Raw genomic sequence first — 55,743 nt, forward strand, 5'->3', positions numbered from 1 at the left:
AAGTCCGTGACTCCGCATACCGAATTCAAGGCCGAGATCTACGTCCTCACGAAGGACGAAGGTGGCCGCCACACGCCGTTCATGAACGGCTACCGTCCGCAGTTCTACTTCCGCACCACCGACGTGACCGGCACTATCCAGTTGCCCGAAGGCGTCGAAATGGTGACCCCGGGTGACACCGTCACGATCCACGTGAACCTCATCGCCCCGATCGCCATGGAAAAGCAGCTCCGCTTCGCTATCCGCGAAGGTGGCCGTACTGTTGGTGCTGGCTCTGTAACCGAAATCATCAAGTAAGGAATAATCATGGCTGGTGAACGCATCCGTATTCGCTTGAAGAGCTTCGATCATCGTATGATCGATCGCTCTGCTCAAGACATCGTGAATACAGCTAAGCAAACGGGCGCCCGTATCGCGGGCCCCATCCCTCTCCCGACGAAAGTCCAGAAATATACGGTGCTCCGCTCTCCGCATATCAACAAGACTTCTCGTGAACAGTTTGAATCTCGTACGCACAAGCGTCTGATCGACATCCTCGATGCTACGCCGCAAACTGTTGATTCCCTCATGAAACTTGACTTGCCGGCTGGTGTCGAAGTCGAAATTAAGGTCTAATAACAATGAACGGTATTCTCGCAAAGAAGTTGGGAATGACCCAAGTGTTCACGGAACAGGGCGAATGCGTCCCTGTCACGGTTCTCGAAGCCGGTCCGTGCGTGGTCGTTTCCCACAAGACAGAAGAAAAGGACGGTTACACTGCTGTCCAGATCGGCTTTGGTCTTAAAAAAGAACAGCGTGCCAACAAGGCAGAGCTCGGCCACTTCAAGAAGGCTGATGTTGCTGTTCGTGAACACCTCGCCGAATTTGATGAAGCGGATCTCGAATCCTGGCCGGTTGGCAAGGAATTCGGCGCCGCCGATTTCGCCGATGCCAAGATGGTGAATGTCTCTGGCATTTCCAAGGGTCACGGATTCTCTGGTGCCATCAAGCGCCACGGTTTCCACAGCGGTCCTCGTTCCCATGGTACGCACAACATGCGCGAACCGGGTGGTACGTCCGCTCACTCCTATCCGGGTCGCGTGTTCCCGGGCAAGCGTATGCCTGGTCAATACGGCAACAAGAAAGTGACCGTCAAGCACCTCCAGGTCGTCAAGGTTGACGGCGACCGCAACCTGATCTTCGTCCGCGGCGCAGTTCCGGGCCCGAAGAACAGCATTATCGTGGTGAGGAAAGACTAATGGCTAGTGCAAAGCTTTTCGCTGCAACAGGCGATTTTAAGAATGATATCCAACTCCCGGCTATGTTCGACGAAGAAGTCAACAAGGTCTGCATGTACTTGCATATCAAGGCTATCTTGAACAACAACCGTCAGGGCACCGCAAAGACTAAGACCAAGTCTGAAGTCAGTGGCGGTGGCCAGAAGCCGTGGAAGCAAAAGGGCACGGGTCGCGCCCGCTCCGGTCAGAACACCTCCGCTGTGTGGGTTCGCGGTGCCAAGGCTCACGGTCCCAAGTCCCATGACTACTTTGAAAAGGTGAACAAGAAGGTCAAGAAGATCGCTTTCCACTCTGCCCTCGCTGCCAAGGCTGCCGAAGGCAAGGTGCAGGTGTTCGAAGCCCTCAGCTTCAATGCCCCCAAGACCAAGGACTTGCTTGCCGTTCTTACCAAGTCTGGTATTGAACAGCGCAACGTTCTCTTTATCGTTAGCGTCAAGGATCAGAACTTGTACCTCTCTTCCAACAACATTCCTTGGTGCCGTTGCGCTCGCGTCGAAGACGTGAACACCTACGACGTCGTTCGTGCCAACAATGTTGTCATCTCTCAGGCTGCTCTCGCAGAGCTTGAAGGAGGCCGCTAATGAAAGAAATTCGTGAAATCCTCGTTGCTCCGCACGTGACCGAAGAAACCACCCGCAATATGGTGAATCCGAAGACTGGCGTGCGCAAGTACGTGTTCCGTGTAGCCATGGACGCTACCAAGGAAGACATCAAGGCTGCCATCGAAAAGCGCTTTGACGTCAAGGTCTCCTCGGTCAATACTTTGATCAACCGCGGCAAGATCAAGCGCGTCCGCATGGGTGCTGCCGCTGGCAAGAAGTCCAACTGGAAGAAGGCCTACATCACACTTAAGGCCGGGCAAAAGATTGCCGAGTTCGAAGGAGTATAATCATGGGTCTGAAATCTTATCGCCCTCTTACCCCGACGCTGCGTTACAAGCAGATTGGTGACCGCAAGGAAATCACTGCCGATAAGCCGTACAAGCCGCTTACCGAAGGTATCAAGCGCAGCTCCGGCCGCAATAACGTTGGTGAAATCACCTCCCGCCGTCGCGGTGGTGGTCACAAGAAGTTGTATCGTCTTATCGATTTCAAGCGCCAGTATGCCGGCATCCCCTGCACTGTCGAAACAATCGAATACGATCCGAACCGTACCGCTCGCATCGCTCTCGTCAAGTACGTGAACGGCAAGCGTGCCTACATCGTGGCTCCGGCCGACATCAAGGTCGGTGACGTGCTCAATGCTGGCGAAGGCGCCGAATTCCGTGTCGGTAACGCCCTTCCGATTCGCAACATTCCGCTGAACACTTTGATCCACAACATCGAAATGAAGCCCGGTAAGGGTGCTCAGCTCGTCCGCTCCGCTGGCGCTGCTGCAGAACTCGTTGCCAAGGACGGCAAGCTTTGCCAGGTCCGCCTTCCGAGTGGCGAAGTTCGCCTCATCTCCGAAGACTGCCTCGCTGTTGTCGGTCAGGTTTCCAATATCGATCACATGAATGAATCCTCGGGCTCTGCTGGCCGCTCTCGCTGGCTCGGCAAGCGTCCGTCTGTCCGCGGTGTCGTGATGAACCCGGTCGACCACCCGCTTGGTGGTGGTGAAGGACGTACCTCTGGTGGTCGTCATCCGTGCTCTCCTTGGGGTAAGAACTCTAAGGGTGCCAAAACTCGTAACAATAAGCGTACCGATAAGTACATCGTACGTCGTCGTCAGAAGAGGGCCTAATTCATGTCGAGATCCCTTAAGAAAGGTGCGTTCGTGGATTCCCACGTTCTCAGCAAAGCCCAGGCTATGGCTAGCTCCGACAAGAAGCAGCCGATCAAGACCTGGTCCCGTCGTTCCACAATCGTTCCGGATATGGTCGGACTCACTTTTTCCGTGTACAACGGCAAGCAGTTCGTGCCGGTCTATGTTTCTGAAAACATGGTCGGTCACAAGCTGGGTGAATTCTCCATGACCCGTACGTTCAAGGGTCACCGCAAGACCGAAACTGCTGCTGGAGGCAAATAATGCAAGCTGTAGCTAAAGTGAAAAACGTCCGTTACGGTGTGCGCAAGCTCCGCCGCGTCGTGGACTTGGTCCGTGGCAAGCGCGTTGATGAAGCCTTCGCCATGCTCTCCATTCTCCACACGCAGACCAAGGGTGCTCCGCTCGTCGAAAACGCCCTCAAGTCCGCAGTGGCCAACTTCAAGCAGAAGTCCGCAGCTCCGGTAACCGCAGAAGAACTCGTGGTCAAGACCATCACTGCTGATGGCGGCACGATCATGAAGCGTATTCATCCGCGTTCCCAGGGTCGCGCTTTCCGTATCGAAAAGCCGCTTTCCCACATCACCGTCATTGTCGCAGACAAGGAGAAATAACAATGGGTCACAAAACTCATCCTAATGGTCTTCGTCTTGGCGTAATCCGCGGTTGGGAATCCAAGTGGTATGCCGAAGACAATTTTGCCGATCTTCTTTACGAAGACATCGTGCTCCGTCGCTACTTGATGAAGCGTTTTGAACATGCCTCCCTCTCCAAGGTCGGCATCGAACGCACCGTCAAGAAGGTGAACGTCAACCTCTTTACCGCCCGCCCGGGTATCGTTATCGGTAAGAAGGGCGAAGAATTGGAACGCGTCAAGGGCGAACTCCAGTTCCTCACCGGTAAAGAAATCTATATTAGCGTCCACGAAATCAAGCGCCCGGAAACGGATGCCAAGCTCGTGGCCGAAAACATCGCTCGTCAGCTCGAAAAGCGTATTTCTTTCCGCCGCGCTATGAAGCGCGCCATCCAGAGCGCCATGCGCCTCGGTGTGGAAGGAATCAAGGTGCAGTGCGGTGGCCGCCTTGGTGGTGCCGAAATTGCCCGCGTCGAAAAGTATGCCGAAGGCCGCGTGCCTCTGCACACTCTCCGTGCTGACATCGATTACGCAACCTCCATTGCTAAGACCGTCTATGGCGCCATCGGTATCAAGGTGTGGGTCATGCACGGTGAAAAGATTGGCAAGGACGTCATGTCCGACAACAAGAGAGAGAAGTAATTATGCTGAGTCCTAAAAGAACATTACATCGTAAGCAGATGAAAGGCCGCATGAAGGGTGTTGCCTCCCGCGGCAATACCATGGCCTTTGGCGAATTTGGCATTCAGGCTCTTGAAAAGTGCTGGCTGACGGCTCGCCAAATCGAAGCGGCTCGTATCGCTATGACTCGTAAGATCAAGCGTGGTGGCCGCGTGTGGATCCGTGTGTTCCCCGACAAGCCGGTAACCCGTCACCCTGCCGAAGCCCGTATGGGTAAGGGCAAGGGCGCTGTGGAATTCTGGGCAGCCGTGATCCTCCCGGGTCGCATCATCTTTGAAATGGGCGGTGTCGAACGCGATCTTGCACTGGAAGCTCTCCATGTGGCAGCGCAGAAGCTCCCGCTTAAAGTTAAAATCATCGAAGAATCGGAGATCTAATGAAAGCACGTGAATTGAAAGAACTGGGCGTTGACCAGCTCAAGGAAAAACTGGCTCAGTTGAATCTCGATTTATTCAATTACCGCATGACTGCGAAGCTCGGTAATTTGGAAAAACCCTCTTTGATCCAGACGACCCGCAAGGATATCGCCCGTATCAAGACCATCCTCAGCGAAAAGGCCAAGGCATAAGCCGGCAGGAGCAGGAAATGGATAGAAACCTTCGTAAAGTCAAGCAGGGTGTTGTCACGTCCAATAAGATGGACAAGACTATCACGGTTGAGGTTGAAAACCGCAAGCGTCACCCGATGTACAACAAAATCATGACTACGACCAAGAAACTCAAGGCTCACGATGAAAACAACGAAGCCGGTGAAGGTGACCTGGTCGAAATCATGGAAACTCGTCCCCTCTCTGCAACGAAGCGCTGGCGCCTCGTCCGCATTGTGGAAAAGAAGAAGTAAACTCCTGGAGTAAGGCGAATTATGATTCAAGAAGAAACCAGACTCGTCGTGGCTGACAACAGTGGAGCCAAGGAAGTCGCCTGCATCCGTGTTTTGGGTGGCACAAACCGTCGCTATGCTAGCATCGGTGATGTCATCAAGGTAGCCGTTAAAGACGCTATCCCCCAGAGCAAGGTGAAGAAGGGTTCCGTGGCCGACGCCGTCGTCGTGCGCACACGCAAAGAAATCTCCCGTCCGGACGGAACGTTCATTCGTTTCTCGGACAACGCTGTGGTTCTCATCACCAAGGATGGCGAACCGCGTGGAACCCGTATTTTTGGACCGGTGGCTCGTGAGCTCCGCGAAAAGAATTACATGAAGATCATCTCCCTCGCACCTGAGGTTCTGTAATGGCTAACATCAAAAAGAATGATAACGTCAAGGTGATTTCCGGCGCCAACAAAGGCAAGACCGGCACCGTGATCAGTGTCAAGGCCGGCAAGGTGACCGTTTCGGGCGTTAACGTCTGCAAGCGTCACGAGAAGCCGAGCCAGACCAACCAAACTGGCGGCATCATCGAAAAGGAAATGCCGATTGATATTTCCAACGTGATGCTTCTCGAAGGCAATACGCCTGTTCGTACCCGTATCGTTCGCGAAAAGGGCAAGAAGGGCGTCCGCACCAGTGTCAAGACTGGAAAGGCTGTGTAACTATGAACCAGATGAAGCAATTTTATCTCGAAAAAGTCGTTCCGGCCTTGCAAGCAAAGTTTGCCTACAAGAACGTGATGCAGATTCCGCGTCTCGAAAAGATTGTCGTGAACATGGGCGTTGGCGCAGCTTCCCAGAACCGCAAGATTCTGGACGAAGCCGTGGATACCCTCACCGCGATCACCGGTCAAAAGGCAATCGTTACGAATGCCAAGAAGGCAATTGCCCAGTTCCACCTCCGCGAAGGCATCGGCATCGGTGCCAAGGTCACCCTCCACGGTGACAACATGTGGGACTTCCTCTACCGTTTCATCAACATCGACCTTCCGCGTGTCCGCGACTTCCGTGGCCTCGCTCGTCGTGGCTTTGACGGCATGGGCAACTTCACCCTCGGCATCAAAGAACAGACGATCTTCGTCGAAATCGACATCGACAAGATCTCCCGTACGTTCGGTATGGACATCTCCTTTGTGACTTCCGCCAAGACGGATGACGAAGGCCGTGCCCTGCTCGAAGAACTTGGACTCCCCTTCCGTAAGTAAGGTAATACCATGGCAAGCAGAAGAATGATTGAAAAATGCAAGCGTACCCCGAAGTATACCGTTCGTGGGTATAACCGTTGCAAGCGTTGCGGTAGGCCGCACGCCTTTATGCGCCGCTTTGGCCTTTGCCGTATTTGCTTCCGCGAAATGGCACTCGCCGGCGAAATCCCCGGTATCACTAAGTCGTCCTGGTAAGGAGAGTACAAATGGCAATGACAGATACAATCGCCGATATGCTCACCCGCATCCGCAACGCCTCCAAGGCTCAGTTGCCCGTGGTGGACATCCCTGCCAGCAACCTGAAGCGTGAAATCGCTCGCGTTCTGCAGGAAAAAGGTTTCATCAAGAAGTTCGTCGTCGTCGATGACGGCAAGCAAGGTGTTCTCAAGATCTTGCTCCGTTACACGAAGGGCGCTTCTGCAATTCAAGGCATCCAGCGCGTTTCTACACCGGGTCTTCGTCACTATGTTGACGTGGCCAAGCTCCCGCGTGTCCGTAACGGCCTCGGCTATGCCATTATCTCCACATCAAAAGGCGTGATGACCGACCACGAAGCCCGCGAACAGAAGGTGGGTGGTGAAGTCCTCGCAAAGGTCTGGTGAGGTAGAAGATGTCCCGTATCGGAAAAGCTATTATCAATATCCCGGCTGGCGTTAAAGTCGCCGTCAATGGTCAAAACATCAAGGTTGAAGGTCCCAAGGGCAAGCTCGAGACTACAGTTCATGAACTGATCCAGATCAAGCTCGAAGGCGATCAGCTTTCCTTCAGCCGTCCGAACGATGAAAAGTTCACCCGCGCTATGCACGGCACCACTCGCGCTCTCGTGGCCAACATGGTCGAAGGCGTGACCAAGGGCTTCCAGAAGACTCTGGAAATCGTTGGCGTGGGCTACCGCGTCGAGCAGAAGGGCAAGGACCTGAACCTCGTTCTCGGTTTCTCCCACCCGGTTATCTTCAAGGCTCCGGAAGGCGTCGAATTGAAGGCTGTTGACCCGCTGAAGATCACGATCTCCGGCATCGACAAGCAGAAGGTTGGCCAGGCTGCCGCGGAAATCCGCAAGTACCGTCGTCCTGAACCGTATAAGGGCAAGGGCATTAAGTACGAAGGCGAAATCGTCCGTCGTAAGCAAGGTAAGAAGACAGGTAAATAAGGGTAAACTATGACTGCAATCGCTAAAAAAAGAATCCAGTCCAGAATCGCACGCCACGAACGTGTGCGCAAGTCTGTTGTCGGAACTGCAGAATGCCCTCGTTTGGCTGTTCGCCGTTCCTTGTCTCACATGATCGCCCAGATTGTCGATGACGAAAGCAACAAGTCTCTCGTTCAGCTCTCCACGACTGCCAAGGAATTCCAGGGCAAGTTCGGCGAGATGACGAAGACGGAGCAGGCTAAGCAGCTCGGTCTCCAGGTTGCCGAAGTCGCCAAGTCCAAGGGCATTGAATCCGTGGTCTTCGACCGCGGCGGTTACATCTATCACGGTCGCGTTCAGGCTCTCGCTGAGGGAGCTCGTGAAGGCGGACTCAAATTCTAAGAGGTACACTTTGGAACGCGAAGCTCAAGTTTCTGAATTTGAAGACAAGGTTGTACACATCAACCGTTGCTCCAAGACTGTCAAGGGTGGCCGTCGTATGTCCTTCAGCGCTCTCGTTGTCGTTGGCAACAAGAACGGCAAGGTCGGCGTTGGTATCGGTAAGGCTAAGGAAGTTTCCGAAGCTATCCGCAAGGGTACCGAAGCTGCCCAGCGCAACATTGTCGAAGTCCAGCTTTTGGACGGCACCATTCCTCATGACATCGAAGTCAAGAGTGGCTCTACCCGCATCCTTTTGATGCCGGCCGCTCCTGGTACCGGTGTTATCGCAGGTGCTGCTGCCCGTGCTGTTCTCGAACTCGCCGGTGTGCGCAACATCCTCACAAAGATTCACGGCTCCTCCAATCCGGGCACTGTTGTCAGCGCTTGCTTGGAAGGCCTGCTTTCTCAGAAGAACAAACAGGACTGCGCCAAGTTGCGCGGTTTCGAAGCCTAAGGAGTAATACAAAATGAAGAAAGTTCGTATTACTTTGATCAAGGGTACCGTTCGTCGCCTTCCGATGCACCGCGCCAACGTGGCTGCACTCGGTCTCCGCAAGATCGGTCAAACTGTTGAACACAATCTGACCCCCGCCATCCAGGGCATGATCAATGCCGTGGCCGACATGGTCAAGGTCGAGGAGATTTAAGATGGAACTGAATACTCTCAATCCTGGCAAGGCTGCCAAGGGCAAGGGCCGCAAGCGTATCGGTCGTGGCCCGGGTTCCGGCTGGGGCACCACCGCTGGCCGTGGCCAGAAGGGTGCCGGTGCTCGTAAGAGCGCTAAGGCCGGTCGTGTCGCCTTCGAAGGCGGCCAGATGCCGATCCACCGTCGTATTCCGAAGCGCGGCTTCAAGCATGCCGGCATTGAATTCCAGATCGTGAATATCAAGCGCCTCGCTGCTACCAGCGTGACTGAGTTCGACGCACAGGCTATGTTCGACCAGGGCCTCATCAAGGATATCGATCGTCCCGTCAAGGTGCTCGCATTCGGTACCATCGAAAAGGCCATCAATGTAAAGGTTAACGCTATCAGCGAAAAGGCAAAGGCTGCCATTGAAGCTGCTGGCGGCAAAGTCGAGATCATCTAATGGAAGCTCTCAAGAAAGCTATCGATGCGTTCATCAATGCGTTCAAGATCGAGGACTTGCGTAAGAAGTTGCTCTTTACGCTTGCCATCCTCATCGTGTACCGTATTGGTGCCCACATCACCATCCCTGGAGTGAACGCTGCCGTTTTGGCAGAGTACTTCAAAAACTCGAACAACTTGTTCGGCCTGTATGACTCTTTCACGGGCGGTGCGTTTGCTAAAGCGACCGTGTTCGCCCTGGGTATCATGCCGTACATTAGCGCGAGCATCATCATTCAGTTGATGGGCTCCGTTATTCCCGCCATCCAGATGCTTCAGAAGGAAGGTCAGGAAGGCCGTGCGAAGCTGAACCAGTACACCCGTTACTTCACGGTGGTTCTTTCCGCCTTGCAGGGATGGGGCATTTCTGTGTGGCTTTCCTCCCTTAAGGTGACGACTGCTTCCGGTGTCGGTGTATCGGCCCTTGCGGACGATTTCGCGACTGGCGCCGGCAACATCGGCTTCCGTTTACTCGCTACCCTGACCTTCACCGCAGGTACGGTGTTTGTGATGTACCTCGGCGAACAGATCACCTCTCACGGTGTGGGTAACGGTATTTCTCTTATTATCTTCGCCGGTATCGTCGGCGGCCTTCCGCGGGCCGTCTTGGCAGAAACGGAAATGTTGAAGGAAGGCATCCAACCGCTCGCCATCGAGATCTTTATCTTGGCTATCGTGGTCGTGATTGTCGGATTCATCGTCTTCGTGGAGCAGGCGACCCGTCGCATTCCACTCCAAAGTCCTCGCAGGACCGTCGGAAACAAGGTTATGGGTGGTCAGTCCAGCTATTTGCCCTTCAAGGTGAATACCGCTAACGTGATTCCCGTGATCTTCGCAAGCTGCATCATGTTCATTCCAGCAATGATTGCATCGTGGTTCCCGAACGTGTCTGCTATGCAGGCTTTTGCCACTGCGTTCATTCCGGGACACATCAGCTACAGTGTAGCCGATGCCCTCCTCATTATATTCTTCACCTACTTCTACACGGCAATCCAGTACAACCCTAACGACATTGCCGAAAACCTGAAGAAGTCCGGTGGGTTTATTCCGGGGATCCGTCCGGGTAAGCAGACGGCAGAATACATTGACCATATTTTGACCAGGATTTCACTTCCGGGCTCTCTGTACCTCGCTTTTATTAGCGTCGGACCGCTCCATTTGAAAGCCGCACTCAATATGAGTTTCTATATTGGGGGCACCTCGGTCTTGATCGTGGTCGGTGTTGCTCTGGATACGCTTCGTCAACTCGAAGCCCAGTTGCATACCAAGAATTATGAAGGTTTCTTGAAGCAAGGCCGCATTCGCGGCAGGATGGCATCTTAGTGGCTAAAGAAGAAGGCATTCAAGTAGAAGGCGTTGTGTTGGAAGCACTTCCGAACGCGTTCTTCCGAGTGCAGCTCGGAAATGGTCACGAGATCCTCGCCCATGTTTCAGGAAAGATGCGTCGGCATTTCATCCGAATTTTGCCGGACGATAAAGTGTTGGTAGAAATCTCTCCCTACGACCTCAATCGTGGGAGAATCACTTACCGTTACAAGTAATAGGTATTTTCAAAGAAGGTCAAACCTATGAAAATCAAAGCCTCCATCAAACCCAGATGTGAAAACTGCAAGATCATCCGTCGCAAGGGTGTATTGCGCATCATCTGTTCGAAGAACCCCCGTCACAAGCAGAAGCAGGGATAAGGAGATCGTATGGCACGTATAGCTGGTGTCGATTTGCCGAAAAACAAGACTGTCGAGTACGGTCTGACGGCAATCTATGGTGTCGGTCTGTTCACCGCAAACAAGGTCTGTGCTCAGCTGGGCATCGACAAGAACAAGAAGTGCGATGACCTCACCGAAGAAGAACAAGGTAAGATTCGTCATCTCTTGGAAGACGAATACTCTGTGGAAGGTCAGCTCCGCGCAGAAATTACCTTGAACATCAAGCGTTTGCAGGATATTGGCTGCTATCGCGGCATTCGCCACCGCAAGGGACTTCCGGTCCGCGGTCAGCGTTCCCGCACCAATGCCCGCACTCGTAAGGGCCCCAAGAAGACTGTGGCTAACAAGAAGAAGTAAGGAGATTCATCGTGGCTGAAGAAGAAATCAAGGAAACTGCTGCCGCTGCTGAAGCTCCGGCCGCAGCCGCTACTGAAGAAGTTAAGGTCAAGAAGGGCAAAAAGCGTATTGACGTCCAGGGCATCGCCTGCGTGTTCGCTTCCTTCAACAATACAATCGTTTCTATCACCGACGCTCGCGGTAACGTGGTCGCTTGGGGCTCGCCCGGTAACTCCGGTTTCAAGGGCTCCCGCAAGAGCACTCCGTTTGCTGCTCAGCTCGCCGCCGAAACTGCTGCCCACAAGGCATTTGACCTCGGCATGCGTAAGGTGGACGTCCGCGTGAAGGGCGCTGGTGGCGGTCGTGAATCCGCTGTCCGTGCTCTCAAGAATGCGGGCCTCGAAGTTCTCTCTATTCGAGACGTGACGGGCATTCCGCACAATGGTTGCCGTCCTAAAAAGAAGAGAAGAATCTAATCCAAAGAGGTATCGCCAATGATGTGGAAATCACTTCAGATGCCGCGCAGCTTCCAGAAAGTTGAGACCGGCGAAGACGGCCGCTACGCCAAGTTTGTCGTAGAAGCCCTAGAACGTGGCTGGGGTATCACCCTCGGCAACGCCCTCCGTCGCACGCTCCTCTCTTCTCTGCAAGGCGCAGCTATTGTCTCCGTGAAAATCGAAGGCGTAGAAAAGGAATTTTCTACAATTCCGGGAGTCAAGGAAGATGTCACCGACATTATCCTGAACTTGAAGAGCATCCGCGTGAAGCTCCTCTCCGACCACGACGAAACCCTTCACCTGGACGTGTCCGGTGACGGTGAAGTCACGGCGAAGGACTTCGTGGACAATCCGAACGTCACTATTTTGACTCCGGATGTCCATATCGCGACATTGAACGGCAACGCTTCTCTGTCTATGGATGTGAAGATCTCCTGCGGTCGTGGCTACGTCACCGCCGATGAATTGAAGGACAAGGACGCTCCGATTGGTGTGATCGCCATGGACGCCAACTTCAACCCGGTGCAGAAGGTCGCTATGCACATCAGCGATACCCGCGTTGGACAGCGTACCGATTTCAACCGCCTGGAACTTGAAATTACGACTGACGGTTCCATTGACCCCGAAGACGCTCTCGCCTATGCCGCGAAGCTCCTCGTGGACCACCTAGAAATCTTCATCAACTTCGAAGGCGATCTCGAAAGCCCCGAAGAACTGGAGATGGACGAAGAACGTCAGCGTATTGCAACGCTCCTCCGCACTCGCGTGGACGAACTTGAACTGTCCGTTCGTTCCAGCAACTGCCTCCGTATGGCCAACATCCATACCGTTGGCGAGCTTGTGCGCAACAAGGAAAACGATATGCTCAAATACAAGAACTTCGGCAGGAAGTCCTTGGTGGAACTTAACGAGGTGTTGACCTCCATGTGCCTCTCTTTTGGCATGGACGTCGATGACTACTTGAAGGATTAACAATGAGACACGGTGTAAAAAACAAGAAATTGGGCGTGAATGCCCAGCACAAGCGTGCCATCCTCCGCGCTCTTACCACTTCTATTCTTGAGAAGGGCATGGAAGCGGAACAGACCGCCCGCTACGTGCGCACGACTCTCCACAAGGCTAAGATTGTTCGTAGCAATGTGGACCGTATGATTACCTATGCAAAGAAGGGCGACCTCTCTGCCCGTCGTGAAGCTGCCCGCTTCATCACGAGTCCGAAGGTCCTCCAGGATTTGTTCAACACAATCGGCCCGCGTTATGCCTCCCGCAATGGTGGTTATACACGCATCATCAAGCTCGGTCCGAACCGCGCCGGTGACGCCGCTGAAATGGCCTTGATCGGTCTCGTCGAAGACGAAATCGTTGCCAAGTCCAAGAAGGCTGCCGAACCTGCCAAGTCCGAAGCCGTGAGCATGGTCGAAGGCGAAAGCAAGTCCGCCAACTAATCATTAGGCGATTTTAAAGTTGGTTCGTCGGTTCCCCCGGCGGGCCACTTTTTTTATTTTTTGTCATAGTCGTGTCTTTTTAGTGTAAATCGTTGATTATCAGCACTTTCCAAGGATTTCTTTTTGTATTTTTGTAAGGATTGCGACTATCAAGGACGAGTCATTTTTATATGCATTTTTTTGTTATTGCACTTTTGGCTGCTTTTTCGACGCTTTTTGCGGGCGATATCTCTTCGTTGTCGAGTTTGGCGTCGGGGAACCAGAGTACCATTGCCCGTGGTAACGCCTCGCTTACGCCGACTTACGCCGAATTGACGGTGGATTCCAACTATGTGTTGGGTCCTGGTGATTTTTTGGACTTGATGCTCGAGGAGAAATATCTCTCGGTTCAAATCTACCCGGACGGATCTATTGCCATTGAAGAGTGCGGTGCGGTCAATGTGGGCGGCAAGACTCTTGCCGAGGCACGCCAGATTATTTTGGACTTGGTCTCAAAGCGTTACAAGCGTGAGTATTGTTTTGTGCAGCTCGCCGCCCTTAAAAAGTTCCGCGTAAACGCCATGGGCGCCGTTTCACTGGTGGGTCAGCACCAGGTGGAACCGCAAACCCGTTTGAGCATGTTCATTCGCCAAATCAACGGCACGCTGGTCAACGCGAATACCGAGGATATCCAGGTGATTCGCGGGAAGGACACGCTTCATGTGAACTTCAACGACATTACCACCAAGGGCGATTTTGAGAACGACATTATGCTTGAGCAGGGCGACAAGATTTATGTGCCCTTCGTGACCATGGGCAACAACATCTCGCTTATTTTCCCGGGCTACCGCACGAGCGTTGCCCATTCTCCCGACAAGACCTTGCAGGATTACTTTGAACTTTCTGGAGCTTCCAGGTTGCACAACTATGGCTACAAGGCGGCCTGCGTGCGTGAACCGGGGGAGGCTCCCCGTTGGATATCGCTTGCTGAGATGAAGGATACCAAGGTTGCTCCGAATACCGAGGTGGAATTCACGGTGCAGGAAATGCTTGTGTACGTGGGTGGCGCCGTCGCCATGATTGGCCGTCTCCAGTACAATCCATCGTGGCATGCCCTTGACTACATTGCCGCCTCCGGCATCAATACCATCACGGGCTCGTGGAACCAGGTGAAGGTGTGGCGCGGCAACAAGCCCAAGGCCATCTCGGTCAAGGTGGCAGAAGACCAGATTTTGCCGGGCGACTACATTGAAATTCCCAAGAGCCGCTATGAATCGTTCAAGGATTTCACCTTGTTCATTGCATCCCTCCTGACCGTCGTCTCGTCGGCATTCATCATTTACGTCAACTACAAGTAGTATATGGAAAAACAGGAATCTATAGGCTTTATTGAACTTTGCTTGCGGGTTCTAAACAACGACCTGAAGCATTTCAAGCTGTGCTGCGCTATTGTCCTTATTCCGACCATAGCTGTATTCGTTGCGGTCATGTGGGTCATTAAGCCTTGTTACCGCGCATCGGCGATAGTGACTCCTCCCGCTGCCGACAATACCATGAGTTCGCTGAACGCATCCCTGAGCAGCAGCTTGGGTGGAATGAGTTCCTTGTTGGGTTTGTCGTCGAACGAGAATGACGCCAATGCGGTTTGGACGATCCTCAATAGCTGGGAACTGCATGACCAGGTGATTCGCGAGTTCAATCTGAAAGAGCACTACGAGTTTGATGGCGATTTTCATGCCGACTTGCTGAAGAAGTTCCGCAAGAATTTTGGACTTGAATGCAACGACGAGAATATGTTCGTCATTACCGTTGAAGACGAGGACTATGCCCTTGCCGCCAAGATGGTCCAGTTCATGCTCGACAAAGCAGATTCCGCTTTTAACCATTTTAAGACGACTCAGGCCCGCCAAACGCGCGAGTACTTCCAGTCAAGGCTTGACTCCTGCGACAAGGACCTGGATTCCCTTTTGGCGAAGTTTGTGAAGTTCCAAGTGGACAACAACTTTTATGATCCCGAAATCCAGATGGAATCGACCATCAAGTATATTGCCGAATTGCAGGCGAAACGCGATGAAGTCGGAATCGAGATGGCGTACGAGAAGGCTAACCGCGGTGCGGACTCCAAACGCTACGATGAACTTTCTAAACGTTACAATGGCATTAACAACGCCTTGAATGGGACGCTTGGCGGTCGCCACAAGAAAATGGGCATGGTCGCTCTCAAGCAGTCCCCTGAATTGGGTGCCGAGTATATGCGCATTGAGGCGCAAATCCGTGTTCAGGAGTCCCTCTACAAGTTTTTGCGCCAGCAGAGTGAACAGCTCCGCATAGAGGAGTCCAAAATGCTCACGAACCTGCATGTGATTGAACCGCCTTGGGCGAACAACAAAAAAGTATTCCCGCTTCGCGGCGTGACTTTGATTTTCACGGTGTTTGTTTCGTTCCTTTTGGCGTCCATTATATGCAGCGTTATGGAGTACCTCCGTTCCGAGGAATCTACTGATTCCACCGTGGCTAAGGAATGGCGCGTTTTCAAGGGATTTTTTAAGAAATCCAAGGTGTAACCCATGTTAGGATGGGTAGTGGCATACCCGGTAACGTCGGCCTTTTTGCTGGTGTCTTTTTTTTGCCTACTGCAGTCGTGGTGGTTTAAGCGCGATTTTTTTAGCCCAATGACGGTGTACTGCTTTTCGCAGTGCATTACCCTTGCCATCGCGTATTTGCAGTTGGACAAGGCCATGTCGGATTTTAAACCGCTCACATGGATGGTTTGGATTTTGGGGTTCCTTTCGTTTTGCACTGGTTGCGGGCTCGCCAAGTTGCTTGCCAAGTCGAAACACTTGCCTACCCGCGTGGCGGCGGCTATTCCACCCAAAAATTACAACTGGAATTTGCATGTCCTTTTTTCTTTTGTTCCCTTTTTCATTTTTTTGCTGGGCGTCTATGGCGTGATCACGGTTGCCGGCAACCTTTTGGTGTTTACCGACAATCCGGCACGGTGGATGGACAAGAGCGTGAACTACGGCTACTACGCCTTGTTTGTGAGCTCAGGTCCCTTAGTGGTGTTGCTTTTTGGTGTGGCGAGTTTTAGCTCGTTCAACAAGTGTGTAGCTGCAAGGCGTGTGGCGAAGTTGATGGTTCTTGTGACGATCGTCCTCAATTTGATGGCCTACCCGAATCGAACAGGATTATTTTTTAACTTGGGCTTTTTGCTGATATTTATAAACTTTTTGTACAAAAAAATTTCGCCCGTGGCGATCATGCTCGTTTTGGTTGCGGCCATATCGGCGTTTATCGGTATTAGTAATTTGAGAAACCAATATGGTGGGGGCACTGCCGAGGGCAAGGCCATGAATGTGGTGGTCAAACTTCCGTACATGTACGTCGCAAACAATTACTGGAATTTGGACTATGCGGTTAATTCGCCAACCGACAGAGAAATCCACCCGTTCACTTATGGCATTGACTTTTTTAGCGGGGTATTGGAGTATGCCCGCATATCGAATTCCTTCAAGACGTCTTTGGGCTGGGACACCCCCTTTAACGACAGAATCCAGAAGGTGAACGGATTCAACACGGTAAACTATTTGTGGGACGTCTACAAGGATTTCCGTCTTTTTGGTGTTTTCCTGTTGCCTTTTTTGTGTGGGCTGGCGCTTTCGGTTTTGTACCTGCGGATGTGCAAGCCGTTTACACCCAGGCAAGTAACTTTGTACACTTACTTTGTCTATTTTGTGGGTTGGTGGTTTTTTACCTCGGGCTACAAGCAGGGGGTATATGTGCTTTGGCTGCCGGTGGTCTTTTTTATTACCACGGTGTGCATGGGTCGCCGCAAGCTAAAAGCGGATGCGCTTGTTTGCGATAAAGTAAATAACGAGGATGACGCTCAAAAAAACATCGCCGCTCAATGTGAGTAGCGGGATGTTGCTAGCGGGGAGTTGACGTGCCCCCAGAATGCAAACGGCAATGTTGAACACCCCGCCGAGGGTAATGAAAAGCCCGTAAAGGACGGTTCTTTTTTCTTTGAGCATGGTCGAGATCATGGACATGCGCATGGCTTGCAGTACAAGCGATGCCGTGAGCATGCGGAGGCATGCCGAACTAACGGCGAGCACGTCAGTGGTCCAGGGGGCGCCAAAAAAGATGATGCGGAGCGTGTATTGCGGGACCAGCCAGAACGGGGTGGTGGCGAGCACAATGAACAGCGTGAAAATGAACTGGTCGCGCACATGGATTTTGGAACTGTCGGCTTGGTGGAGCGTAATGAGGCTCGACGAAATAAAGTGCACCATGAGTCCCGAGGCGAGGATGACCAGTTTGTGTGCAAAGTTGTAGGCTCCCAAGAATTCGGGCGGGGCAAAGTGCGAGGCGGTGTAGAGCCCTACGGGGAGGTAGGCGAAGCTTGCCAGGCTCGCCACGGCGTAGGGGAGCGCCGACTTGAACATGAGTGCAAAAAAGCGCTTGGTTTTCCAGGTGATGTGGAATACTTTGCGCGAGAAGGCGTTGCCTACGCCAAAGCCGAATGCCGGCAAGGCCGCCACGACCATGGCCATGGCGATGGCGGGGATGGAGTCCAGGTGGAAGTAGCAGAGGGCTACACCCATGATGGTGGTGTAGGCTATGGTGTGCAGTACCTTGGAGATGAGCAGTTTTTTCCAGAAGTTGCCGCAAATGAAGAACCAGTCAAAAAAGGCGTGCTGGAACAGGAGCCCGAGGGCGAGCACGAGTTCGCCTTCGAAGACGGGGCTGTCACGGCGGATGGTAAAGGCGAACACCACCATGGCGAGTGCCGCCACGGCTGTCATGGAGAGCCTCAGCTGCAGCACATTGGTGAACAGGCTTCCTTGCGTGGCGCGTTTGCCAAAGTAGGCGAGGATGAGCGTCGCCATGCCAAAGTCGGCGATGGCGCAAAAAATGGTATAGTCGCTTTGCAAAATGCCAAAGTGCCCAAAATTGACAATTCCCAGGTTGTTGGCGATAATATTCTGCACAAGCACAGAAACGCCTTGGATGAGAATGTTCACCAAAGAAATGAATACGCCAATCTTTATGTTCTTGAATACTTCCAACGAGGGATAAAATAGATGTTTTTGCCGACAAAAGCCAGTGATATTTGCTAATTTTGGGTGCGGAAACGCGAGAGTGGCGGAATTGGCAGACGCGCCAGACTTAGGATCTGGTACCTCGGTGTGTGGGTTCGACTCCCACCCCTCGCATGCATATTCAAACAAAAACGTCTAATCGGAGCTTATATGTCCGTCGAAATCAAAGAAACCAGCGCCACGGTGCGTACTCTTGAAATCTCCATTCCGCAGGCCGACCTCGCTGCCCCCTTCGAAAAGAAGCTGAGCCAGTATAAGAAGCAGGTCGCCTTGAAGGGATTCCGCCAGGGCATGGTCCCCAAGGCCATGATCTTGAAGCAGTTCGGTGACTCCATCCGCCACGAGGTGGTGAACGAGACCGTCGACAAGGTCGTTAGTGAAGAACTGAAGAAGGCGAACATCATCCCCGTGGGCCAGTTGAAGGTCACCAAGTTCAACGACGACAAGGAAACGGCTGTCACCCTGACGGTCGAAGTCGAAATTGACCCGGAAATCGACATCAAGGGTTACGAGAACCTGGGCATCACTGTTCCGGCGACCGCCGTTCACGAAGAAGAAGTGCAGGACGAGCTCAACCGCATGATCCAGATGTGGAGCCGCGACGAGCACGTGGACCGCGCTGCCGCCAAGGGCGACGTGGTCGTGGGCAACTACATCGAAGTGGTGATTGACGGCGAAAAGCAGGAACTCCCCGAGAACAAGGAATTCCGCAGCCTCCTCGGCGAAAGCGCCTCCCCGGGATTCGACGAAGGCCTCATGGGTACTTCTGCCGGCGAAAAGAAGGAAATCAACTTTAAGTACCCCGATGACCACAAGGACGAACGCTACCGCGGTAAGACCGCCCAGTTTAAGGTCGAGATTACCGATGTGCGCGAAGTGAAACCGCCCAAGTTTGACGAAGAATTCTGCAAGCAGATTGGCGTGAAGGACGAAGCCGAACTCAAGAACAACATCACCGAGAGCCTTGCCAACCGCAAGCAGGACGAGGCCAAGAACAAGGCCATTAACGAAGCCATTGACAAACTCATTGAAGCGAACCCGTTCGAAGTGCCGCACGCCCGCGTGGTGGACCTCATCAAGTGGACCATCAACCGCAATGTGCAGGATCCGAAGGACGCCGTGGAACCGACCGAAGAACAGATCGAGAGCCTCTCTGGCGAAGCTATCCACGAAATCAAGAAGCACCGCATTTTGGAATTCGTTGCCACTAAGGAAAAGATCAAGCCGTCTCAGGATGCCGTGGACGAACGCCTCAAGATGATGGCCCAGGCTTACCAGATCGATTTCGAGACCCTCAAGGGTCATATGCGCCAGTCCGGCCGTATCAACGGTCTCCGCGAAGAACTCCGCTTCCAGATGGCTGGTGAATTCCTCGTGGGCATCCGCCCTGCCGCAGAAACCAAGTAATAGAGGTTAGTCGATGATTATCCCTACCGTCATTGAGACCACCGGGCGCGGTGAACGCGCCTACGACATCTATTCCCGTCTCCTCAAGGAGCGCATCATCTTTTTGGGTACGCCCATCAACGATGAAGTGGCCAACAACGTGATGGCCCAGTTGATATTCCTTGAGTACGAGAATCCGGAAAAAGATATCACGCTGTATATCAACAGCCCGGGTGGTTACGTTTCGGCAGGGCTAGCCATTTACGACACTATGCAGCATGTGCGCCCGAACATCGCGACCATCTGCATTGGCAGCTGCGCCTCCATGGCCGCGGTGCTCCTTGCTGCCGGGACCAAGGGCAAGCGCTATGCACTCCCGCATTCCCGCATCATGTTGCACCAGCCCTCGGGTGCCGCCACGGGCCAGTCTACCGACATCCAGATTACCGCCAAGGAGATTGTGCGTACCAAGGATACCTTGACCGAGATTATCGCAAAGCATACTGGCAAGTCTGTTGACGAAGTGCGCTCCAAGATCGATCGCGACTTTTATATGGGTCCCGAGGAGGCCAAGGCGTTTGGCGTTATTGACGAAGTTTTTGTTCCGCGTAAAGAGGGAGTGTAACTCATGTACCGTAGCGGGAAAAATCATCCGTCCGTGACTTGCAGTTTTTGCGGCAAGCCAGCCGAACAGGTCGAAAAAATGATTACCGGAGCCGGCGTTCACATTTGCAGTGATTGCGTCGCTATGTGCTACCGTATCATTGAAGAAGACCGCTCCCGCTCCATGCAAGAGAAGGCGGCCGCTGAAGCCGCTGTGCAAAAGCCGCTCCCGCTCCCGACCGAGATCAAGGCCCACCTGGACGATTTTGTGATTGGACAGGATGCCGCCAAGATGGCGCTCTCGGTGGCGGTCTACAACCACTACAAGCGCTTGCGTTACAAGCAAACTCACCACTCCGAGAATGACGTGGAAGTCGAAAAGTCGAACCTGTTGCTCGTCGGCCCGACGGGTAGCGGCAAAACTCTTTTGGCGCAGACCATGGCGCGTTTTTTGGATGTGCCTTTTACCATTGCCGATGCGACCGTGCTTACCGAAGCGGGTTACGTGGGCGAGGATGTTGACAGCATTATTGTGCGCTTGCTGCAGGCTGCCGATTACGATGTGGCCAAGGCCGAGCGCGGCATTATCTTTATCGACGAAATCGACAAGATCGCGCGCAAGACGGCGAACCCTTCCATTACTCGCGACGTGAGTGGCGAAGGCGTGCAGCAGGGCCTTTTGAAGCTTTTGGAAGGGACTGTTGCCGCGGTGCCGCCCAAGGGTGGCCGCAAGCACCCCGAACAGCCGCTGGTGCAGGTGAACACGAGGAACATTTTGTTCATTTGCGGTGGCGCCTTTGAGACTCTCGACAAGATCATTGCGCAGCGCGTGAACAAGGGCGGCATGGGTTTTGGTGCCGACATTCGCAGCGAAAGCGACAACACGCTGAGCGAACTCTTTAGGCAGCTGGAACCCGATGACCTCATCAAGTTCGGTTTGATTCCCGAGATTGTAGGCCGCTTGCCGATTGCCGTTGCCTTGGAGGAACTTGATGAGACGGCGCTCCTCAATATTTTGACGCAGCCCAAGAATGCACTGGTAAAACAGTTCAAGAGTCTCTTTGCTATGGACGGCATTGAACTCGAATTCGAGGAAGGCGCCTTGAAAGAGATTGTGCGCGAGACCATGAGCCGTAAAACCGGTGCCCGTGGGCTTCGTTCCGTGATGGAGAAGACCTTGCAGCAGGCCATGTTCGACATGCCTGGCGCCGGCGTCAAAAAACTCGTGCTCACCGCCGAGATGGTCAAGAACGGCCTCAAGCCGCTCGCCGTGACCGAGAAGAAGTCCAAGAGGAAGTCCAAGAGCGAGTCCGGCAAGGATGCTTCGGGCAAGAATGTAGCGTAAGAGACCGCTCGTTCGTTACACTTGATATTTGGCCGTTCGGTAAGTCCCGAGCGGTCATTTTTCTATTATTAGGTTCGTATGGCTTTTGATTTTACAAAAACTTTCCCCTTGCTCCCGCTTAGGGATGCTGTTGTGTTCCCGTATACGACCCGCAGGATTTTGGTGGGTCGTGAGATGTCGCTCCGCGCCTTGGAATATGCCGAGAACCACGATAACGAAATCATCCTGGTCGCCCAGAAGGACGTGTCGCAGGAAGAACTCCAGAATCCGATGCTCGACTTGTACTCGGTGGGCGTCGCTGCCCGCGTTTCGAATGTGACTCCGTTCCCCAACGGCTGCGTGAAGGTCGTGCTCGAGGGCGTCGAAGTGGTGGACCTGCGTTCGATTTTGGTGCAGGACGGTTTTTTGCATGTGACGATTTCGCCCCGCAAAATGCAAATCCCCACCAACGCCAAGACCAAGTCTTTTGACGAAGTGCTTGCCAGGTTCCGCGACTACGCGACCAAGCGGAACATTGCCGAGGGCATGGTGGACGCCTTCTTTGGCATGGAGAACCAGCTGAACGCCTTTTACGGGATGATCCCGTTTTTGCAGGTGTCGCTTGCCGAGAAGCAGAGCTTTTTGGAGGTGACGACCCTCGAAGAGATGTCGCTCAAGCTCCTCACACTGATGGAAGTCACTGAGGACAACGACAATGTAATGGTGCGCGTGCAGCAGAACGTGCGCCAAAAGATGGCGCAACAGCAAAAGGAATGGTTCATCAGCGAACAAATCCGCCAGCTGCAAGACGAGCTGGACGGTTCGGAGGGCGCGGCGAACGAGCCCGACATGCTGCTCCGCAAAATCAAGGCGAAAAAGTTCAGCCCTACCATTGTCGAAAAGCTGGAAGAAGAAATCAGCCGCATGAGGCTGATGCAGCCCACGAGCCCCGAATACGCGGTGAGCCGCAATTACGTGGACTGGTTCCTTTCGCTGCCCTATGGCGAGTACACCGATACCGTCCTCAACATGAAAAAGGTGAAGAGTGAACTGGATTCCAAGCATTTTGGCTTGGACAAGGTGAAGGAACGCATCATGGAATATGTGGCGGTATTAAAGCTTACCGGTACGGAACGCCGTGCGCCCATCCTTTGCCTTGTGGGCCCTCCGGGCGTGGGCAAGACGACGCTTGTGGAGTCGATCGCGATCGCCATGCAGCGTAACTTTGTGCGCATTACTTTGGGTGGCGTGCGCGACGAGGCCGAAATTCGCGGTCACCGCCGCACCTACATTGGCGCCATGCCGGGCCGCTTTATCCATGCGCTGCGACGTGCCAAGTGCATGAACCCGGTCATTTTGCTCGACGAGATCGACAAAATGGCGAGCGATTTTCGCGGTGACCCCGCCAGCGCCCTGCTCGAGGTCTTGGATCCCGAACAGAACCACGATTTTACGGACCACTTTATGGAAGTAGGTCTCGACCTCTCCCGCGTGTTGTTCATTGCGACGGCGAATTCTGAAGCCGAGATTCCCGACGCCCTGCGCGACCGCTTTGAAGTGGTGCGCCTGCCGGGCTACTACCCGCACGAAAAGCTCCAGATTGCAAGCAAGTTCCTTATCCCGCGCATTTGCGAACGCACGGGTGTCAAGCAAAAGGAACAGGTGGAGTTTGGCGACGACATAATCAAGAAGGTCATTCGCGAGTACACCCGTGAGGCGGGCGTGCGTGAGCTGGAACGCACCTTGGAGAGCGCTGTTCGCCACCGTGCTAAAGAGATTGTGATGGGCAAGAAGGTCAAACCGCAGGTGACCGAAAAGCAACTGCAAGAGTACCTGGGCGCCCCGCGCTTCCTCGATAGCCAGCTGCCTGAACCGGGCCGCCCCGGCGTGGTAACGGGTCTGGCCTGGACCAGTGTGGGAGGCGAAATTTTGCCCATCGAGTGCATGCTTTTGAGCGGCAAGGGCCAGATCATTATGACCGGCAAGTTGGGCGACGTGATGAAGGAATCGGCGCAGATTGCGGTAAGCCTGGTGCGCGAGCGTCTGCAACGCTTTGGCATTGACCCCGCGATTGTGAAGAAGACCGACATCCATATCCACGTGCCCGAAGGCGCTGTGCCCAAGGACGGGCCTTCTGCCGGTATCGCCCTCACGCTTTGCCTTTTGAGCGCGTTCACCAAGACGCCTATTCCGCCCGACATTGCCTTTACGGGCGAGGTGAGCCTTACGGGTGCATGCCTCGCCATTGGCGGGCTCAATGAGAAAGCTTTGGCGGCCTTGCAGGCGGGCGTCAAGACGCTGCGCCTTCCGGCACAGAACAAGAAGGATGTGGACGAACTTCCAGCACCTGCGAAGAAGGGCCTCAAGATTTATACGCACAAGCACATAGATGAAATCATCAAGGTCTTGTTCCCCAAACCCTCCAAAAGGAAACAAAACGCAAAAACAGAAAAGTAGGTCACGAACATGGAACGCGAAAGCTTTAAATCGAGATTAGGTTTTGTGCTTATTGCCGCCGGTTGTGCCATAGGCCTTGGCAACGTGTGGCGTTTCCCCTACATTGCGGGCCAGTACGGCGGTGCCGCCTTTGTGCTCCCGTACCTGGGATTCTTGATTTTGTTCGGGTTGCCCGTGTTGATGGCGGAACTCGCGGTAGGTCGCGGCGGTCGTAGCGGTGTCGCCATGGGTTTCGACAACCTCGAAAAACCGGGGACGCACTGGCACAAGGCCAAGTACCTTTTGATTTTTTCGAACTACGTGCTTATGGCATTTTACAGCGTGGTCACGGGATGGATGTTCTACTACTTCTACAAGATGGTCACCGACCAGAGCTTTTTGAAAGGGACGCCCGAACAGATTGCGGCGGGCTTCGGCGAGATGCTGAGTAACCCCGCCCTCCTCATTTTTTGGATGACCATTGCGATTGTGCTCGGCCTTGGTGTCGTATCGCTCGGCCTCCAGAAGGGTGTCGAGAGCGTTACCAAGAAGATGATGATTTGCCTACTCGGCATCATGATTCTTCTTGCCATCCGTGCGGTGACGCTCCCCGGTGCCGACGAGGGCCTTCGCTTTTACCTGCTGCCCTCCCTTGAACGCCTGACGCAGTCGGGCAAGGGTGTGGGCGAGGCCATATTCGCGGCCTTTGCGCATGCGTTCTTTACGCTCAGCATCGGTATCGGTAGCATGGCGATTTTCGGTAGCTACATCAAAAAAGATCATTCGCTCCCCAAGGAGGCGGCGAGCGTTTGCGCCCTCGATACTTTTGTCGCCCTCATGGCGGGCATCATCATTATCCCCTCGTGTTTTGCGTTTGGCCAGGAACCGGGGCAGGGACCGGGACTTATCTTTGTGACGCTTTCTAACGTGTTCGCGCAAATGCCCGCGGGCAGGTTCTGCGGTTCCGCGTTCTTCCTGTTCATGAGCTTTGCCGCGCTCTCCACGCTCATCGCGGTGTTCGAGAACATCGTCTCGTTCTGGATGGACCTCAAGGGCGTGCCCCGCAAAAAGTCGGCGGCATGGAACATCTTGGTGGTCATTCTGCTTTCGCTCCCGTGTGCGCTCGGTTTCAACGTGCTCTCGGGATTCGAGCCGTTCGGCCCGGGCAGCTGCGTGTTGGACCTCGAGGACTTTTTTGTGAGCAACACCATGCTCCCGCTGGGCGGCATGTTCTTTGCTGTGTTCTGCAGCAGCCGTTACGGTTGGGGCCAGGAGAATTTCTTCAAGGAAATCAATACCGGCAGGGGGCTCAAGCTCCCCGTTAACGGGTTCATCAAGGTGTATTTCAAGTGGATTTTGCCCGCCTTGATTGCAGTGCTTTTGGTGCAGGGCTACATGAGCAAGTTCGCCCCGGAGCTTTGCGCTAGGATATTCGGATAAAAAAATGGAATTCACGCGTGAACAAATGGCCGCCCATTTGGCGACCCTCGAAAACAGGATTGGTGAAGCTTGCAAAATTGCGGGGCGTTCCCGCGATTCGGTGAAGCTCGTTTGGGTCTCGAAGTTCCACCCGGCAGAAGCTGTGGAAAATGCGATTGCGCTCGGTGCGACCGACTTTGGCGAGAACCGTGTGCAGGAGGCGGAACTCAAGTTTTCGCAGCCGCTCATGGCAAAAAACGGTGAGCGCGTGCGCTGCCACGTGATTGGCCCCGTGCAGAGTAACAAGCTCAAGAAGGCGGCGATTGTCGCCGACTGCATCCATTCTATCGCAAGCATGGAAGCGGTCGAGAAACTGGAAAGAGTCTGCGCGGCGCTCCCCGGCAATAATGCTGACGGGACCCAGGGCAAAGTCCTCAGCATCCTTTTCCAGGTGAACGCCGGCGAGGAGGAAACCAAGAGCGGCCTCGACGTGCACGAGGCGGAAGCGTTCCTTGCGGGTCTGGAGTCGCGTGGGGCATCCGCTTTCCCGCACCTGCGTTTTTGCGGGCTCATGACCATCGGCAAAAACACGGGCGTCGCCGAGGATTCCCGCGAGTGCTTCGCTTTTTTGCGCAACCTGCGAGACAAGTTCCTCGCGAAGGGCGGTGTGTTCAAGGACTTCACCCAGCTTTCGATGGGCATGACGCTTGACTTGGAAGTCGCTATAGAAGAAGGCTCCACCATGATTCGCGTGGGCACGGCGCTTTTTGGCGAACGTGATTACACCTGATGGCCACAATTTGCTTCGCCGCTGCTCTTTTTTTGATTGTTGTCCTCCTAGTTGCTACCAGGAAACGGAAACCTCGTGAAAAACAGAAACCGCATGCGGTTCAGGTCCGGTGCGGTGACCGGGGTAAAGAACAGGCGCACTACGGCGAGGAGTATTGGACTCCGACGCATGTGGAATTCCTGGAAGAGGACGCTCCTTTTTTGAAGGGGTGGGCCGTAGGTGTGGACGCCGCCCTCGCGTATGACCACGATGGGTCTTTTGGAGAAGCCGCCACGTCGGCTATTGTCGACGAGGTTGCCCGCAAAAGCAAGCGCCGTTACCATATTTTGCAGAATGTGTACATCGCGACCCACAGGGGCTATACCGAGATCGACGCGGTGCTTTTGCACGAAACGGGAATCTACGTTTTTGAGACCAAGAACATATCGGGCGAGATTTCGGGCGAACTCGGCGAGGAACGCTGGGAACAGCATTTGGGCGAAGTCACCCGACACACCTTGTACAACCCGGTACGCCAAAACCAAGGGCACATGGGAGCGCTTTTGCGCCATTTGGAAATCCACCTCTCCAATGCGGTCATCTATTCTTTTGTGGTCTTTAGCGACCGTTGCACTTTAAGGCGCGTGCCCGCCGTGGGAGAGTTTGGGAATTACGGAAACGGCTGGCGGATTGTTCACTACGGTGAATTGCGTGAAGCGCTTGCCCAAGCCATGCGGCAGCGTGAACCTGTGTTCTTGGCAAAGCAGGTCGATAAATGGTTTAAGCAGTTGCGCCCCTGCGTGGAAGTGGGCAATTCGGTAAGGCGCGCCCACAGCAAGAGTCTCAAAAAGATGTACGGCAAGCGCGGCTAGCCTACAATGACCTTGTAAAACTCCAAAAAGCGTTCGGGGCTCAGTTCCTCGGCGCGCACGGTCGCTGGGTAGTCCAAGAGTTCGATGGCTTCTTGGATTTTCTTTTTGTTATAGGCCTTGCCAAAGGAGTTGGCGAGCGTCTTGCGTTTTTGCGTGAACGCTGCCCGTACAAAATCAAAGTAGCCCTCGGGTACTTCCAGCGGTTTTTCGCGGGGAGTGAGGAGCATGGTGGCGCTGTCCACGTTGGGCCTGGGCGTAAAATGCTCGGGGCCAATCTTCCGCAAAATCTGCGTGTCGGCAAACGCGCTCACCAGTACAGACAAACTTCCATAATTGCTGGAGCAGGGGCTTGCGCAAATACGTTCTGCCACTTCGAGCTGCACCATACCCATAAAGCCTTTGGTCATGTGCAGTCGCGGCATGAGTCCGGCAACAATCGCCGTGCTTACGTTGTATGGCAGGTTGCCTGTGACCCAGGGCTTTTCGTGTGCATTCAAGAAAGCCTGCAAATCGAACTTCAAAAAGTCGATGTTTTCAATGTGGAAGTTCTCGCGGCCCTTGAACTTTTCTTGCAATACCGCTACGCACTGTTCGTCAATCTCAACAGCGGTGATGTCGAGCCCGCGGTCTAGCAGGTGCTCGGTGAGCGCCCCGTGCCCCGGACCAATTTCAAGAACGGCCTCGCTCGCTTTGGCGGGGAGGTCGCCTGCAATCATTTTTGCTGTAGGTACGTCCAGGAAATTCTGGCCAAATTTGCGGCGCCGGGCTCTATCCATGCTCGCAAATTTAGAACATTATAAAGCCGCCAATCGAGACCGCCATTTCGCTGTGGTCAGAGAAGCTGCCGAACGGGTTCTTGAGGAACTGCTTGGTGAACACCATTTCGAGGGCGGCGCACTCGTACTGGAAGCGCGCGCCAAGGTTCACGTCCGTTTTGCCCGAAGTGATGTCGATGCTCTGGATTGTGGTTTCGTGCAGTTTGAAATCTTCGAAACTAAAGAGTCTCCATGTGTGGTTGGCACTGGCAAATGCCATAATGTGGCTGCCCAGGGCGACTTCGCCCAAGATATTTGGGGCGGTGTAGAGGCCGTACAGGTTTTGCTTGCCTCGATAATGCTTTAGGGGGTCAAACACCACAAACGGCAAGGCTGTATTGAGGCCTAAGAAAATGCGGGCTTTTTCGGATTTGAGAATGTTCGAACCCACGTTGAATTCGGGAACGAGTTCAAAGTGGGCAGTGGTGTCGGCTGTAACGCGGTTGTGGGTGACAATGTACTTTTGCCCATCAATTACTTCGAATGACTTAGTAGTGGTTTCGAGTTCAGCGTTATGTCGCATGGCCGATATATTGAGTGCCCATGCAAATTTCGGGTTGTTTGTTTTGGACAAGGTAAATGTTCCTCCCAGGTCCCAAATACGGGCTTCGCTAATGGTATCGGGGGAGGAATAGTAGGCGATGTCTTTTGGCCTGACAAAGTTGAGGTTGAACCCTACATCAATGTAGCTCGCCTTGAACGAAATGGCGCCGCCAACGAGAGTCCCCCCTTCGGTGGACTTGGCGGTTTGTTCGTAGTCGGCGTACTCGGCATAGTTCCAGTTTTTGCCGACGGCGGCGTTCAAGTAGAAGCCGATGCTGTTAAATGCCATGCCGGCGGTAAGCAGGCCTAGGTCCTGGGAGTTGTCTAGGGCAATAAAGTAGGTGCTGTTCTCCCCGAATGCAACGGCTCCCGAGTTTTCGACAGGTTCAAAGTAACCGAATTTGAGTCCATGCATTTTGTGCGGGAGGGCGATGTTGTCGCTCACGGTGTTTGGAGCGGCTTGGTTTCCTACAATGTTGTAGGCAGACCCGTGAAGCATGTCGAGCGGGTGCGGTTCCTTTACGGGATCCACCGGGAAAGTACTCGTGTCGACAGGAATAACGACCGGCTCGGGTGTAGGAGCGGTTGCCAAAACGGGCGCAGGCTCTGGAGCTGGCTCGGGGATAAAAGCTGGTGCAGGTTGCTGTTGTGCAGGCTGAGGTTCAGGTTGTGGTGCCGCCGTTTGTTCCGGGACGGGTTCCATGGGCACGAACTCGGGTGCCGGTGCTGCTTGTTCTGCAGGTGCATATTTTTCGGTAGCGGGTTCGTAACCTTCTGCGGGTACGGCCGCCGGGTCGGCGTATTCAGGCGCGGGGGCTTCCTGCTGGTATGCTTGCGGTTCTACGGCGTTGGTCGGTTCGGCATATGCCGGTTGCGCCTGCTCCACGGCAGGGGCCGGTTCTGCAACGGGTGCGGGTGCCGGCACCGGGATGGCTTGCTGTGCGCTTACGCTTGCAGCGGAAGCGAGCGCGATAACGAATAAATTTTTTTTCAAGTTCATAGTAATTTAAACATAGATAAAAAAAGGGCGTAAGGAACGATTTTTGTTAAAATTCCTTTACTTTTTTTGTCTGAGAACGGGATTTAACGGCTGGAATATACATAATGAAATATTTGCTATTTTAAAGCTGTAAAAAAACGAGGTTTTTATGCTTATCGCCATGCAAGACGTAATGAAGCTGTCTGGGGTTTCTTTTGGTACCAGCGGAGCCCGTGGGCTTGTAACCGCCATGACTGACCGCGTGTGCTATGTTTACGCCCGTTCGTTTATCAAGTATTGCGAGGCGAGCTACAAATGCGAACAAACGATTGCGATTGCAGGTGACCTTCGCCCCAGTACAGGACGCATTTTGCAGGCGCTGGTGCAGGCGGCAAACGACGCCGGCTGGAAGACCATTTACTGCGGGCGCATCCCGAGCCCTGCCATCGCCCTCTACGGTCTCGACAAGCACTTGCCCACGATCATGGTCACGGGGAGCCACATTCCTGCCGACCGCAATGGCATCAAGTTCAACCACCCGGATGGCGAAATCTCCAAGAAGGATGAACAGGGGATCGTTTCGCAGCAGGTGGAAGTCGACGAATCGTTGTTCGATGCCGCCGGCATGCTCAAGAACGCCCCCGCCCTCCCTGCCGTGGAAGCCGAGGCCGAGGAAACGTACTGCAAGCGCTACCCCGACTTTTTTGGGAGCGACGCCCTGCACGGGCTTACCATCGGCGTGTACCAGCATTCCGCCGTGGGCCGCGATATTGTGGTCCGCGTGCTTGAGAGCCTTGGCGCCACGGTAAAACCCTTTGGTCGCAGCGAGACTTTTGTGCCGGTCGACACCGAGGCCATCCGCAAGGAAGACGAGGAACTGGCTCGCGAATTCTCCCACAAGGATTACGTGGACGCCATTTTTAGTACCGACGGCGACAGCGACCGCCCGCTTTTGGCCGACGATGCCGGCATGTGGCTCCGTGGCGACGTGCTCGGGATTTTGGCCGCACAGGCGCTGGGCATCAAGCGCATCGCGACTCCCGTGAGTTGCAACACCTCCCTCGAAAAATCGGGCAGCTTCGAAAAGATTTGCCGCACCCGCATTGGCAGCCCCTACGTGATTGCTGGCATGGAGAGCCTTGTGGTGACAAACACGGCTGACCTCCCTTCGGGTGAGTTCCCGGCGGTCGCGGGCTACGAGGCGAACGGCGGCTTTTTGCTGCAAACGAACCTCACGCGCCCCTTTGCCGATGGCTCGTGCCGCACGCTCAGGGCTCTCCCCACGCGCGATGCATTGCTCCCCATGATTGCCGTGATGGTGCGGGTGCATGACGAACGCATGTGCGTCGTGGACTTGCTGCGCAAGCTTCCCAAGCGCTTTACCGTGAGTGACCGCCTCAAGGAATTTCCGACCGAACTTTCGAAGGCGAAACTCGCCGAGATTCGCGAGCAAAAGCTGGGCGAAAAACTTTTTGGCGCCCTGACCGCCAAGCCCTCCAAGTTTGTCAAGCGCGGCGAGGACCCCGCAAACAACAAGCCCTTCGAAGGCAAGATCGTCTCGCTCAACGAGGTCGACGGCTACCGCATGGAATTTGACTCGGGCGATATCGTCCACCTGCGCCCCAGCGGCAATGCCCCCGAGTTTCGTTGCTACGTGGAGACCGAGTCCAAGGACCGTAGCGCCGAACTTTTGGCCGAATGCCTCAAGATTATGGAAGGCTGGCGAAAGTAATCGCGTATTTTTTGTATTTTGATGGTATGCTGAAGAAACTTCTTGTATCCGCCCTTGCCGTAGGTTCGCTCGCTTTTGCCGGCGAGTATTGGCATGTGGCTCCGGGCGGCACCACCATGAAGTTCCTCTCGATGCACGTGGCGCCGCGTACCGCCGCCATGTCGGGGGCGGGTATCGCCGATGCGGCCCGAGTCTCTGAGGTCAACAGGAACCCGCTCGCCATGGGCGTCGCCGATACGCCCGAGTTCGGGTTGAACCAGATTGTTTTTGATGGTGTCGGTACAGACAAGTTCACCTCGGTCTATTTTGGCCATCCCGTGGGCGAAAGCTTTGTGGCGTCGGGCGCCGTGGAATTTTTGGGCTACGACGAAATTGAGGGCCGCGACGAGAACGGCCTCAAGACCGACGACTACAGCGCCTACGCCTGGGCGGTGCAGGCGGGTTTCGGCAGCCGCTGGGACGTTTTGAACTGGGCGCTAACGGCGCGTTTTGCCACACAGACCATTGACGACCAGACCGCCTTCGCCTTTTTGGCCGACGTGGGCGGCTCTTACCGCGTGAACAAGTACTTTGCCTTTGCCACAACGCTCACCAACGTGGGTTACGTGACGGAATACGAGGATGTCAAGGAGGCCGCTCCCATGGCGGTGCAAGCGGGCGTTTCCGGGTTCATCCCGTTCATTGACCGCTGGGCTTTGCACCTCTCTGCCGACGCCTACCGCCGCGCCGATACCGATGCGCAGTGGCTCTTTGGCGGCGAACTCGCCTATGCCGAGGCGCTGATGCTCCGCGCCGGTTACGCCGTGCGCACCGAGAATGGTACCGAGAACGGCATCAGCTGCGGTTTGGGAGTCGTGTTCGGGATGATTGTGTTCGACTACGCGTACGAACCGCGCCCCGCCTTTGAAGGGGGCAACCATTACTTCTCCCTGGGAATGAAGTTCTAGGGATTCACTGCGCCATAGCTTTGTATGGTACCCCAAATTCATTCTTCTTTATCAAATTGTACAGGTTGCTGCGGCTGATGCCCAGGGCGCGTGCGGTTTGCATCTTGTTGCCGCGGAACTTTTCGAGGGTGCGTTCAATGATTTTCCAGTCGGGAGGGGGCGTGCGGAATGTCGCCCCGCGGTACACAGGGTTATGGTTGTCTTCGCCACAGAGCGGAACAGCGAATTCTTCACCCAGGATTTCGCATAGGGTAATGCCGTGGGGTTTCAAGAGGGTGTAGCGCTGTAAGACGTTTTTGAGCTGGCGGATGTTCCCAGGCCAGCTGTAAAGGCGTAGCCGTGCGAGTTCCGTCGCCGAGAGGGCTTCGCGCGGTTCACTGCCTTCACGCGGTTCGCAACCTTCGTTTGCAGGTGTGGCATCGACTGACTCGCGCGCCTCCCGCCACAGCTTCTGTGCCAGCTCCTCGAAGTCGCCGCGCTCGCGCAGGGCGGGAAGCTGCACGGGGAAGGCGTTCAATCTAAAGTACAGGTCTTCGCGGAACCGCCCCGCCACAACTTCTTCCTTGAGGTTCTTGTTGGTGGCGCATACTAGGCGGAAGTCCACCGGGATGCTCCTCGTCGCGCCCACGGGCATTACCGCCCGCTCCTGCAGTATGCGCAGGAGCCGGCTTTGGCTCTCGTAGGGCAGTTCCCCGATCTCGTCCAAAAAAAGGGTGCCGCCCTCCGCCGCCCGCACGACCCCGATTTGGTCCGCGGTGGCGCCGGTGTAGGCGCCGCGCTTGGCGCCCTCGAGTGTGCTTTCGATGAGGTTCTTGGCAATGGCCCCGCAGTTCACGGCTATAAAGGGCCCGCCGGGGCGCGGACCCGCTCTGTGGAGGAACCGCGCCGCCACCTCCTTGCCCGTGCCCGATTCACCTTGGATCAGCACCGTTATGGAGGATTTTGCCGCTATTTGGAGTAGATCATTTGCTGTTTTCATGCTGCCTCTACCCTATAAACGGATTTTTGCCCTTTTTTGTTCCCCCTTTTATTGCTATTTTTACGCCCGCGCCAATAATTTTACATTGGAGCACCACAAAGTGGCTGGCTAGGTGGGTAGCCTTGGGCAGCGCCCCGAACGGGGTGCGGACTATGAGTCAAGTAGTCCTGCTCGAAGGTGAGAGGCCGGCGGCCCAAAAGGAAAAAATGAGTCAAAGAATCGTATGCAAGTTCGGTGGCAGCTCTGTCGCCGATGCCGGCCAGTTCAAGAAGATCAAGGCCATCGTTGAATCCGACAAGAATCGCAAGATTATCGTGGTTTCGGCCCCGGGCAAGAGAAATCCCAAGGAAACGAAGCTCACCGACCTCCTCTACAGCACCTATGACCTGGCCAGCAAGGGCCTCGATTTTAGCGCCCCGTGGAACCTGATTCGCAGCCGCTACGACGAGATCTGCAAGGACCTCGGTCTCGAAAACAAGCTCAACGAGGACCTCGACAGCCTCGAGGACAAGCTCAAGAACCATCCCGAGTCCGTGAGCACCGACTTCCTCGTCTCCCGCGGTGAGTTCCTGTGCGCCCGCCTCATGGCCAAGTACCTGGGTGCCAACTTCGTCGACAGTTTCCCGCTCATCACGTTCGACGACAAGTACCGCATCGCCCCCAGGACCTACGAAGAAATCGCCAAGACTTTGGGTGACGAGAACCAGCTCTACGTGCTGCCCGGCTTTTACGGCAGCAACCTCCGTGGCGAAGTCAAGACCTTCAGCCGTGGCGGCTCCGACATCACGGGCGCAATACTCGCTAACGGCATCGATGCCGCCAAGTACGAGAACTGGACCGATGTTTCGGGCATGCTCATGGCCGACCCGCGCATTGTCGAAAACCCGCTGCCCATCGAATACGTGAGCTACCGCGAAATCCGCGAACTCGCCTACTCCGGCGCAAGCGTGCTCCACGACGAATCCATCGCCCCTTGCCGCGCGAAGAAGATTCCCATCAACATCCGCAACACGAACCGCCCCGAAGACGCGGGCACCATTATCGGCCCCACTCCGGAAGAATCCAAGCTCCCGATTACGGGTGTTGCCGGCCGCAAGGGCTTCTCGATGATCTACATCGAAAAGTCCATGATGAACAAGGAAGTGGGCTTTGGTCGCCGCGTGCTCGCCGTGCTCGAAAGCGAAGGCCTCTCTTACGAACTGTGCCCGAGCGCCATCGACTCCATGAGCATCGTGGTGGATAGCAAGGCTCTCGACGCCGTGCAGGATGTGGTCCTCGAAGACATCACGCAGCAGATGCGCCCCGACCGTATCAAGGTCTTCCCGGGCATCTCGCTCATCGCGACTGTCGGTCACGGCATGACGAACAAGATCGGTGTGGCTGCGAAGCTCTTCACCGCTCTCGCCGAGAACAAGGTGAACGTTCGCATCATCGACCAGGGTTCTTCGCAGATCAACATCATCACCGGTGTTGACGAAGCCGACACCGAGAAGGCTATCAAGGCCATCTACGGCGCTTTCGTGAAGTAATGTCACTGCGAGCCCTGCAAGGGTTCGGCAATCCAAAGATTAAAAAACGTCTCGCCTTGGGCGGGACGTTTTTTTTGACAATGCAGGAATTTAATAAGAGGACGGCACCTTCGAAGTCCCGCTCTACAGCAAATAATCCATCCGGATATCCTGCATGTTTTCGAACAAATTAGCATAAAACAAAAGGGCCTTGCGGCCCTTCTGTTAAATTTGCCCAGTCGGCATTAGTCGTCGGTCAAGTGCGTCGGCATCAAAAGGAAGCTGAAGCCCAGGTCTTCGCCCACCGGTTCAATGATGCAGGCGCCAATCGGGTTGTTCATCTTCATGATGGTCTCTTCGCTCTTGCACATGCCGAAGATTTCGGTGATATAGCGACCGTCAAAGCCAATGCTGAAGCTGCCTTCGCCGTTGTGCGTTACGGCGAGGGCTTCGCGGGAATCGCCGCCCACATCCGGGTCGCTCGCGCTGAGTTCCATGGTGTTGCCGTCAATCTGCAGGCGGACCTTGTGGGTACGGGCGTTCGCCATAGAGATCACGCTGCGCATCTTGTTCTCGAATTCCACGGTGTTGAGCTGCACGGTGCGCTCGAACGTTTGCGGAATCACTGCGCGGTAGTTGGGATACGGTCCTTCGAACAGCTTGGAGATCACTTGCGTGGAGCCGGTGCTAAAGAGGATGTGCGTTGCTGAGGTGCGGACCTCGATGGTGGCATCGGGCTTGGCCATATGCAAAATGTGCTGCAGCGCCTTTTTGGGGATGATGGCGCCATTGGCAAGCGTCGCCCCTTCGCGGTCGATGGTGGCGCGACCCAGACGGTGACCGTCGGTCGCAATCATCGAGATCTTGCCGTCCTTCGCCTCGAGGAACACGCCGTTCAGGCTGAGGCGGATGGAGTCGGTGGAACAGGCGAACATGGTCTTCTCGGCGAGGAACGCGAGTTCGCTGGTGGAGAAGGTGAGGGATTCGCCGTCCTGCACTTCGGGGAACGGGGGGAAGTCGCTTGCGTCAAAGCCGGTGATGGATGCCTTGCCGCGTTCACTCCACTGGATCTTGGCGAGGTAGTCCTGCACGTCGACGCTCACCGTGGTGATGCTCGGGTCCACGAGGCTCTTCACGAGTTCCAAAAGCTTGCGGGCGTTAATGACGACGGAGCCGTCGCGTTCGCCCTGCACTTCGACCTTGACCCTGATACCGAGGTCCAAGTCGGTAGCGCTCACTTCGAGGAAGTTGCCCTCGAGACGGAGCGAGAAATTGTTGAGAATCTGGATGGTGGACTTGTTGGGAACTGCATTAATGGCAGACTGCAACACGTCGAGGAATACGTTTTTTTCGATTTGGAACTTCATAAACTATGCACCCCTTTGAATCAAAGTCGTTCCCACAAAGAAAATCACTGCGATTGCGGCCAAAGCCACAATAATCCACTTGTTCATGGAATTTGTCTTTTTAGGCACAAAATTTTTGGCGTTCTGTTTGGCGCGCCTACGTTCACTTCGGCTCATATTAAGTCTCCATTGTTTTTACGCTTAAAAACTACTATTTTTGAAGGAGAACGAGGTTTTTTTATGGATAAAACGACGTTAAATAAGCTCAAAAACAAAGCGGCGGGGTTTGCCTCCGGTGCGCTTACTCGGGTGGAGCTCGTAGCAGAAGAAAACCGCCTCAAGCAAAAGTTCCAGGCCCTGGGCCAAAAGCTGTATTCGGCTGTGCAGGGGGACCTTTTGAACGCCATGAAGGACGACCCGCTGGTGGTAGCCCTTTTGGGGGAGATTGAAGAGACCAAGAAGAAAATCGCCGACCTCGAAAACAAGATCGAGGGCAAGGGTCCGGAAGCCAAGTGAAGAAGGTCGAGATACACGTATTCCCCGACAAGACCACGGGCAGCAAGAACTACAGGTTCTCGTTTGTGGGCCTTGTGGTCGCCGTCGTGTGCGTCGTGCTCGCCGTGGTAGGCTTTTTTGTTTTTTCGCCCGACCGCATTGCCGACAACCTCTCCAACGGGAACGCGCTCGCGGTGTACCGCCAGAACAAGGTCATTAAAAAAGAGATCAAGCAGATTCGCGAATCGGTGGACGAGTCCATTTTGCAGGCCGAAGAGATCCGCTCGCTGCGCGACAGCACCGTCTACATGGGCGGACTCGGTTTTACGCTCGAGGAGACGACGAACGAGGTGCTCGAGGGTCCTCGCAAAAGCTTGAACGAAATGGAAAAGACCTTCCACAAGCTCATAGACCGCCTGGAGGGCGACTCCGCCTTGGCGGCCGCGATTCCCGTGATTCACCCGTTCAAGAACGGGCATGCGGTCAAGAACCGCTTCGAAATGATTTACGATCCGTTCACCGAGCAGGAACTGCCGCACCGCGGCATCGACTACGTGGCGCAGGTGGGCGATACCGTCGTGGCGACGGGCGCAGGCACCGTGGTCGAGGTCCGTTCCCATCGCGGGTTCGGGCTCTCCATGAAAATCGAGCACCTTCCCAAGGTCCGCACGTTCTATGCGCATCTGGGCAAGGCGCTGGTGCAAAATGGTGCCAAGGTCAAGCGTGGTGACCCCATCGCCATCATTGGCGAGAGCGGTCGCGAGTCCAGCGTGGGCTTGCACTACGAAATCCGCCTAGACGGCGTGCCCATCAACCCCGAAGACTATTTTATAACAAAGTAACAGGAGCTGCTTATGGCCTCTTCTCCGTTTGAACAGAACATCATTGCCATGGTGTGGGATTGCGACAAGACGCTTATCAGCTCTTACATGCAGGAGCCCCTGTTCCGCCATTTTAATGTGGACGGCGCACAGTTCTGGAAAGAGGTGAACGGCCTCAAGGCATACTACGGCAGGCAGGGAATCTCGGTGAACCAGGACACCAGCTACCTGAACCATATCTTGACCTACGTGAAGGCTGGTCTCTTCAAGGGGCTAAACAACCGCCTGCTTCGCGAATTCGGCAAGGAGCTCGTTTTTTACCCGGGCCTTCCGGAATTCTTTGGCGAAATCAAAAAGCTCATTGAGGACGATCCCAAGTACAAGGCGTTCGACATCCGCCTGGAACATTACGTTGTTAGTACCGGTTTTGCCGAGACCATTCGCGGGAGCGCCATAGCACCTTTTGTTGAGGGTATTTTTGGTTGCGAGTTTATTGAAGTCCCTGCGTCGGTGGGCTACCCACAAGACGGGGACTCCGGGCACGGCGAGATATCGCAAATAGCCTGCGCCCTCGACAACACTTCCAAGACCCGCTACCTGTTCGAGATCAACAAGGGCAGCAACAAGTACCCCGACACCATCGACGTGAATTCGACGATTGCACGCGAGGTGCGTCGCGTGCCCTTCGAGAACATGGTGTATGTGGCCGACGGCCCCTCGGACGTGCCCGCCTTCAGCATTTTGAACTACAATGGCGGAAGCACGTTCGCCGTGTACCCTGCGGGCGATGTGAATGCCTTTAAGCAGGTGGACGCGCTGCGCCGCGACGGCCGTGTGCAGATGTTCGGCGAGGCCGACTACCGCCCCGCCAAGCAGTCGTGGCTGTGGCTGACCGAAAAGGCGCGTGCCATCGCCGACTCGATTGCCGCCAAAAAGCAGGCCGCCATCAAGAACAGCGCCAGCAACCCTCCGACACACCTGAACTAGGGCGCGAGTTTATTATATTTAGCTTACCCTAGGTCGGTGGTGGCGGACGGGCGGTACTTTCCGTCAACATGCGCTGCCGGCTCGGAAGCGTTCCATACTTTTGGAAGGCTTTTTAGGGTATTTACTATCAAGTTTTGCTTTTACTTTTAGGAGTTTTAATGGCAAATAAGTGTAAGCGCGGAATCTTGATTAGCAAGACGCCCTACGAAAAGCGCATCGCCATCATGGAAGACGGCGAACTTGCGGAATTGGTCGTAGAGAGCGTCTCGTCTACTCGAGTTCTGGGCAATATATATAAGGGTGTCGTTCAAAAGGTGCTCCCCGCCTTGAAGGCCGCGTTCATCGATATCGGTCTCGAAAAGGCAGGGTTCCTCCATCAGGACGATGCCATGGACAGGAACGAGTTGTTGCGTCGCGAATATGGCGACGACGACGACGAGGGCGGCACTTCCAAGGAAGTCTCCATTGACGAGATTCTCCAGGAAGGCCAGGAAATCATGGTCCAGGTGGTCAAGGAACCGATCAGCACCAAGGGCGCCCGTTTGACGACGCACTTGAGCTTTGCCGGGCGTTTCCTTGTGTGCATGCCCGGCACCAACTTCATTGGCGTTTCAAAGCGTGAACGCGACCCGGCCAAGCGCCGCGAGTTCAAGAAGGTGGTTCGCCGCCTCAAGGCCCGCGACGTGGGCTACATCGTGCGCACTAACGGCCTCAACGAGTCGGAGTTCGAAATCAGCAAGCAGATGCGCGAACTCGAGAGCAAGTGGGAACAGACGAAGTACAACTTCGAGAACCAGCCTGCCGAGACCTGCATTTACGAGGAGTCGGATTCCATTGAACAGACGGTGCGCGAATACTTCGGTGACAACACCGACTACGTGTACATCGACAACCGCGACGAGTACTTCGCCCTTCGCGACTACCTCAAGGTGCTCTCGCCCGACAAACTCGACAAGGTGAAACTCTGGAGCAGCAGCGAAAGCCTGTTCGAATACTTCAAGATCGAGAACGACTACGCCCGTTCTTTGCAGCGCCAGGTACCGCTCCCGCGAGGTGGCAATCTAGTGATTGAACAGACCGAGGCGCTCGTGTCCATTGACGTGAACACCGGTCCCAAGGTGCACGGCAAGGACCAGGGCAAGATTATCCTCGAAACAAACATTGACGCCTGCCACGAAATCGCAAAGCAGCTCCGCCTGCGCGATGTGGGCGGTCTCATCATCATCGACTTCATCGACATGGAAACGGACGCCGACCGCGAGGCGGTGTACCAGGAGTTCCGCAAGGCGATCCGCCGCGACAAGGCTCCTATTAGCCCGGCCCCCATCAGCCAGTTCGGCCTCATGGAAGTGACCCGCAAGCGCGTCCGCGTGAACCTCATGACCGAGAAGACGGAACTCTGCCCCATTTGCCACGGCGGTGGCCGCATCCCGACCATGGAATCCACGCTTGGCATGATTGACCGCTGGATGGCCCGCGCCCGCGCCAAGGGACACATCCGTGAAATCACGATGGTCGTCGGTACGCAGCTCGTGGACGTGCTCTGCCGCGACATGGCCCGCATGTTCCACTACCTGGAGTACAAGCATGGCATGAAGATCAACCTGGTGGAAGACGATCATGCCCATACGAACCAGTTTTGGATGTACAACAAGGCCAACGAGGACATTACCGAAGAATACAACTTCGCCTAATAGAACCGCTTGTTGCAAACAAATTAAAGGCGCCTCGCATAAAGCGATGCGTCTTTTTTAGTGCTATCCAGAACAACGAATTGCGAAGGATGTAGGGATGCAGTAAAAGAAAAAGCCTGCGGCAAGGGCCGCAGACTCTTTTTTTGATTGGGTTTTTAAACGCTAGTCGTTGACATCGATCTCATGCTGGACAGCCTTGCCGCGGCGCACGCCCATCAAGAAGTCTCGTACCGATTCCTTGATGACTTCGCCGGCGACGGTAATGGTGTATTCCAGGCGGGAGATGTACACGCCCGTACCGACCAACTTGCCGTTGCTCGAACGCATATTCCAGGCGAGGAAGATGTTGCCACTGTTGGTAAGGCAGTTCTTGCCTTCGCCATAGATGCCTTCGTCGGCGCACGTGAACGAGCCTGCTTCACCGTTAATATAGTGACCCAGGTGACTGTAGTAGTGCGTGCGGTACCTGAGCACGATTTCCTCGGGCTTGATCACAGAGGTGAGACCCTTGGCGAATTCGTCGATGTTGCTTGCGTTCAGGTTGCCCGACTTGATGGAGTTGATAATCAGGTTGCTGATGCCGTATTCCTCGAGTTTTTCGGCGCTGATGGCTCCGCTTGCAATGGAGTCGAGCACGCTTTGCTCGGTGGCGTACGGGTAGGTGACCACGGTGTCGCGGCTCAGGTCAATGGCTTCTTGGACAAGTTCTGCGATGGTGTTCATGTCGTCATTCGAGAGACCTAGGGTTTTGTAGTTGCTCGCAGTGATGACCCCTGCCATAATGCCCGCCACGACATCTTCCGAGAGGTTGCTTTGACCGAGTTGGTCGTTGCGGATGTCCTCGAAGAGTTGCAGTGTGGCGACGTCCTCAGAAATCTTGTTGATGGTGACGACCGAGTCCTTCATGTAGCGCTCGATGAGAGCTTGCAATGTGGCGACTTCCTCGGTGGTCTTGTTGTTGACCAGGGAGGCGAGCGTAAAGCCAATGAGGTTGCCCTGCACACCCAGGGAGTCGGCAATCTGCTTTGCGGTCAGGTTCGAGTCGGCACGCATGGGCTGCGTTGCAGAATCGCTCTTGACAATGGGGTTCTCGTTGTTGAGCAATACCACGCCAGGGCTGGTTGTTGTTGTGGCCTGGTCACCCGTGATGGGCACCCACTGGTTCCATAGGTGCGGCTTGTTCTTGAGCAGGCTCTTGTCTTCGGCTACGGTTCCACCATCTTCGGCCGGGGTAAAGCGGACGATGTCGCCGACTTCGGGCACGTATTCTCCGGCGCCCTGCGAAACATACACGAGCGTGAGTTTGCTTCCGCTGACAGTGTGATCCCTGGAGGTCGGGAGCTTGAGTTCTCCCTGGCTCTTGAACTGCAGCATGTCGTCGCTGAATTTGCCGTCAATGGGTTCGGAAACCGTCAGGTCCAGAATGTGCTTGGTACCGTCGATGGTCTTGCGGGCTCGGGTTACCACAGGGCCGATGCCGTCGGAAATGGGCTCGTTTCTGATGATGAAATGGTAGTCCTTGCCGCTTTCCTTGTACGTGATGTACGTGGTCATGGTGCCGGGGGCGTCGGAGCCGTCACCGGTGAACACCTTGCTCCCGAAGCCGCAGCTTTCGCCTTCGCCGCAGTTGCCAGGAACCGTGATTGTGAGAATGGTGCCGCTGGCATCCAGGTGTTTTTCCATGGGGAACTGCTCGCCAAAGTAAACTTGCAGGGAGTCGAGCACGTTCTGGTTGTCAAACGCCTTGTCGAATTCCATTTTGAGCTTGTCACCGCGGCCATCGCCGTTGCGGTCGCTGATGATGGCGAGCTTCACGTGCGGAATCGGCGGTTCGGTAAAGTTCAAGTTGGTCCAGAATGCCTTGACATTGCCGCTGCCGGTAATGGTCAGGTTCGCCCCGGCCACATTGCCGTTCGCCATCACATAGAACGTGGCGTGCTTGTCGATGGAGTCGAGGGCGACGCTTGTGATGCTCTTGCCGTTTTCATCGGTGATGAATACGAGCGGGTTGTCGACGGCGATTTTGATGGTCTTGTTGTACTTGGTCCATTTCACGTCCTTGTCCTTGAAAGTGATGTTGACCTTGTACATTTCGTAAGCCCACTTGCCGATGGTCGCCTGGTTGCCCACGACTTCGAGACCGTCCTTGTCGCCAATGAGTTTCCAGTTTTCGTCGGCGTAGGCGATGGCGGGGGCGTTGCCCGGCACAATGATTTCGACTCTCTTCTTTTGGCTGCCCTTGGATTTCAAGGTGATTTCCAAGAAGTAGTGACCCGGCGGCAGGTCGGATTCGTCGACAATCTTTGCAGAGTCGATAGTGAAAGTGGTGTCGCTTGTGATTTTGATGCCCGCATGGTAGGTATGACCGGGAAGGAATTCCTCGTCGACCGTGCTGCCCACAAAGCGGTAAGTGGAGGGGCCGCCCGTGGTGTCGGTCTTGGTCTGGTCGGCGTCAAAGTCGCAGTTGAGCACGTCCTTCTTGTTGATGGACCAAATGTTGTAATCCTTGACGCCAAGTGCCTGCTGAATCCAGGTGAGGAACATGGAGGCGTCGGTGTGCAGGTCCATGGAGGTGCGCATCTTGAAGTTCGAGGAACTCTGGTGGCGTTCGGCATAGAAGATGTGGAAGGGGTAGGTCTCGCCCGGGGTAAGCCCCAGGGTATCCAAGTTTACAGAGCCCGCCACCTGTGCGTGCTGACCGCCGATGTCCACCACCAACTTTTTGTTGATGAACACCCACACGTCGTCGTCGCCCAGGAACTCGAAGTACTGGCCGGGAACGTAGACGAACTTGGCTTGGAACTTCATGGTAAAGCCGAAGTTGTGCCTTCCGTTGTCGCTACCACCCGACAAATTGTCGTAGAAGGGGTTCGGGACAGTCCCGCCTTCATCCAAGAATTTGAAATCGTCCAAGAGGAACATGCCGCCTCTGTTGACCTCGTTGCCCTTAGAAATGCGGTCCTTGGAAATCTCGGCAAGCCAAAAGCCTTCGTCATCCAAAGAAATGGCGAGGTCGCGGCAAGCGGCGTTGGTGTAGATGTTGCCCGCGGCGTCTTGCCCGGCAACCACAGGGAGGAACCAGTAGTCCAAATGTTCTGTAATTGTACATTTTTCGGGGAATGGGGTTGCCCTGACTGGCACGCCGTTGGGACCCAGGTCCTTTTGGACCATGCCCCTCATGGGGCTTGAACTACAACCACCTGAACCAAAGTCGTCACTAATGGCGAAGCCGACGGCGTATGGGCTTCCCAAGCCCACCTCTGGGTCAAGTTCCTTGGCGCCATTATTGAAGGTTGTGTCTTCTACGCCATTCCTGGTTCTTACTGAAAAGGTTCCGTCTTTTTTGTTGCCATGCAGCCAGTCGAACATCATCACCGAGATGTTCCTCAAGGGGCAGTCGCCCAGCACGTTAGGGTATTCCGATGTGACTTCGGGAGCGTCGTTCTCGTAGCCACGAACCCAGATGGTGTTGCCGAGGGCGGCGACGCTGTCGAGGGAGAGTTCCTCGGTCACGGGGAGGGCGCCCGTGGCGACTTCCTCGGAGCCTTCTCCGCCAACGTAGATGTTGCCGATGGTCTGCTTGAAGCGGACCGTGAAGTTGGCGTCTTTCTTGTCGGTTTTTGCCTCGAACCATCCGCAGTAATCCTCTACGGCGGTCATTGTAATCTCTTTGCCGTCAATAATCATGATGGCAGAGGTGTTTGTCCAGAAAGGCATGAAACGAATAGTCGTGTTACCGCTATTCGTTGGGCCGGCACCACCAGGATTGTCCCTGCCACCGGCCTGCGCAAAAGACATAACTGTTAGGGTCAAGCATATAACCAGACCCTTATATAGGGACTTGTACCACATTCCCATCGCTCCTCTCAAATAGAAACCCAACCATTAGGGCGATGTGTTAAATATCACATTTTCAAGGGTGAAAGTCAACCAAAATTTACTTTTCATAAAAAAATTATGTGTAAAATCAACAAAAACCGCCACTTTTGAGGTGACGTTTGCTGCTTTTGGCCAGCCATGGAACAGAAAGTTCCGTAAAAAGGCTTATTTTTGCCTTTTTTGGGCGATTTAAAGCCCAAAGTCCATGGCGTTCGCTTTGCCGCGCCGGACCCCCCATAGGAAGTCGCGGGTCGATTCCTTGACTGTTTCGCCCGCAATGGTGATGGAGTATTCTAGGCGGGAGATGTACACGCCGGTACCTACCAGCTTGCCGTTGCTTGTCCGCATGTTCCAGGCGAGGAATATGTTGCCGCTGTTGGTGAGGCAGTTCTCTCCCTCCCCGTAAACCTTTTCGTCGGCGCAGGAGAAGGAACCCGATTCCTTGTTGATAAAGTGGCCCAGGTGACTGTAATAGTGCGTTTGGTAATTGAGCACTATTTCGGTTGGGTTCACGACGGAAATGAGTCCCTGGGCGAATCCGTCGATATTCGTTGCGTTGAGGTCGCCTTTTTTGATGGATTGGATGACTTGGTCGCTAATGCCGTAATCCTTGAGCTTCGCGTTGGAGATGGTACCGTTCGCGATGGCGTCCAGCACGCTCTGCTCTGTGGCGTAGGGGTAGGTGATCGCGGTGTCGCGACTGTTTTCTACGACGGTGTTGACCAGTTCGTTGATGGTGGCCACGTCCTCGGCGGAGAGACCTATGGTGGTGTAGTTGGTGGCGGTTATGGTGCCGGCCATGATACCCGCTAGGGCGTCTTCCGACAGGTTGCTGCCGCCAATGTTGTCGTTCAGAATGTCGCTAAACACCTGCATGGCGGCGGAATCTAGGGGCATTTGCGTGACGGTGACAACGGAGTCGGTCATGTAGCGCTCGATAAGCGCCTCGAGAGTCTCGATTTCTTCGGTGGTCTTGCTGGTGACGAGGGAGGCGAGGGTAAAGCCGATGAGGTTCCCCTGCACGCCCTTCTCAGCGGCCAGCTGCTTGGCGGTGAGGTTGGTGTCGGCACGCACGGGGGTGGAAGCCGTCTCGGTGTTGGTGTACTTAAAGGTAGAATCGTTGGTGGGGTCCATTACGATAACGCCCGGGCTGGTGACTGTCGTGGACTGTTCGCCGTTGATTTTGACCCAGGGGTTCCACAAGTGGGGCTTGTTGCCTACGGGGTCTAGCGCAGTGGTGGGGCTCGCTTCGCTGGGAGTCAATCGCACCAGGTCGCCCGCGTCGGGAATGTATTCGTCGGCGCCCTGGGTCACGAATATGAGTGTCAACTGGTTGCCGCGGCTTTCGTGCCCGCGGGATACGGGCACCCGCAATACCCCGTTGCTGGAATACGCAATCATTTCGTCGCTATAGCCCTCTTGGAGGGTTTCGGAAAAGGTGAGGCTCAAAATGTGCTTGTTGCCGTCGATGGTCTTTTTCGCCTTGGTCACGATGGGGCCGATGCCGTCGGCAATGGGCTCGTTGCGGATGGTGAAGTGGTAGCTTTTGCCGTTCTCCCTGTAGGTCACGTAGGTGGTCATGTTGCCGGTGTAAACGCCGTCGGTTCCGCCCGTGAAAATCTTGGTGCCAAAACCGCAGGTCTCGTTCTCGCCGCAGGTGCCCGGGGCCGTCAAAGTGATGCTGGTTCCGTTGTTCGTAATGTTGAACTGCCTTTCCATGGGGAACTGCTCGCCAAAGTACACCTGCAGGGAGTCCAGGACGTTTTGGCTGTCAAAGGGCTTGTCGAAGGCCAGGTCGATCTTGTCGCCGCGCCCGTCGCCGTTGCGGTCGTAGATGGTGGCGGTCTTTACGTGGGGTACGACCGGCTCGGCAAAATTCAGGCGAGTCCAATAGGCCTTCACGTTGCCGCTCCCCGTTGCGGTGAGGGTGGCGTTCTCCACCGGGCCATTGGCGATCACGTAGAATACGGCGTGCTTTTCGGCGTCCATGGTCACGGAGGAGATGGACTTGCCGTTTGCATCCACAAGGGAAACCAGCGGGTTGTCGATGGCGAGCCGGATGTTCTTGTTGTAGTTGGTGAGCTTGGCCGACTCATCCTTGAAGGTCACGTGGACCTCGTATTTTTCGTAGGCCCACTTGCCAATCTGCAGGGAATCGCCAGAGACTTCGGTGCCTAGGATTTTCCAGTTGGAATCGGCGTAGGCGATGGCCGGGGCGTTGCCGGGGACGGTGATTTCCACCTTGGCGGTTTGGTTGGGGTCCGATTTCAAGGTGATGTACAAGAAGTAGTGGCCCGAGGGCAAATCGGAGTAGTCGACTATCCTTACGGAGTCAATGGTGAACGTGGTGTCGCTGGTGATGTTGATGCCTTCGAAATAGGTTACCCCGGACTTGAGCGTGGTATCGATGGTGCTGCCCACTAGGCGGAACGTGGATGCGCCGCCGGTGGTGTCGGTGGTGGTTTGCGCCTGGGCGGAAAAGTCGCAGCTGAGGGCGTCCTTCTTGTTGATTTGCCAAATGTCATAGTCGGTTTTGCCCAGCGCCATCTGGTTGGGAGTGAGGAACATGGATGCATCGGCCTGCAGGTCCATGGAGGTGCGCATCTTGAAGTTGCCCTCCACCTTGTAGCGCTCGGTGTAGAAGATGTTGAACGTGTAGGTTTGGCCTGCAGTGAGCCCCAGGGTATCCAGGTCTACCGAGGCGCTGCGGCGGTCGTGCACGCCGCCGATGTCCACTACCAGCCTGCCGTCGATAAACACCCAAACGTCGTCGTCGCCCAAAAATTCAAAGTACTGGCCCGGCACGTACTCGAACTTGGCCTGCACCTTCATGGACATGCCGTAGTTGTGGTATGCCCTGTTGCTGCTCTTGCCGCTGCCGTCAATGCCCGTAAAGCCGCTGGGGATGGAATCGTAATAGGGGTTCGGGATTGTCTTTTCGTCGTCCAGGAACTGGAAGTCGTCTATGAGGAACATGCCTCCGCGGGCGTCGCCTGTGGATTCGCCGGCGTCGCGGTCCATCTGGGCGCGCCAAATGCCGTCGTCGTCTAGTACAAGGGTCATGTTGCGGCATGTGGCGTTGGTGTAGCTCCTGCCGTTTTTGACGGCGAGGGTTTCGGGAATAAACCAGCGGTTCAGATACTCGGCATTTTTGCATTGGCCTTCCCAGTCAAAACTCTCGTTGCGGACGGGCACGCCGTTTGGCCCCAGAGTGGGCAAGACCATGCCGTTGATTACCGACTTGCCATCGTTATTGCAGCCGCCGGTCTCGTTGCTATTGCTGCCCTTGGTGCCCTTGGGCGTGGAATTGGGCCAGCACAGGTTATTGTTGTCGCCGCCAAAGTCACTGCTGATGCCGTCGCCGCCGCGCGATGCGGTGCCGCCCAGTTCTGCGGCGCGGGTCTGGGGGTTGTATTTTTCGGCGTTGCTGTACGAGCCGTCGTACCAGTCGAACATCATCACGGGCAAGTCTTTTACGGGGCAGTCCCCCAGTACACCCGGGTGGGCCGAACTGAGTTCGGGGGCGTCGGCCTTGAACGCGCGAACCCAAATGGAATCGCCTTCGGCGAAGATGCTGTCGATGGGGATTTCGTTGTCGACGGTAATGGCGGATTCCTCGATGCCCACCATGCCGTAATACTTGTAGCCGATGGTCTGCTTAAAATAAAGCATGGAGGTTTGTTCGAGTGTGACGTTCGCCTTGAACCACCCGCAATAATTGTCGACCTTCTTCATGATGGCGGTGGAATCGCCGTCCACGTAAATAATGGCGGACGTGTTGGTCCATGGTGTCATGAAAAATACGGTCTTGCTTTTCCCGGCTGCAGACGAGGGCTCGTCGTCGTTGTATCTCCCTGGTTGAGCCTGCAGGCTTGTTGCGAGGGCAAGCCCGAAGGCAAGCCCCACGGCTAGTTTGCTATACCACATCCCATCACTCCAAGTGTTTAAAAATTATTTGCACCAATAATTTGACAAAAGAAAAATATTTTAAAATTCGTCAAAATTCAATAGTTTTTATACATAAGTGTGTAAAAACTTTTTGCAAATGGCGGAAAAATGCGTGTTTTTCGCGCATTTCGGGAATTTTTGCCCCGTAAAGTGCCCGTGAGGGGTGCGGCAAAAAAGGGACTACAGAAAAGGCACCCCATATTTATACAGGGTGCCTTTGGTTCTTGGAGTGTATAGAAATATATTGAGACTTAAAGCCCAAAGTCCATGGCGTTCACATTGCCGCGGCGTACCCCCCAGAGGAAGTCTCTTGCCTGCTTGCTGATGGTGTTGCTGTTGACCGAAATCTTGATTTCGAGACGGGCGATGTAAATGCCCGTGGCGGCCAGGCGCCCCCCGCTTGAACGCATGTTCCAGGCGAGGAAGAACCGTCCGTTGTTTTCAAGGCAGTCGCTGGCGCCGTCGGCCTTGAAAATGTCGTCGGTGCAACGGATGGAGCCTTCGTCGCGGTTCACAAAGTGGCCCAGGCTCGTATAGTAGGTCGCCCTGTACCAGAGCTCGGTATTGTCGGCGACGGTTACGGCGATTTGTTCGATGTCGGCCTCAGAACCACTCTCGTAATAGCGCAGGTTTTCTTTGGTCAGAAGGCCGTTCTCGTAAGCGTCCACAATAATGTCGGGGAGGCCCAAACGGTCCTGGGCGTCGTCAATGGAGAGTTTCCCTGCACTCACGGCGTTCAGGATCTCTTCAAGGGTGTAAGTGTCATGGGGGTCGCCGTTTTCGACGGCCTCTTTGTCGGTGTATGTCGTTTTGCCTTGGACCGCTTTGACAATCTCTGCAATCTCGTTACGGACAAGTGAACCCATATCGAGGTCGCCCAGGTAGTGACCTTGCGTGCCGTAAATGGCGGCGACCTGCTGTGCCGTGAGTTTTTGCTCGCCGCTCACCAACTTGGGGACGGTCGCCGATTCGCTCCTTACAATGGCGCTTGCGCTGTCAAAGACATCGGAATGCCTGTCAAGAACTACGACTGTGGGGCTTGTGATACGCACGCTCTGTTCACCGGTGATGCGTGCCCACGGGTTCAGCTCGTGTGGCGGAACGTTGACCAGGTCGAGTGCGAGCCCTCCAATGGAAGGCGGCGTAAAGCGGATGGAGTCGCCCACGGTCGGTACTACGTCATGGACGCTTCCCTTGACATAAATCAATGTCCATTGGTTTGCCGAGGATGTGGCAATGTGGGCGGGTTGAATCAGGTTGCTCAACTGGCTTGTGGCGCTGTTGTTGCGGAAGCGGAAGAAGTCGACATTGGCGCCTTCCTTGTTGATTCCTTCGCTGAACGTCAGCTGCAGTTGTGTGTTGCCGTCATCCGAAATGGAAATCTCGGCGGCGGTAATGACCGGGCCCACCTTGTCGGTAAGCTGCCCCTCGACAGGGAATACGGCGGTGGATTTGTCTTCGGGATCTGTATAGGTGTACCAGATGTTCAGTTTGCCAGAATAGGGGCTGGAGGCGCCGCCGGTGAAAATGCCCCTGCCAAAGCAGTTCTTGGCGGCGACGATGGTGGCGACGTCTTCGCCAATTTTGTATGTGACTTTGTTGAAGCTGTTGTTCTTGGGAAGCGTGTAGGCGCTGTCGTTGATGCCAAAGACGAACTTGAGTGAATCAAGAACGCTGGAATCACTCAGCGGTTTGTTGAAGTGGATCCAAATGCTATCGCTTCGTCCATCCCCGTTGCGGTCATAAATGTAGGCGCTCTCGATTTGCGGAACAGGCGGTTCCTTCATGTTGATTTGCGTCCACAGGGCCTGCTTGTTCTTGGAGGAAATTGACGAGATGGTCAACGTGGCGTTTACGATTTCGCCGGTGCCCCTAACAAAGAAGTTCGCCTTGCCGGAGTCGAGTACGACCTCGGTGATGGGGTTCCCCATGGAGTCGCAGGCGATGAGGAGCGTGTCGGAGGTCTTGATCTCAACCTTGATACCGCTGTAAATGCTGGCCCATTCTTCGGCATACATGATGCTTACGGGGTACGAGCGGCCAGCCCACATCTTTTCGTTCTTGTTCAAATTGAGCGGGAGTGTGTCGCTGCTGACATTAAAGACCATGGAGTCGTTTTCGAGCAGGCTGCCGTACGGGTACCAGTACTTGTCAAAACAGAGGGAGTCCGTTTCGTCTTCCGATTCGATGTTCAAAATGCAATAGCTGGAGTCCTTTACGCCTGAGAAGGCGATGTTCGGGAATTCGTACGGGTCCACGGTAAAGTAAACATCCTTGAAGTCGTTGGGGTTCGTCTTGAGGGAAACGCGGACAAAGTAAGTTCCCGGCGGCAGCGCCTTTGCCTTGGTGATGGCCTTGGGGTCAATGGTAATCATGGTGAAGTCGTTGCCGATGGTGATGCCATTGTAGTAGAGGGAATCCAGTATGTTCAAGGCGACGCCCTTGCCGCTAAGGCTTCTGCCAAAGAGGACAAAGTTCGAGGGGCCTCGCTCGGTGTGTTCCAGTTCTGGAGTCGACGAGAAGTCGCAAGCCAGTTTGCGCTCACGAATAATCTGCCACACTTCCTTCTTGATGATCTTGGGGGCGTCCGAAATGTCGGTCAACAGCATGCTCGATTCCACATGCAAGTCGATGGACGTTTTCATCATGAAGTTCGAGGCTTCGCGCTTGCGTTCGGCGTAAAAGATGTGGAAGTTGTAGGTGGAGTCTTCTTCGAGGCCCAGCTTGTCGAGGTTGACGCTTTTTTTCACCTTCTTGTGCTGGCCGCCAATGTCCACGACCAGTTTATTGTCGATGAACACCCACACGTCGTCGTCGCCGTTGAACTCAAAGTACTGCCCCTTCACGTACTGGAAGGTGGCCTGGATTTTCATGGCGAAACCGAAGTTGTGGTAGCCGCGGCCCGAACCTGCGTACAACGAATCGTAATGCGGGTTCTCTATGGTGCCTGCACTGTCGAGGTAGCGGAAGTCGTCGAGAAGGAATAGTCCCTGCTCGGGGCTCTCGTCGTCGATTTGCGCATACCAGAATCCTTCGTCGGTGAGGCTGAGCGGGATTTCGCGGCAGGTGACGTTCGTGTATTCGTTGCCGGCGTCATCCTTGGCGAGAACCTCGGGCAAGAACCAGTCATTCAAGTGGGTGGCGTTTGTGCAGTTGCTGGGGAAGTTGGAGGCGCGTACGGGGACACCGTTGGCGCCCAGTTCCTTTTCGACCATGCCTGTCATGGGGTCGGCTTCGCAACCGCTCTTGCCAAAGTCCTGACTTGTGCCTTCGCCGTACATGGGGACGCCGCGTACATCGAACCCGGTGCGGCCCGCGCCTTTTTTGCGTTGCCATTCTTCGTAGGCGTCCTTGGTGCCGTCGGAATTTACGGTGCCGTCGTACCAGTCGAACATCATCACGGGTAAGTTTTTAATGGGGCAGTCGCCCAATACTTCGGGATACTCGCTAAAGAGTTCAGGGGAGCCGAACTGGAATCCCTGTACCCAGATAGTGTCGGTGAGGGCGGCGATGGAATCAAGGCTGATTTCTTGGTCAGGTGAGATTTCTTCTTTGGTAGGGCCCTCGATGCCTACGGAAGTCCCGCCGATAGTTTGTTTGAAATAGACGTAGAACTCGCCTTTGGGGGGCGTAATCTTGGCTTCGAACCATCCGCAGTAATTGGGGACGGAGGACATGTAGCTTTCGCTGCCGTTTACGTACAAAAGGGCGTTGGTATTGCTCCAGGGCGCCAAAAAGCGGATGACTTTCTTTTGAGAAACGGGAATGTCCAGCTTGGTGGGTGAAATGGTTAGGGTGCTGTCGTCGTTGATGATAATCCAGACTTCGGCAATGGCCTGGCTGTCGACTCCGTTTTGGTAATCGGGGAAGAGCTCCGCCAAATACGGTTCGTGTCCTTCGTTCAAGTTGGTTTTGCAGGAACCCTCGTTGCAGCCAAGCCCAAAGCGGAGCTGGCGTACGGTTTCGCGCCCTTCGCGGTCGGAACCTTCAAGGCGTTCTTGCTTGAACTCGATGGTGAACATGTCGTCTTCACCACGGGTCAGGGAATGATACTTGAAATTAGATTCGTTGTCGGCGTAATAAATGGTATTTCCGCCGTCATAAATGACGTGGGCGATAGCTACATAATCTGCGGCACTCACGCAAACAACTAACGGGGCGAGGCACAACACCAAACCCCGGAGCAGGCCTTTAATCCTCATCCGATTCTCCTATTCCCTAACTCAACCAAATCCCAGACTTGAGCATAAAATAGATTTTTATTCTTGATACTCAAAGAGTTATGAACTTCCGGCGAGGTAAAATTTTGTTTAGGTAGTTGCCGTTTCCGTTGTACATGATGTAAATTGGAAGTTTTTTCCAAAAAAAGGCGTGTTTTGCTGTTTTCAAAAAACCTAATTTTAAAGGCGTAAATTCAAAATTGGAGATACCTATGAATCGAGTTTATTTGGTTGCCGCTGCCGAAGCGGAAATGGCCGCTAGGGTCGAAGTCGTAAAGGGTGCTGTTGCCATGGTGGGTCAGAAGGCCGCCGTATACAAGCCGCTCGCCGCCGTGAGTGCAGCTGATGCCGCCGAGCAGATCAAGGCCGGTGCCGATGCCGCCCTCATGGAAAAGATTTGCGCCGACTTTTTGAAGCGGGATTTTGACGCTGTTGATGTGGTGATTGTGGAAGGCGCCGCCGGCATGAGCGCTCTCGTGGGGCAAAAGTTCAACGAAAAACTTGCCACAGCCCTCGATGCCAAGATTTTTGCCAACGGCGAAGATGCCGACCTGTTTTGCCATAGCCGCCTTTTGAAGTGCGAAAAGTGCCTTGCCGCCGACCTCGCTGAACCTGCCGCCGAACGCAAGACGAGCCAGGCGATGTTCCGTGCGGGTCTTTTGGTGAAGGCTTCCAAGGCGGTCAAGCGCATCGCCCTCCCCGAAGGCAGCGAACCGCGCACCGTGCAGGCTGCCTGTCTCGCCGTGGAACGCAAGATTGCGACCCCGGTTCTCATCGGCAAAAAGGCTGAAATCGAGGCTACGGCAAAGTCCGTGGGCGTGACGCTGCCGGCCGGCATCGAGATTATTGAACCCAGTGCCGAACTCGCCGAAAAGTACGTGCCGACGCTCGTGGAGCTCCGCAAGGCCAAGGGCATGACTCCGGAACTCGCCCGCGCCGCCCTTGCCGACAACGTGATGCTTGCGACCATGATGCTCAAGTTCGGTGAAGTGGACGGCCTCGTGAGCGGCGCCATCCACTCTACCGCCGATACGCTCCGCCCTGCCCTCCAGATTATCAAGACGGCTCCGGGCGTGAAGTCGGTGAGCTCCGTGTTCTTTATGTGCATGCCTGGACAAACCTACATTTACGGCGACTGCGCCATCAACCTGAACCCGACCGCCGAGGAACTGGCCGGCATTGCCATGCAGTGCGACGACACCGCCAAGGCGTTTGGACTCCCGAGCCGTGTGGCGATGCTCAGTTACAGCACCATCAACAGCGGCAAGGGTCCGGATGCCGACTTGGTGAAGGCCGCTACGGCCATGGTCAAGGAAGCCCGCCCCGAAATGCTTGTGGATGGTCCGCTGCAGTACGACGCCGCCACGGTGCCGAGCGTGGGTTCGCTCAAGGCCCCGAACAGCCCGGTGGCCGGCAAGGCGACAGTGTTCGTGTTCCCCGACTTGAGCGCGGGCAACATTGGTTACAAGGCGGTGCAGCGCTCGGCTCAGGGCACGATTTCGATTGGACCGATGCTCCAGGGCCTGGCGAAGCCGGTGAACGACCTCAGCCGCGGGGCGCTTGTCGAAGACATCGTGTATACGATTGCCCTCACTGCCGTCCAGGCACAGTAGAGACCGCTCGGGTTGAACTCGGGAGCCGCTTCTCTGGTAAACCCTCGCTCTCGCGCCCGCCCCTGATTAAGATCAGGGGCTTGCCGCTCACGGAGACCGCTCGGGTTGGACTCGGGAGCCGCTTCTATTTCTTGTCGAGTTTGGCGTTGATCTTTTTTTGCAGCTCTTTGAGCTGCCAGCGTCCGCGTTTGTCTTCGAGGAAGTAGCTGGTGCGAATCCCGCGGGCCAGCCCCCGGTCAATGATGTTCAGGGCGTCGGCGTAGCGCTTTTGGTCAAAGCGGAGCTCCGCCAAAAAAAAGTAGGTGTAAAGATCTCTCGGGTCGTTCTTCAATGCCAAATTGAGGTAGTAGTCGGCAGAATCCTTTTTAGGCCACGAGAGGACGATGGGAATGTAGGGGAGCAGCTGGTGCGCCCTTCCTAAAATCTGGTAGTCGTTTGTGGACTTGGCGATGTCGCGAACGCGTGCGGCGACGCCCTCCTTCACGGCGGCGAGAGGGTTCTTCTCGGCACCCCACATGGAGAGCGAAGAAGCGTAGATGTGTGAGATTTCCTTGTTCTTGGGGAACTTCAGGTAGGCAGCTTCGCTAATGTTCTTGAGCGAGTCCAAATGAATTTTGCGTTTGTTCTTGTCGAAGCGGGTAAACCGGAACGCAAAGTAGTAGGATTTGACGTAGCCCTCGGTGGCTTTTTCCAAAATCGAGGAATCTTCCATGGCTTTGCGGTAGGCGTCCTTCATCAAGTGGACGTTTTTGATGTCGGCCTTGTCTCCGTTGGCTCCCTCTGCACGCACGGCGTAGCAGGAATCTGCAAAACGCAGATTCTCGTTGGCGAACAGGAACATTGCCGCCAGCAAAAGAAATCCAAACAATTTAGAGACTAACCCCATTGGAATAAAGCAATCCTTTTTTTTCAAAATAGTAATAAATTTCTTGAATTTAACAAGAACAAACTATTTTGAGCCTTTCCCTTTACCAGAGAAGTAGTCCTGCTGGCGCGTTGCCCCCAAAACGGCATGCCACAGCGTGCCGTTGGGGTCGATTTTTTTACGCTCGTTGACGGCGTATTCAATAGGAACGTGCGTAAACGCCCCGTGCATGCTTCCGACGACCATGTCGGTTTTGCCAGCCATGCCAGCGTGGACCGCACATTCGGCGAGCTGGAAGCAGAAAATGGCGTCGGTTCCCTTGGCGGGGATGCTCCGCACCATATAGCTCGGGTCAAAGTACTTGATGTTGATTTCTTTGCCCACTTCCTTGAAGTGCTCGTTGATTTTTTCGGTGAGGAACTCGCCGATGTCGTTTTTCAAGATGTTGCCGCTTGCGTCGCGACGTTCTTCCTGGTCTTTAAAGAGGTCTTGCCCGGCGCCTTCGGCAACGGCAATCACGGCGTGTGTCTTGCCGCTGCTGTAACGGCTCTCGAGTGCCTTGAACAAAGAATCTAGCGTGAACGGAACCTCGGGCACCAGGCAAAAATTCACTACCGTGGTGGCGAGGCTTGCGTAGGCGGCGATAAAGCCGGAGTCGCGCCCCATCAGCTTTACGAGGCCGAGCCCGTTAAAGGCGCCGTTGGCTTCGTTGTGGGCGCTGGTAATCACATCGGTTGCGCTCAGCACTGCGGTCTCGAAACCGAAGGTTCGGTCGATCAAGTTCAAGTCGTTGTCGATTGTTTTGGGGATGCCTATGATCGAGATTGGCTGTTTGCGCTTTTTGACTTCTTCGGCAATGGCGTGGGCGCCGCGGAGCGTGCCGTCACCACCTATGCAAAAGAGCATGTTGATGTTCAGGCGCATGAGCGTGTCTACCATGACGGCGGGGTCCTGCATGCCGCGGGAACTCCCGAGGATGGTGCCGCCGTCTTCTTGGATGGCGTCAACTACGTCGGGATTCAACACAATGGGGGCGTGCCCGTAGGAGGGGTTCAGGCCGCGGTATCCGTAAGGTATGCCAAAGATGTTCCTGACGCCGTAGTCGAACCAAAGCACTTGCACCAGGCCCTTGATCACGTTGTTCAGGCCGGGGCAAAGCCCTCCGCAAGTCACGATACCGGCACGGGTCCAGGCGGGGTCATGAAAGATGGTTTCGCGCGGACCGGCGGCCTCGAGGGAGGGCACATTGATACCGTGCTTCAAAAACTTTTGGATACGTTGGACATCTGTCGTGAGGCTTACGCAGTCGGCGTCAGAGGCGAAGGGAATGCCCTTCATGGGGGACTTGAGTGTGCCTGTCCCGACAGTTTCAATGGATAGGTCGAACTTTTCTGG

56 protein-coding genes, 1 tRNA gene and 2 pseudogenes (1 of these 59 only partly in view) are annotated in these 55,743 nt (G+C 54.9%); 48 read left to right on the top strand and 11 right to left on the bottom strand.

Features of this window, described 5'->3' with window-relative positions; translation table 11 throughout:
• The 32 genes and pseudogenes from tuf to BUB55_RS09625 all read left to right on the top strand — a co-directional run.
• Positions 1-297 (top strand): annotated as a pseudogene (gene tuf / locus BUB55_RS09470) (elongation factor Tu); the annotation flags it as partial.
• Positions 298-306: 9 nt separating this feature from the next.
• Positions 307-615, top strand: coding sequence for a 30S ribosomal protein S10 (gene rpsJ, locus BUB55_RS09475; RefSeq protein WP_073190353.1), 309 nt, complete (start codon positions 307-309; stop codon positions 613-615).
• A 5-nt stretch (positions 616-620) separates the two neighbouring features.
• Positions 621-1,238 carry a 50S ribosomal protein L3 gene (rplC, locus tag BUB55_RS09480; RefSeq protein ID WP_073190357.1) on the top strand — a complete coding sequence of 206 codons (618 nt, stop codon included), beginning with the start codon at positions 621-623 and terminating at the stop codon, positions 1,236-1,238.
• The gene (rplD, locus tag BUB55_RS09485) at positions 1,238-1,858 is read left to right on the top strand and encodes a 50S ribosomal protein L4 (protein ID WP_073190361.1); all 621 of its coding nucleotides are present in this window, start codon (positions 1,238-1,240) and stop codon (positions 1,856-1,858) included. The genes rplC and rplD overlap by 1 nt, the downstream gene beginning before the upstream one ends.
• The gene (gene rplW / locus BUB55_RS09490; RefSeq protein ID WP_073190365.1) at positions 1,858-2,166 is read left to right on the top strand and encodes a 50S ribosomal protein L23; all 309 of its coding nucleotides are present in this window, start codon (positions 1,858-1,860) and stop codon (positions 2,164-2,166) included. Before rplD ends, rplW begins: the two co-directional genes overlap by 1 nt.
• Before the next feature lie 2 nt (positions 2,167-2,168).
• Positions 2,169-2,999: a 50S ribosomal protein L2 gene (rplB, locus tag BUB55_RS09495; RefSeq protein ID WP_073190369.1), complete on the top strand. Its 831-nt coding sequence runs from the start codon at positions 2,169-2,171 to the stop codon at positions 2,997-2,999.
• Between the two features lie 3 nt (positions 3,000-3,002).
• A complete protein-coding gene (gene rpsS / locus BUB55_RS09500) occupies positions 3,003-3,284 on the top strand; it encodes a 30S ribosomal protein S19 (protein WP_073190373.1) in 282 nt (93 codons plus the stop codon).
• Entirely contained in the window at positions 3,284-3,634 is a 351-nt protein-coding gene (gene rplV / locus BUB55_RS09505) for a 50S ribosomal protein L22 (RefSeq protein WP_073190377.1), read from the top strand. The genes rpsS and rplV overlap by 1 nt, the downstream gene beginning before the upstream one ends.
• 2 nt (positions 3,635-3,636) lie before the next feature.
• A complete protein-coding gene (rpsC, locus tag BUB55_RS09510; protein ID WP_073190379.1) occupies positions 3,637-4,296 on the top strand; it encodes a 30S ribosomal protein S3 in 660 nt (219 codons plus the stop codon).
• A gap of 2 nt (positions 4,297-4,298) precedes the next feature.
• Positions 4,299-4,712 (top strand): 50S ribosomal protein L16, encoded by a 414-nt coding sequence (gene rplP, locus BUB55_RS09515; RefSeq protein WP_073190382.1) that lies wholly within the window; start codon positions 4,299-4,301, stop codon positions 4,710-4,712.
• Positions 4,712-4,903, top strand: a complete 192-nt coding sequence (gene rpmC, locus BUB55_RS09520; RefSeq protein WP_073190385.1) for a 50S ribosomal protein L29 — start codon at positions 4,712-4,714, stop codon at positions 4,901-4,903. Before rplP ends, rpmC begins: the two co-directional genes overlap by 1 nt.
• A gap of 17 nt (positions 4,904-4,920) precedes the next feature.
• Entirely contained in the window at positions 4,921-5,175 is a 255-nt protein-coding gene (gene rpsQ, locus BUB55_RS09525; protein WP_073190388.1) for a 30S ribosomal protein S17, read from the top strand.
• 21 nt (positions 5,176-5,196) lie between these two features.
• On the top strand, positions 5,197-5,565 hold the full coding sequence (rplN, locus tag BUB55_RS09530) for a 50S ribosomal protein L14 (protein WP_072807549.1): 369 nt from the start codon (positions 5,197-5,199) through the stop codon (positions 5,563-5,565).
• Complete coding sequence (gene rplX / locus BUB55_RS09535; RefSeq protein ID WP_073190391.1) at positions 5,565-5,864, top strand: 50S ribosomal protein L24; 300 nt, start codon at positions 5,565-5,567, stop codon at positions 5,862-5,864. The genes rplN and rplX overlap by 1 nt, the downstream gene beginning before the upstream one ends.
• A 2-nt stretch (positions 5,865-5,866) precedes the next feature.
• On the top strand, positions 5,867-6,406 hold the full coding sequence (gene rplE, locus BUB55_RS09540; RefSeq protein ID WP_073190394.1) for a 50S ribosomal protein L5: 540 nt from the start codon (positions 5,867-5,869) through the stop codon (positions 6,404-6,406).
• A 9-nt stretch (positions 6,407-6,415) separates the two neighbouring features.
• Positions 6,416-6,601 (top strand): type Z 30S ribosomal protein S14, encoded by a 186-nt coding sequence (locus tag BUB55_RS09545; protein ID WP_014546106.1) that lies wholly within the window; start codon positions 6,416-6,418, stop codon positions 6,599-6,601.
• Positions 6,602-6,612: 11 nt separating this feature from the next.
• A complete protein-coding gene (rpsH, locus tag BUB55_RS09550) occupies positions 6,613-7,008 on the top strand; it encodes a 30S ribosomal protein S8 (RefSeq protein WP_073190397.1) in 396 nt (131 codons plus the stop codon).
• Between the two features lie 8 nt (positions 7,009-7,016).
• Positions 7,017-7,556, top strand: coding sequence for a 50S ribosomal protein L6 (gene rplF / locus BUB55_RS09555; protein WP_073190400.1), 540 nt, complete (start codon positions 7,017-7,019; stop codon positions 7,554-7,556).
• 9 nt (positions 7,557-7,565) lie between these two features.
• Positions 7,566-7,937, top strand: coding sequence for a 50S ribosomal protein L18 (gene rplR, locus BUB55_RS09560; RefSeq protein WP_073190403.1), 372 nt, complete (start codon positions 7,566-7,568; stop codon positions 7,935-7,937).
• Between the two features lie 10 nt (positions 7,938-7,947).
• Complete coding sequence (gene rpsE / locus BUB55_RS09565) at positions 7,948-8,430, top strand: 30S ribosomal protein S5 (protein ID WP_073190406.1); 483 nt, start codon at positions 7,948-7,950, stop codon at positions 8,428-8,430.
• A gap of 13 nt (positions 8,431-8,443) precedes the next feature.
• The gene (gene rpmD, locus BUB55_RS09570) at positions 8,444-8,623 is read left to right on the top strand and encodes a 50S ribosomal protein L30 (protein ID WP_073190409.1); all 180 of its coding nucleotides are present in this window, start codon (positions 8,444-8,446) and stop codon (positions 8,621-8,623) included.
• A 1-nt stretch (position 8,624) separates the two neighbouring features.
• Complete coding sequence (gene rplO / locus BUB55_RS09575; RefSeq protein ID WP_073190411.1) at positions 8,625-9,065, top strand: 50S ribosomal protein L15; 441 nt, start codon at positions 8,625-8,627, stop codon at positions 9,063-9,065.
• Positions 9,065-10,426, top strand: coding sequence for a preprotein translocase subunit SecY (gene secY / locus BUB55_RS09580; RefSeq protein WP_073190414.1), 1,362 nt, complete (start codon positions 9,065-9,067; stop codon positions 10,424-10,426). The genes rplO and secY overlap by 1 nt, the downstream gene beginning before the upstream one ends.
• The gene (gene infA / locus BUB55_RS09585) at positions 10,426-10,644 is read left to right on the top strand and encodes a translation initiation factor IF-1 (RefSeq protein ID WP_014546098.1); all 219 of its coding nucleotides are present in this window, start codon (positions 10,426-10,428) and stop codon (positions 10,642-10,644) included. Before secY ends, infA begins: the two co-directional genes overlap by 1 nt.
• 27 nt (positions 10,645-10,671) lie before the next feature.
• Positions 10,672-10,788, top strand: a complete 117-nt coding sequence (rpmJ, locus tag BUB55_RS09590) for a 50S ribosomal protein L36 (RefSeq protein WP_014546097.1) — start codon at positions 10,672-10,674, stop codon at positions 10,786-10,788.
• 9 nt (positions 10,789-10,797) lie between these two features.
• Positions 10,798-11,166, top strand: a complete 369-nt coding sequence (rpsM, locus tag BUB55_RS09595) for a 30S ribosomal protein S13 (protein WP_072799956.1) — start codon at positions 10,798-10,800, stop codon at positions 11,164-11,166.
• Between the two features lie 26 nt (positions 11,167-11,192).
• The gene (gene rpsK, locus BUB55_RS09600) at positions 11,193-11,621 is read left to right on the top strand and encodes a 30S ribosomal protein S11 (protein WP_200778527.1); all 429 of its coding nucleotides are present in this window, start codon (positions 11,193-11,195) and stop codon (positions 11,619-11,621) included.
• A gap of 18 nt (positions 11,622-11,639) precedes the next feature.
• Complete coding sequence (locus BUB55_RS09605; RefSeq protein WP_073190420.1) at positions 11,640-12,614, top strand: DNA-directed RNA polymerase subunit alpha; 975 nt, start codon at positions 11,640-11,642, stop codon at positions 12,612-12,614.
• Positions 12,615-12,616: 2 nt separating this feature from the next.
• A pseudogene (rplQ, locus tag BUB55_RS09610) lies at positions 12,617-12,991 on the top strand (50S ribosomal protein L17); the annotation flags it as partial.
• Between the two features lie 266 nt (positions 12,992-13,257).
• Positions 13,258-14,424: a polysaccharide biosynthesis/export family protein gene (locus BUB55_RS09615; RefSeq protein WP_073190426.1), complete on the top strand. Its 1,167-nt coding sequence runs from the start codon at positions 13,258-13,260 to the stop codon at positions 14,422-14,424.
• Between the two features lie 3 nt (positions 14,425-14,427).
• On the top strand, positions 14,428-15,630 hold the full coding sequence (locus tag BUB55_RS09620) for a GumC domain-containing protein (protein WP_073190429.1): 1,203 nt from the start codon (positions 14,428-14,430) through the stop codon (positions 15,628-15,630).
• Between the two features lie 3 nt (positions 15,631-15,633).
• A complete protein-coding gene (locus tag BUB55_RS09625; protein ID WP_083596959.1) occupies positions 15,634-16,983 on the top strand; it encodes an O-antigen polymerase in 1,350 nt (449 codons plus the stop codon).
• Here BUB55_RS09625 and BUB55_RS09630 read toward each other — a convergent pair.
• Positions 16,903-18,135 (bottom strand): oligosaccharide flippase family protein, encoded by a 1,233-nt coding sequence (locus BUB55_RS09630; RefSeq protein WP_073190435.1) that lies wholly within the window; start codon positions 18,133-18,135, stop codon positions 16,903-16,905. The genes BUB55_RS09625 and BUB55_RS09630 overlap by 81 nt on opposite strands.
• A 67-nt stretch (positions 18,136-18,202) precedes the next feature.
• Between BUB55_RS09630 and BUB55_RS09635 the strand changes: the two genes are divergently transcribed.
• The 8 genes from BUB55_RS09635 to BUB55_RS09670 all read left to right on the top strand — a co-directional run bounded on the left by BUB55_RS09635 (position 18,203) and on the right by BUB55_RS09670 (position 26,977).
• Positions 18,203-18,282, top strand: a tRNA-Leu gene (locus tag BUB55_RS09635).
• Between the two features lie 36 nt (positions 18,283-18,318).
• Positions 18,319-19,575 (top strand): trigger factor, encoded by a 1,257-nt coding sequence (gene tig / locus BUB55_RS09640; RefSeq protein ID WP_073190439.1) that lies wholly within the window; start codon positions 18,319-18,321, stop codon positions 19,573-19,575.
• A 13-nt stretch (positions 19,576-19,588) separates the two neighbouring features.
• On the top strand, positions 19,589-20,179 hold the full coding sequence (locus BUB55_RS09645) for an ATP-dependent Clp protease proteolytic subunit (RefSeq protein ID WP_073190442.1): 591 nt from the start codon (positions 19,589-19,591) through the stop codon (positions 20,177-20,179).
• Positions 20,180-20,182: 3 nt separating this feature from the next.
• Complete coding sequence (gene clpX, locus BUB55_RS09650; protein ID WP_073190444.1) at positions 20,183-21,502, top strand: ATP-dependent Clp protease ATP-binding subunit ClpX; 1,320 nt, start codon at positions 20,183-20,185, stop codon at positions 21,500-21,502.
• A gap of 78 nt (positions 21,503-21,580) precedes the next feature.
• On the top strand, positions 21,581-23,938 hold the full coding sequence (gene lon / locus BUB55_RS09655) for an endopeptidase La (protein WP_073190447.1): 2,358 nt from the start codon (positions 21,581-21,583) through the stop codon (positions 23,936-23,938).
• A 9-nt stretch (positions 23,939-23,947) separates the two neighbouring features.
• The gene (locus BUB55_RS09660) at positions 23,948-25,357 is read left to right on the top strand and encodes a sodium-dependent transporter (RefSeq protein ID WP_073190450.1); all 1,410 of its coding nucleotides are present in this window, start codon (positions 23,948-23,950) and stop codon (positions 25,355-25,357) included.
• A gap of 4 nt (positions 25,358-25,361) precedes the next feature.
• Positions 25,362-26,126, top strand: coding sequence for a YggS family pyridoxal phosphate-dependent enzyme (locus BUB55_RS09665; RefSeq protein WP_073190452.1), 765 nt, complete (start codon positions 25,362-25,364; stop codon positions 26,124-26,126).
• The gene (locus BUB55_RS09670; protein ID WP_073190455.1) at positions 26,126-26,977 is read left to right on the top strand and encodes a nuclease-related domain-containing protein; all 852 of its coding nucleotides are present in this window, start codon (positions 26,126-26,128) and stop codon (positions 26,975-26,977) included. Before BUB55_RS09665 ends, BUB55_RS09670 begins: the two co-directional genes overlap by 1 nt.
• On the opposite strand, the gene rsmA is transcribed toward BUB55_RS09670, so the two are convergent.
• Positions 26,974-27,753: a 16S rRNA (adenine(1518)-N(6)/adenine(1519)-N(6))-dimethyltransferase RsmA gene (gene rsmA, locus BUB55_RS09675; protein WP_073190458.1), complete on the bottom strand. Its 780-nt coding sequence runs from the start codon at positions 27,751-27,753 to the stop codon at positions 26,974-26,976. The genes BUB55_RS09670 and rsmA overlap by 4 nt on opposite strands.
• 10 nt (positions 27,754-27,763) lie before the next feature.
• On the bottom strand, positions 27,764-29,329 hold the full coding sequence (locus BUB55_RS09680; RefSeq protein WP_159431959.1) for a hypothetical protein: 1,566 nt from the start codon (positions 29,327-29,329) through the stop codon (positions 27,764-27,766).
• A 154-nt stretch (positions 29,330-29,483) separates the two neighbouring features.
• Here BUB55_RS09680 and BUB55_RS09685 point away from each other — a divergent pair, with 154 nt between their 5' ends.
• Together BUB55_RS09685 and BUB55_RS09690 are read left to right on the top strand one after the other, a co-directional pair.
• Positions 29,484-31,046 carry a phosphomannomutase gene (locus BUB55_RS09685; protein WP_073190464.1) on the top strand — a complete coding sequence of 521 codons (1,563 nt, stop codon included), beginning with the start codon at positions 29,484-29,486 and terminating at the stop codon, positions 31,044-31,046.
• Positions 31,047-31,072: 26 nt separating this feature from the next.
• The gene (locus BUB55_RS09690) at positions 31,073-31,993 is read left to right on the top strand and encodes a PorV/PorQ family protein (protein WP_073190467.1); all 921 of its coding nucleotides are present in this window, start codon (positions 31,073-31,075) and stop codon (positions 31,991-31,993) included.
• Between the two features lie 4 nt (positions 31,994-31,997).
• Here the strand turns inward: BUB55_RS09690 and BUB55_RS09695 are convergent, their stop codons facing one another.
• A complete protein-coding gene (locus BUB55_RS09695; RefSeq protein ID WP_073190468.1) occupies positions 31,998-32,972 on the bottom strand; it encodes a sigma 54-interacting transcriptional regulator in 975 nt (324 codons plus the stop codon).
• A 206-nt stretch (positions 32,973-33,178) separates the two neighbouring features.
• On the opposite strand from BUB55_RS09695, the gene BUB55_RS09700 reads away from it, so the two are divergent.
• A complete protein-coding gene (locus BUB55_RS09700) occupies positions 33,179-34,501 on the top strand; it encodes an aspartate kinase (protein ID WP_073190472.1) in 1,323 nt (440 codons plus the stop codon).
• Positions 34,502-34,725: 224 nt separating this feature from the next.
• Here BUB55_RS09700 and dnaN read toward each other — a convergent pair whose 3' ends face one another.
• Together dnaN and BUB55_RS14235 are read right to left on the bottom strand one after the other, a co-directional pair.
• Positions 34,726-35,847 carry a DNA polymerase III subunit beta gene (gene dnaN, locus BUB55_RS09705; protein WP_073190475.1) on the bottom strand — a complete coding sequence of 374 codons (1,122 nt, stop codon included), beginning with the start codon at positions 35,845-35,847 and terminating at the stop codon, positions 34,726-34,728.
• A gap of 3 nt (positions 35,848-35,850) precedes the next feature.
• Positions 35,851-36,003: a hypothetical protein gene (locus BUB55_RS14235; protein ID WP_159431960.1), complete on the bottom strand. Its 153-nt coding sequence runs from the start codon at positions 36,001-36,003 to the stop codon at positions 35,851-35,853.
• 63 nt (positions 36,004-36,066) lie between these two features.
• Here BUB55_RS14235 and BUB55_RS09710 point away from each other — a divergent pair, with 63 nt between their 5' ends.
• The 4 genes from BUB55_RS09710 to BUB55_RS09725 all read left to right on the top strand — a co-directional run bounded on the left by BUB55_RS09710 (position 36,067) and on the right by BUB55_RS09725 (position 39,823).
• Positions 36,067-36,342: a hypothetical protein gene (locus BUB55_RS09710; RefSeq protein WP_073190478.1), complete on the top strand. Its 276-nt coding sequence runs from the start codon at positions 36,067-36,069 to the stop codon at positions 36,340-36,342.
• A complete protein-coding gene (locus tag BUB55_RS09715) occupies positions 36,339-37,163 on the top strand; it encodes a M23 family metallopeptidase (protein WP_073190481.1) in 825 nt (274 codons plus the stop codon). The genes BUB55_RS09710 and BUB55_RS09715 overlap by 4 nt, the downstream gene beginning before the upstream one ends.
• A gap of 12 nt (positions 37,164-37,175) precedes the next feature.
• A complete protein-coding gene (locus tag BUB55_RS09720; protein WP_073190485.1) occupies positions 37,176-38,129 on the top strand; it encodes a haloacid dehalogenase-like hydrolase in 954 nt (317 codons plus the stop codon).
• 158 nt (positions 38,130-38,287) lie between these two features.
• Entirely contained in the window at positions 38,288-39,823 is a 1,536-nt protein-coding gene (locus BUB55_RS09725) for an Rne/Rng family ribonuclease (RefSeq protein WP_073190488.1), read from the top strand.
• A gap of 162 nt (positions 39,824-39,985) precedes the next feature.
• On the opposite strand, the gene BUB55_RS09730 is transcribed toward BUB55_RS09725, so the two are convergent.
• The 3 genes from BUB55_RS09730 to BUB55_RS09740 all read right to left on the bottom strand — a co-directional run bounded on the left by BUB55_RS09730 (position 39,986) and on the right by BUB55_RS09740 (position 51,852).
• Complete coding sequence (locus BUB55_RS09730) at positions 39,986-43,540, bottom strand: fibro-slime domain-containing protein (protein WP_073190491.1); 3,555 nt, start codon at positions 43,538-43,540, stop codon at positions 39,986-39,988.
• Between the two features lie 351 nt (positions 43,541-43,891).
• Positions 43,892-47,629: a fibro-slime domain-containing protein gene (locus BUB55_RS09735; protein ID WP_083596961.1), complete on the bottom strand. Its 3,738-nt coding sequence runs from the start codon at positions 47,627-47,629 to the stop codon at positions 43,892-43,894.
• Positions 47,630-47,901: 272 nt separating this feature from the next.
• Positions 47,902-51,852, bottom strand: a complete 3,951-nt coding sequence (locus BUB55_RS09740; RefSeq protein WP_073190494.1) for a fibro-slime domain-containing protein — start codon at positions 51,850-51,852, stop codon at positions 47,902-47,904.
• Between the two features lie 230 nt (positions 51,853-52,082).
• Here BUB55_RS09740 and pta point away from each other — a divergent pair, with 230 nt between their 5' ends.
• Positions 52,083-53,483: a phosphate acetyltransferase gene (gene pta / locus BUB55_RS09745; RefSeq protein ID WP_073190497.1), complete on the top strand. Its 1,401-nt coding sequence runs from the start codon at positions 52,083-52,085 to the stop codon at positions 53,481-53,483.
• Positions 53,484-53,607: 124 nt separating this feature from the next.
• Here the strand turns inward: pta and BUB55_RS09750 are convergent, their stop codons facing one another.
• Together BUB55_RS09750 and BUB55_RS09755 are read right to left on the bottom strand one after the other, a co-directional pair.
• Positions 53,608-54,351, bottom strand: a complete 744-nt coding sequence (locus BUB55_RS09750) for a hypothetical protein (protein ID WP_073190500.1) — start codon at positions 54,349-54,351, stop codon at positions 53,608-53,610.
• An 81-nt stretch (positions 54,352-54,432) separates the two neighbouring features.
• Positions 54,433-55,743 carry the 3' portion of an ATP-dependent 6-phosphofructokinase gene (locus BUB55_RS09755; protein WP_073190503.1) on the bottom strand. It continues 27 nt past the right edge of the window, so only the last 1,311 of its 1,338 coding nucleotides appear in the window; its start codon lies off the right edge, out of view — the gene reads right to left on this strand; its stop codon occupies positions 54,433-54,435.

This window comes from Fibrobacter sp. UWP2 (assembly GCF_900141705.1).
Lineage (GTDB): Bacteria > Fibrobacterota > Fibrobacteria > Fibrobacterales > Fibrobacteraceae > Fibrobacter.

Excerpts from the sequence above, each read along its gene's own strand:
- BUB55_RS09740 (WP_073190494.1), bottom strand. The coding sequence starts at position 51,852 with ATGAGGATTAAAGGCCTGCTCCGGGGTTTGGTGTTGTGCCTCGCCCCG.
- rpsQ (WP_073190388.1), top strand. The coding sequence starts at position 4,921 with ATGGATAGAAACCTTCGTAAAGTCAAGCAGGGTGTTGTCACGTCCAAT.
- rplP (WP_073190382.1), top strand. The coding sequence starts at position 4,299 with ATGCTGAGTCCTAAAAGAACATTACATCGTAAGCAGATGAAAGGCCGC.
- BUB55_RS14235 (WP_159431960.1), bottom strand. The coding sequence starts at position 36,003 with ATGAGCCGAAGTGAACGTAGGCGCGCCAAACAGAACGCCAAAAATTTT.
- rplD (WP_073190361.1), top strand. The coding sequence starts at position 1,238 with ATGGCTAGTGCAAAGCTTTTCGCTGCAACAGGCGATTTTAAGAATGAT.
- rpsH (WP_073190397.1), top strand. The coding sequence starts at position 6,613 with ATGGCAATGACAGATACAATCGCCGATATGCTCACCCGCATCCGCAAC.
- BUB55_RS09700 (WP_073190472.1), top strand. The coding sequence starts at position 33,179 with ATGAGTCAAAGAATCGTATGCAAGTTCGGTGGCAGCTCTGTCGCCGAT.
- rplO (WP_073190411.1), top strand. The coding sequence starts at position 8,625 with ATGGAACTGAATACTCTCAATCCTGGCAAGGCTGCCAAGGGCAAGGGC.
- rsmA (WP_073190458.1), bottom strand. The coding sequence starts at position 27,753 with ATGGATAGAGCCCGGCGCCGCAAATTTGGCCAGAATTTCCTGGACGTA.
- rplC (WP_073190357.1), top strand. The coding sequence starts at position 621 with ATGAACGGTATTCTCGCAAAGAAGTTGGGAATGACCCAAGTGTTCACG.
- BUB55_RS09710 (WP_073190478.1), top strand. The coding sequence starts at position 36,067 with ATGGATAAAACGACGTTAAATAAGCTCAAAAACAAAGCGGCGGGGTTT.
- rpsC (WP_073190379.1), top strand. The coding sequence starts at position 3,637 with ATGGGTCACAAAACTCATCCTAATGGTCTTCGTCTTGGCGTAATCCGC.
- BUB55_RS09725 (WP_073190488.1), top strand. The coding sequence starts at position 38,288 with ATGGCAAATAAGTGTAAGCGCGGAATCTTGATTAGCAAGACGCCCTAC.
- secY (WP_073190414.1), top strand. The coding sequence starts at position 9,065 with ATGGAAGCTCTCAAGAAAGCTATCGATGCGTTCATCAATGCGTTCAAG.
- BUB55_RS09645 (WP_073190442.1), top strand. The coding sequence starts at position 19,589 with ATGATTATCCCTACCGTCATTGAGACCACCGGGCGCGGTGAACGCGCC.
- BUB55_RS09665 (WP_073190452.1), top strand. The coding sequence starts at position 25,362 with ATGGAATTCACGCGTGAACAAATGGCCGCCCATTTGGCGACCCTCGAA.
- rplB (WP_073190369.1), top strand. The coding sequence starts at position 2,169 with ATGGGTCTGAAATCTTATCGCCCTCTTACCCCGACGCTGCGTTACAAG.
- rplV (WP_073190377.1), top strand. The coding sequence starts at position 3,284 with ATGCAAGCTGTAGCTAAAGTGAAAAACGTCCGTTACGGTGTGCGCAAG.
- BUB55_RS09695 (WP_073190468.1), bottom strand. The coding sequence starts at position 32,972 with ATGAAAACAGCAAATGATCTACTCCAAATAGCGGCAAAATCCTCCATA.
- rpsS (WP_073190373.1), top strand. The coding sequence starts at position 3,003 with ATGTCGAGATCCCTTAAGAAAGGTGCGTTCGTGGATTCCCACGTTCTC.
- dnaN (WP_073190475.1), bottom strand. The coding sequence starts at position 35,847 with ATGAAGTTCCAAATCGAAAAAAACGTATTCCTCGACGTGTTGCAGTCT.
- rplE (WP_073190394.1), top strand. The coding sequence starts at position 5,867 with ATGAACCAGATGAAGCAATTTTATCTCGAAAAAGTCGTTCCGGCCTTG.
- rpsJ (WP_073190353.1), top strand. The coding sequence starts at position 307 with ATGGCTGGTGAACGCATCCGTATTCGCTTGAAGAGCTTCGATCATCGT.
- rpsM (WP_072799956.1), top strand. The coding sequence starts at position 10,798 with ATGGCACGTATAGCTGGTGTCGATTTGCCGAAAAACAAGACTGTCGAG.
- rplR (WP_073190403.1), top strand. The coding sequence starts at position 7,566 with ATGACTGCAATCGCTAAAAAAAGAATCCAGTCCAGAATCGCACGCCAC.
- BUB55_RS09720 (WP_073190485.1), top strand. The coding sequence starts at position 37,176 with ATGGCCTCTTCTCCGTTTGAACAGAACATCATTGCCATGGTGTGGGAT.
- lon (WP_073190447.1), top strand. The coding sequence starts at position 21,581 with ATGGCTTTTGATTTTACAAAAACTTTCCCCTTGCTCCCGCTTAGGGAT.
- BUB55_RS09670 (WP_073190455.1), top strand. The coding sequence starts at position 26,126 with ATGGCCACAATTTGCTTCGCCGCTGCTCTTTTTTTGATTGTTGTCCTC.
- BUB55_RS09730 (WP_073190491.1), bottom strand. The coding sequence starts at position 43,540 with ATGCCTTTCTGGACAAACACCTCTGCCATCATGATTATTGACGGCAAA.
- rplF (WP_073190400.1), top strand. The coding sequence starts at position 7,017 with ATGTCCCGTATCGGAAAAGCTATTATCAATATCCCGGCTGGCGTTAAA.
- rpmD (WP_073190409.1), top strand. The coding sequence starts at position 8,444 with ATGAAGAAAGTTCGTATTACTTTGATCAAGGGTACCGTTCGTCGCCTT.
- pta (WP_073190497.1), top strand. The coding sequence starts at position 52,083 with ATGAATCGAGTTTATTTGGTTGCCGCTGCCGAAGCGGAAATGGCCGCT.
- BUB55_RS09685 (WP_073190464.1), top strand. The coding sequence starts at position 29,484 with ATGCTTATCGCCATGCAAGACGTAATGAAGCTGTCTGGGGTTTCTTTT.
- rplN (WP_072807549.1), top strand. The coding sequence starts at position 5,197 with ATGATTCAAGAAGAAACCAGACTCGTCGTGGCTGACAACAGTGGAGCC.
- BUB55_RS09660 (WP_073190450.1), top strand. The coding sequence starts at position 23,948 with ATGGAACGCGAAAGCTTTAAATCGAGATTAGGTTTTGTGCTTATTGCC.
- rpmJ (WP_014546097.1), top strand. The coding sequence starts at position 10,672 with ATGAAAATCAAAGCCTCCATCAAACCCAGATGTGAAAACTGCAAGATC.
- clpX (WP_073190444.1), top strand. The coding sequence starts at position 20,183 with ATGTACCGTAGCGGGAAAAATCATCCGTCCGTGACTTGCAGTTTTTGC.
- BUB55_RS09625 (WP_083596959.1), top strand. The coding sequence starts at position 15,634 with ATGTTAGGATGGGTAGTGGCATACCCGGTAACGTCGGCCTTTTTGCTG.
- BUB55_RS09605 (WP_073190420.1), top strand. The coding sequence starts at position 11,640 with ATGATGTGGAAATCACTTCAGATGCCGCGCAGCTTCCAGAAAGTTGAG.
- tig (WP_073190439.1), top strand. The coding sequence starts at position 18,319 with ATGTCCGTCGAAATCAAAGAAACCAGCGCCACGGTGCGTACTCTTGAA.
- rplX (WP_073190391.1), top strand. The coding sequence starts at position 5,565 with ATGGCTAACATCAAAAAGAATGATAACGTCAAGGTGATTTCCGGCGCC.
- BUB55_RS09545 (WP_014546106.1), top strand. The coding sequence starts at position 6,416 with ATGGCAAGCAGAAGAATGATTGAAAAATGCAAGCGTACCCCGAAGTAT.
- BUB55_RS09690 (WP_073190467.1), top strand. The coding sequence starts at position 31,073 with ATGCTGAAGAAACTTCTTGTATCCGCCCTTGCCGTAGGTTCGCTCGCT.
- BUB55_RS09620 (WP_073190429.1), top strand. The coding sequence starts at position 14,428 with ATGGAAAAACAGGAATCTATAGGCTTTATTGAACTTTGCTTGCGGGTT.
- BUB55_RS09735 (WP_083596961.1), bottom strand. The coding sequence starts at position 47,629 with ATGTGGTATAGCAAACTAGCCGTGGGGCTTGCCTTCGGGCTTGCCCTC.
- rplW (WP_073190365.1), top strand. The coding sequence starts at position 1,858 with ATGAAAGAAATTCGTGAAATCCTCGTTGCTCCGCACGTGACCGAAGAA.
- BUB55_RS09615 (WP_073190426.1), top strand. The coding sequence starts at position 13,258 with ATGCATTTTTTTGTTATTGCACTTTTGGCTGCTTTTTCGACGCTTTTT.
- rpmC (WP_073190385.1), top strand. The coding sequence starts at position 4,712 with ATGAAAGCACGTGAATTGAAAGAACTGGGCGTTGACCAGCTCAAGGAA.